Raw genomic sequence first — 54,237 nt, 5'->3', positions numbered from 1 at the left:
TCGCTCCAGTTCTGACCGTTCCGCTCAGGCGGGATCCGACCTTCGGGTGAGATCGGGCCCCGAGGAGGGATCGGGCAAAGACAACGACGCCGTTCCCGGAGAGGTTCGCCGGGAACGGCGCCTCTGCCGCCTCTGCCAAGGGACCAGAAGGCCTTGGGAGGTGTGCGAGCCCGGGGCGACGTGTGGACGGCGCGGAGTACCCGAGGCGGACGAGCCGGGACGGTGCGATGCGATGCGATGCGACGGCGTCATCGTCGAAACCGGCTGACAGGCGACCTTGGCCACCGGACCGTCAGCGGCAGATCCAGTAGCTGTCCCGGACCGGGTGCCTGCGCCGCTTCCCGGTCGGGCGAGTCACCACAACGGCGCGACTCTCGTATGCGACCCGGTCACCCACCTCGACGAGCAGCGGTCCATCCAGGTCGACCTGGAAGTCAGGGTGAAGCAGGAACTGACTGACCAGCAGCATTCGCGGCATGGGAGTGGCCCCGTCGAAGTTCACAAGCATGAGCCAAGTATCCCGGAGGATCCAGTGCGGCTGCGGGGATCTGGGGCTCGTTCGTACGCCTCCATGCGCGAAAGTGGACCGATCCTGGGCCGTCGCGAGTGGAGTGGTCTCGGGCGGTGCCTGAGTGGCGTACTGTTAGGTCTACCGACGCGGGGTGGAGCAGCTCGGTAGCTCGCTGGGCTCATAACCCAGAGGTCGCAGGTTCAAATCCTGTCCCCGCTACTGAAGTGACATGAGGCCCGGATCCTGTGGATCCGGGCCTCATGCGTGCACCTGCACTTCAGGCCGTCCGTCCGCGTCGCATTCGCCGCGCTGTGCCCCGCCTCTTCACTTGCCGGCGGGCGCGGCCGCCCGGACGGCTTCGGCCGGTGCTGTCCGAAGCATGATCCGCCGGACAGTAGTGCGAGACCGGGCTTTCCGGTCACGACCGGAGGGCGTGGCAGCGGTCGTGCGGCCGCGGTAGGGCAGCGGCAGGCGCGTCACGCCTCGGCCTTCTTCATCACCCCCACCAGGGTGGAGAAGCTCTCCGCGGCGTGGCCGGCGTCCATGCCACGCCGGAAGAGGTCGACGACCGCGGTCGGGAGCGTGGTGTCGACCCCCGCGTCGGCGTTGGTGTGCAGGACGTGCTCGACGCTGGCCATCCCCATGGCGAGGCGGTCCACGTCGCCGGTGTGCCGGTCGGCGTCGATGCGCTCGGCGTAGAAGGAGAAGAATCCCGGCAGCGAGTTCGCGGTCTCCACGGCGTGCGGCAGGACGTCCGCCGCCGTCAGGCCGTTGGCGTCGGCCAGGGAGATGGCCTGCCAGTAGCTCAGCATGGAGGTCCAGAACATGACCATGCCGATCTGGTACATGAGCGCGGCGAGCCCGGGGTCCTCACCCCGGTGGTCGGTCCTCCCCGTGATGACTTCGAGCGCGGGCCGGTGCTGTTCGAAGGCCTGGCGCGGGCCGCTGTAGAAGGTCGACGATTCGGCCTTGCCGATCCCGGAGGGCGGAACGGTGACGCCGCCGGTCAGCTGGACGGCGCCCCGCTCGGTTGCCCAACGGGCTGCGGCCCGGGCTTTCTCGGGCGTGTCCGAGCTGAGGTTCACCAGGGTCCGCCCGGCCAGTGCGGACGCCGCCGGGCCGAGCGTGGCGTACATGGCGTCGTAGTCCGTGAGGCTGAGGATCACCAGCTCGTTGGAGGCGAGGGCCCCCTCGGCGTTCGGGGCGAGCACCGCCCCGCGCGCGACCAGGGCGTCCGCGCGCGACGGGGTGCGGTTCCAGACGGTGACGTCGTATCCACGGTCGAGGAAGGCGCCGGCCATGGCCTGCCCCATGGGACCGAGGCCGATGACGGTGACCGACTGCTTGGTGCTGCTCATGCCGAGTTCCCCACCTTCACTAAAACGATCGCTCTATCTAGAGCATGACGGGAACGTAGCACAGGTCTAGAACGAACGCTCTACTCAATGGACCGATACGGTGGCTCCATGCAGACCAGCACACGGGACCGCATCGTCGTCGCCGCATCACGCCTCCTGCAGCGGCAGGGCTACGTCGGTACGGGAATCAAGCAGATCGCCCAGGAGGCGCAGGCCACTCTCGGCTCCGTCTACCACTTCTTCCCCGGTGGCAAGGAGGCCGTCGCCGTCGCCGCGATCAGGCACAGCACCGAGGAATTCGCGACGCTCCTGCGGGAGGCGCTGGACAGCGAGGACGACCCGGCGGAGGCCGTCATGGCCTGCACCCGCCGACTCGCCCATGACCTGCGCGAGTCGGGCTGGATCGATGGCTGCCCCGTCACGGCTGCGGCTCTGGAGACGCTCGGCACCGACTCGGAGATCCAGCAGGCGTGCGCCGACGCCTTGCGCGGCTGGGAGTCGTTGGTCCACGACAAGCTGCTGCGCCGCGGCTTCCCCCTCCAGATCGCCCAGGAACTGGCGACCACCGTCATCTCCGCCCTGGAAGGTGCCGAAGTCACCGCCCAGGTCAACCGCAGCGAGGAGCCTCTGCACGTGGCGGGCCGACAACTGGCGCGCCTCGTACGCTCATACGAGGTCTAGGGGGTGTCCTGTCGGTCATGTCCGGGCAGGCACCGGCTACCGCCGACAGTCGGCACCCCTGCCTGCCCGGCGAACCGGTCGGAACGTCTCACGCGTCCGCGAGGAGGGGGTCGTACGGGGTGCTCGTGCGGCGGCCTGCCATGAAGGAGAGGAAGTCGCCCACGAAGGCGCTTCGGCCGTAGGTGCCGTCGGTGTCGGCGAGGTCACGGTGGAAGCCGGTGCGGAAGAGGGACCGGTACTCGTCCGCGTCGATGGTCCCGCTGCCATCCTTGTCGGTGGCGTCGAAGAGCACCTCGGCCACGCGGATGAGCGCGGGCCCCGCGAGGGAGGGGACTGCGGCGGCGTACTCCTCCATGCTCACCCGGCCGTCGCCGTCCGTGTCCAGGGCGGCCTGGAGTTCGCGCCACCAGGCGGCGAAGGCGTCGTAGAGCCGGGTCTCCTCGGGTTCGTCCAGATCGAGGCGGGTGGAGAGTTCGCGGGCCATGGCAGCGAGGTCGGGCCAGTCGAGGTGGCCGTCGCCGGTCTGGTCGAGCACCTGGCGGAAGAACTCCTCTGCCGAGCGCCGGCCCTGGCCCGTGGCGGCAGGAGGTGCCGGGGTCGCGTCGGCCTCGTGACCCAGCGGTGTGAGGAGACGGAGCAGGGCGGAGGCCCGCTTCATCCGCGCGCGCAGAGCGGACACCGTCCGGGCGCGAGGGTCGTCGTTGCCGGGTGAGAGCGAGAGGACTTCGATGATGGTCTCGGCGTTGATCCAGCCTTCGGGCAGGAAGCGGGCCAGTCCGGCGGCGAGGTAGGCGCCCTGCATGAGGGTGGGGGCGCCCGGCATCTCCAGGAGGCCGGCTCGGCGCCGGTACGCCTCGGGGAGCGAGGCGACGGTGATCGCACCGAGAATCGGACCGGCGACGGCCCGGCCGGCCGCCCACAGCGTCGGCGCGCCGTCGAACAGCGCCGGGGCGGGCAGGTGGTCGAAAAGCCGGTAGAGGATGACACGGACCGCCTCGGTGTTCTCCAGCTCGTCCTCGACGACCCCGTCGAAGTACCGCCAGAAGTCGTGGAGGTCCTCGGGGAGTTCTCCCGCGTCGCCGTCGAGCGTGGCGAGGAACGCGCGGTACTCGGCGTACATGCGCTCCATGGTGTCCTGGTCGAGCGGCTGGCCGCTCAGTCGGCACATGGTGACGGCGCTCTCGAAGAGGGTGGCGACCACCCAGGCGCGGGTCGCGCGGTCCAGGGCGTCGTAGGCGCGGCCGCGGGAGTCGGTGCCGCTCATGCGGGCGTGCAGCCGGTTGAGCCGGGCGGCCTCCCGTTCGCGTACCGCCGGGTCGGTGTCGAACATGCGCCGCATGCTGAGGAAGGTGTTGCGGAGCCTGCGCCAGGGGTGGGCGACGAAGGTGGAGTTGTCGGCGAGGGCGGCGCCGATCTGGGGGTGAGCGGCCTCCAGTACGGTGGCGCGGATCATGGCCAGCGCCCAGCGTGGGTCGTCGAAGAAGGCGTGGAACTGCGATCCCGGGCCGAACAGGGGGGTCTCGTCGGCCGTCTGTGTGGTTGGGGTCGTCATGAAGGGTCTCCGTTGGTCCGAGGCGGCACGCCGCCGAAGCGGCGGTCGCGGCGCCGGTAGGTGTGCAGGCAGGCGAGGAAGTCGGGGGCCCGGAAGTCCGGCCAGAGGAGCTCGGGGAAGACCCACTCGGCGTACGCGACCTGCCAGAGCATGAAGTTGGAGATGCGCTGCTCGCCGGAGGTGCGGATGACGAGGTCCACGTCGGGGGTGTCGGGGAACGGCAGGTGGTCGGCGAAGAGCCGCTCGGTGACCTCGTCGGCGGGCGTCCCGCTGCGGATCAGCGACCTGGCGGCCTCGACGATGTCCCGGCGCCCGCCGTGGTCGAAGGCGACGGTCAGTGTCATTCCCCGGTTGTCGGCGGTCAGCGTCGTCAGGTCGTCGAAGTCCCGGGCGAGTTCCCGGGGGATGCGGGGGTCGCCGACCCCGAGGAAGCGGCACCGGATGCCGCGGGCGAGCAGGAGGGGCGCGTGTTTGCGCACGACCTTGCGGACCAGGCGCATCAGGTAGTCGACCTCGGCGCCGGGGCGGTTCCAGTTCTCGGTGGAGAAGGCGTACAGGCTGAGCCACTCGACGCCGGCTGCCCGGGCCGCCTCGATGATGTCGATGACGGTGGTCTCGGCTGCCCGGTGGCCTTCGGTTCGGGGTAGCGAACGTCGTTGTGCCCAGCGGCCGTTGCCGTCCATGACGCAGGCCACGTGTCGCGGCACCGCGCGCGCCGGCCTGTCGTCCCGCCGTCGCCCGCCTTGCCCGTCGACCGGCCGTTCTCGGCCCGGGGCGTCGCCCTGACGCTCCCGGTCGGGTTCGTCGCCGCTCTGTCGCCCGCCCGGCCGGTCCTCCGTCGCCGGGCGGGCGCGCGGAACACTGTGGTCCGTCAGGCCCGCGCCCGTCCCGTCCGGAGCGGCACGACCCGTCGTACCGCGCTCGGAAACGCCCACCCCGCCTCGCCGCCCCCGCCTCGCCCACGCCCCACCGGCCCGTTCCTTCCGGGAAGTCTGGCAGCGTGATAGGCCCTGACCGGCGGAAATGGGTGACTGTCACCCTTGGTGCGTACGTCCGATCCCTCCGGGCCCGCATCGGCCGGTGTTCTGCTGGATACCGCGACCGAGGCCGACGCGGCGGAGGCCCGGTCGCGATTCTTCGGCCGGGATCAGGGGAAGTACAGGGCTGCCTTCTCCAGTACGTGGTTCGTGAACATGCCGCCCCAGAGGGTCCGCCCCCGGTACATCGTGGTCCGCACGGCGCCCGGGGCGCACTCGACGGTGAGGGGGCGGCTGATCAGCGTCGTGTCGAGGATCCGGGCATCCTGGGCGGCCCACTGGGCCGCCTCGGGCCTGACACGCGCGCTCACCAGCGCGGGGAGCACCAGTGCCGCGTTGCGGGCACCGGGTATGCCGCCGCGCAGGCTCTTCGCGTGACGCATGGCCCAGGCGGTGAACTCCCCCAGCGTGGCAATGTCGATCTCGGGGACGGCGGCCGCGTAGACGAACAGCTCGGCCTTCGTCCCGAACCAGCGGATCTTGCGGTCCGAGCGTCCGGCGGCCACCACCGGATGGTCGTTCCAGTGCGGCAGGGTCACCGTGCAGCCGTCGCCAGTCAGCCGTTCGTGAAGGGCCGTGAGGTACGTGGCCGCCGTGTCGGCGGTCGGTCCGGTCGCATGCGGATTCATGTCTGGATCCTCCAACACCCTTGGTGGGCAAGGGAAGAGGAGCTGAGGAGATGCAGCCACACGTTCCCGGCGGGACAGGTCGGGGATGCGGTTCGGCGGCGCGCTCCTCAGCGGTCCACTGCGGGCAGGTGGGCCAGGCCGGTTTCGCGCATGATGCGGTCGATGGTCTCGTGCAGGTGGCTGTCGGCACCGATGACGGTCTCGATTCCGTCGGGCAGCAGGTCGCGTGGTCGGTACCAGTCGCGCAGCTGTGCCTCGTTCACGTCGTCGGCGATCGGTTTGGTGGCATGCCGAGCGAGGGTTTCGTCGAAGGGCACGTCCAGGTAGTAGCCGTGGGTCTGGCCGCGGTGGTCGGCGCGCAGCTGGGCGAGCATGCCGCCGTAGTGGTCGGCGTAGAGGATGCCCTCGACCACGACGTGGTACCCGGTGTCCAGGGCGTAGCGGGCCGTGAGGTCGATCAGGCCGATGTTCGCGGCACCGGGCCGGTCGCGTTCGCGGAGCACGATGCGGCGGAGGTTGTCCTGGCCGACCAGGGCGAGGCCGCGGCCGAACCTGGTGCGCAGGCCGGACGCGACGGACGATTTCCCGGCGGCGCTGTTGCCGCGCAGTACGACGAGCCGGGTCGCTTCGGTTCCCACCCTCACGATGGTCACCGTACCGACAGTGACACCGACGAGGACAGGAGCGGGGGCATCCCCGGGATCCCTCAGCCCTTCTTTCCCTTGCGCCTACGCGGCTCGGTGTCGTCGTCGGACTCGTGCAGGGCCTGGCAGAACCGGCACGGGGCGCCGTGCGGATCGGCCGGAGAGGAACAATCCGTCCGGAACGCGTCCCGAAGGCCGGGCCGGATTCCGGAGACGTACTCGTCGCGTTCGTGTGAGTGCTTCGCCATGATCAACCAACAGCCACTTCCGGCCAGGGAGAACGGCGGGTGCCGGGGTTGTTGCTCCGCTGCGGCATTGCCGTTCACCTGCGCCGTAATCGTCACGGCTCGGTTTCAGCGCGTGTCAGTCACCGTACCTGTTCAGGTCAGCGGCGAAGGGGGAGTCGGACGTGGCGTCGAGGCGGCCCCCGGGTCGTGGGGTCGGCGGGGACTCCTGCATCGGCCACGCGGGCCCTCCTCCCTTACTAGGGTGGGCACTTCGGGACGCGTGGGGGGCGGGTGGGACTGTGGCGAGACGGCCGGACGGCGCTGAGGTCGCGGTGGCGGTGCAGCGGGTCTTCCGCGGCGGTCTGCTGAGCGGGAAGTCCGCGTTCCGGCCAGACCTCGCAGCCTGGACCGCCGCGACCGCCTCCGATCTGCGCGCCCGCTTCGTCGACCGGCCCGACGAGTCGTCGGACACCTTCCTGGCCAAGCTGCGCCGGCAGCTCGCCGGCGCCCCCGACGAGACGATTAGCCTCGCCGCCGAACTGCTCTTCGTGAACATGGCCCCGCTGGTCCCCGAGCAGATCGGCATTCCGAAGAAGCTCCAGATCCTCCGCGAGGTGCTGTCCTGGGCCGGCAGTCCCCCGGAGGTCCACCCGGAGGTGCAGCCCGCTCTGAAGGGGTTCCTCCACGGCGGGCAGGGGTTCCTCAACTACCGCTGGGCGCAGTTCCAGATCCTCGTCCTCGTCGTGGAGCGGCTGGCCCGGACGGAGCGCGTGGAGCGGGAGGCGCTTCTCGCCGACCCCTGGCGGTTCCGGACGCTGTGCTTCGACATCCAGGAATCGGTCGGCCACAAGAAGGGCCGCGCCCAGATCCACGTACTGCTGTTCGCTCTCTTCCCGGACAGCTTCCAGCCCATCGCCAGCGCTCACCACAAGCACGAGATCCTCAAGGCGTTCGCGGACGACGTGCCCGACCCCACCGGCAACGACGACAAGGACCTGTTGACGCTCAGCAGGACGCTGGAGGTCCAGATCGGTCAGCCCGTCGACTTCTACGACGAACCCTGGGTCGGCCGGTGGCGGAAGGGCGCCGTTCGGCATGAGCAACGCGGCTGGCTCGTCCGCGGCAACAACGTGGACGGGCACGACTTCATCCCCGCCTGGCTCGACCGGGGCTATTGCTCGGTCTCCTTTCGGGAGGTCCCCGAGATCGCCGCCGGCGCCGGCAAGCAGCAGGTCCGGCAGGCGGTCGCCGAGGCCATGCCCGAGGCCTCCGTGCAGCAACGCGGGACAGCGGCGTACCAGCTCCATGTCTTCCTGACCGTCATACAGCCGGGCGACCTGGTGGTCACCGTCACCCCCGACGAGGTACACGTCGGCACCGTCCAGGGCCCACCCGTGTACGACGCCTCCGACGGCCTCGACAACGCCCGCCGCCGCCCGGTGCGCTGGGCCACCGCCGAACGCCCCCTCGTCCGGGCCGACCTTCCCGAGAAGGTCCAGGCACGGCTGCCGCTGCCCTCGACGGTGTACGAGATCAGCAGCGTGGCCGCCGAGTTGGCGGAACGCGCGGGTCTGGAGGCGGTGGTCGCCGAGGAACTCGCGGACGTCGACGTCACCAAGCCCCTCGAACTACCGCCGGTCACCCAGGAGCTGGCGGGGGACCTGCTCATGCCGCTGGAGTGGCTGCGGGAGACCGCCGAACAGCTCCAGGACCAGCGCCAGCTGGTGCTGGACGGCCCGCCCGGCACCGGAAAGACCCACGTCGCCCGGGCGCTCGCCCGGCATCTGGCGGGCCCGGACCGGGTGGAGCTGATCCAGTTCCACCCCTCCTACACCTACGAGGACTTCTTCGAGGGCTTCCGCCCCGTGCGCGGCGACGGCGGCTCGGTCGTGTTCGACGTGCTGCCCGGTCCGTTCAAGCTGCTGGCCGAGCGGGCGCGGAAGGACCCGGCGAATCCGTACGTCCTGATCATCGACGAGATCAACCGGGCCAACCTGGCGAAGGTGTTCGGCGAGCTGTACTTCCTGCTCGAGTACCGCGAGGAACCCGTCACCACCCAGTACAGCCCGCACGATCCGTTCCACCTGCCCGGCAACCTCTTCCTCATCGGCACGATGAACACCGCCGACCGTTCGATCGCGCTGGTCGACGCGGCGATGCGCCGCCGCTTCGCCTTCCGCCGGCTCTCGCCCGAGCTGCCGCCGGTGCGGGGCCTGCTGGCCCGCTGGCTGCACGCCCGAGGCCTCCCTGACACCGCGGCCCGTCTGCTGGACGAGCTCAACGCCCGCCTCGGCGACGCCGACCGCGCCATAGGCCCGTCGTACCTGATGAAGCCCGGTGCGGGCCGCCCCGAGGGGCTGGACCTCATCTGGCGCACCCAGATCCTGCCGCTCCTGGAGGACCAGCTCCACGGCACGGGCATCGACATCGAGGAGGAGTACGGTCTCGGCTCCCTGCTCGCGGCCGTCACCTCGCCGGACCGGTCGGCCGGCTCCCCGGCCCCGGCCGTCGAACCGTGAGCCCCGACCTCACCGTCACCGTCCAGGAGACCGGCCCCGGCACCCCGTACCAGCTGACCGGCGACCAGGTGGCGGCCCTGGTCGCAGTGCCGGACCTGGTGCGGCTGACCCCGGCACCGGGCGGACGCTGGAACGTGCGCGGCAATCAGAAGGTGGGCCTGGTCCGTCTGCGCACACGGTCCGGCGGGGCGATCCAGCTCCGCCTGCGCCCCAAGCTCGACGTCAGGGACCTTCTCTTCCTGCTCTCCTACTCCCCCGCCGACCCTTGGCACCCGGAGCCGGTGACCGCCGCGGCGGCGGACGACCTCCTGGCCGCCCTCGCCGACCTGCTGGCCCGCACGGCCCGCCGCGCCCTGGAGGCAGGCGTCCTCCACGGCTACCGCGAGGTGGAGGAGGAGCTTCCGCTGATCAGGGGCCGCATCCGCACCGCGGCCCAGCTCCGCCGCACCGGCCTGCCGCTGCCGATAGCGGTCCGTTACGACGACCACACCCCGGACATCGCCGAGAACCGCATCCTGCTGGCCGCCCTGCATCTGGCCGCCCAGCTGCCGGGCGTGCCCGTTCCGACCCGACTGACTCTCCGGCACCTCGCCGGGCGGCTGCACGGCGTCCACCGGCCGCATCCCGGCGAACCGCTTCCCGCCTGGACACCGACGCGCCTCAACGCCCGTTACGCTCCCGTCCTCCGGCTTGCCGAACTGCTGTTGTCCGGCGGGTCGATCCGCCTGGAGAGAGGCCTTCCGGCACCGGCGGACGGTTTTCTGCTGGATCTGCCGAGGGTCTTCGAGCGTTTCGTGTCGGTGACCCTGGGCGCCGCCCTGGCCCGGCACGGCGTCCGCTGCGCTCCCCAGGACGTCCATCGCCTGGACGAGGCGGGCCGGGCCGCGCTCCGCCCCGACCTGGTCCTGTACCGCGGCCGCCGTCCGGTCTCGGTGGTGGACGCGAAGTACGTGTTCCTGGCGGCCACGGCGCCGCCTGTGGACCACCTCTACCAGCTCCTGGCCTACTGCACGGCCCTGGGCATCACGCACGGCCACCTCGTGTACGCGGCCGGCGCCCCTGGCGCGGTCTCCACCGACCACGTGATCCGCCGCTCGCCCGTCACCGTCACCGCCCACGCCCTGAACCTGAGCGACTCCCCGGCCGCGCTCCTGGCACGGACGGCCGACGTGGCCGCCAGGGCGGCGACGGCCGGTTCCGCCTGACGCGCCGGGGCCTGGGTGCTGGGGATGTCGTCGCAGGTCGGGGCCGCTGTCAGTGGTGGCTCGTAACGTCGTTCGCAGAGGCCGGGAGCAGCCCGGCCAGCCGACGCGAGGAGCGGTCATGGGCGAGATCACCGTCAGCGCACAGGACATGGACCACCTCCTGTACGACCCGGCGAGCGCGTACGGCGCCCCGTATCAGCGGGCCTTCGCCGAGCTCGCACGTACGCACCGGGGCCGGCCGGCCGCCGAGATCGTGCCGCTGCTCCGCGAGGCGGCTGACCGCGCGCGGCTCGGGTTCACCGGCGCCGACCTGGCCGAGCAGGCGCAGGCGATCAGCTGCGGCGCACCGTACGAGCTCCGCGTCCACGTCACGAGATAGTCGCCCGTCCTCGGCGTGCGATCACCGTGCGCGCGGTGGGGCGTGGGGGCGCACGCTGCGGCTGGGCGCGGGAGGCGGCTCCGGGGCGTCGCGGGCGGCGAGCTCGCGCAGATGCTGGTGTTCCTGATCGTCCATGTGGAGCGCGCGGGCGAGCGAGTCGAGGACGGCGGGACCGGGGCGGGTCTCCTTGCCGCGTTCCAGGCGCACGTGGTGGTCGATGCTGATGCCGGCCAGGGTCGCCAGCTCCTCGCGGCGCAGGCCGGGGGTGCGGCGGACGCCGGCGCCGACGGTGAGGCCGTGCTCGGGACGGGTCTGCGTGCGGCGGGCGCGCAGGTAGCGGCCCAGCTCGGCGCTCTCGCTGTTCGCGCTCACGGATGCCATGCCTCCAGTCTCGCCCGGCGGCCGTCTCCCGTTCGCCCGGGAGAGGGGCCCTGTCGTTACCCCTGAAGAGCCCGCCCTGCCACACCGGGGGAATACGGGGGAAGGTGAAGGAGCAAGTCGCCGACACCACCGTGGCTGCCGCCCAGGCCACGACGGGCACCGTCGGACGGGTTGGGCGAGAGTGACGAAGGGGCTTGGCGGCGCCACGGACCGGAGAGGGTGAGATGCGGTACATCAAGCTGCGTGATCTGGAGGTTTCCCGGATCGGCCTGGGCGCGATGGGCATGTCCCACGGCTATACGGGCTCAGGCACCGACGACGCGGAGTCGATCAGGACCGTGCACCGGGCACTGGAGCTGGGCGTCACCCTCATCGACACCGCCGAGATCTACGGCCCGTACACCAACGAGGAGCTCCTCGGGCGGGCGCTGAAGGGCCGGCGGGATCAGGTGGTGCTGGCGACGAAGTTCGGTCTGGTCTCCCACGCGGGGGCGGGGGCGTGGAACCTGGATTCCCGCCCGGCCAACGTCCGCGCCGCGGTCGAGGGCTCGCTGAAGCGGCTGGGCACAGACCACATCGATCTGTACTACCAGCACCGCGTGGACCCGGGCACGCCGATCGAGGAGACGGCCGGCGCCGTCAGGGAGCTGATCGACGAGGGCAAGGTCCGCGCCTTCGGGCTCTCCGAGGCCGGGCCGGACACGATCCGCCGCGCGCACGCCGTGCAGCCGGTCACCGCGGTGCAGTCGGAGTACTCGCTGTGGACCCGCGGGATCGAGGAACGCGTCCTGCCCGTCCTGCGGGAGCTGACCATCGGCCTGGTGCCGTTCTCCCCGCTGGGCCGCGGGTTCCTGACCGGCACCGTCCGTTCCACCGACCAGTTCGACGCGGACGACTTCCGGCGCGACAATCCCTGCTTCACCGGCGAGAACTTCCGGCACAACCTGGCGCTCGCCGACGAGGTCAAGGCCCTGGCCACGGAGGTCGGTGCCACGCCCGCGCAGGTCGCGCTGGCCTGGCTGCTCGCCCAGGGCGACGACATCGCCCCGATTCCCGGCACCAAGCGCGTCGGCCGCGTCGAGGAGAACACCGCCGCCGACGCGGTCACGCTGACCGGCGAGCAGCTGCACACGCTCAGCAGCCTGCCGCCCGCCGCCGGTGACACCCACACCGAGGCCCAGGCACAGATGCTCGAACGCTGACTTCCCCATCCGGGGCGTGAGGCCCCCGTCGACCTGCCTCCCCCACCCCCACAGCGAAGGACATTCCGCTCATGCAGACCGTCACCCTCAACAACGGCGTCGAGATGCCGGTCCTCGGCTTCGGCGTCTACCAGATCCCCGCCGAGGACACCGAGCGCGCCGTCTCCGATGCGCTGGCCGCGGGCTACCGCCTTCTGGACACCGCCGCGGCCTACGGCAACGAGGAAGCCGTCGGCCGTGCCATCAGGTCCAGCGGCATCGTCCGCGGGGACCTGTTCGTCACGACCAAGCTGTGGGTCCAGGACGCCCCCGCCGAGGAGAACACCCGACGCGCGTTCGAGTCGTCCCTGAGCAAGCTGGGCCTGGACCACCTCGACCTGTACCTGATGCACCAGCCCTTCGGCGACGTCTACGGGCAGTGGCGGGCCATGGAGGCGCTCCACCGCACGGGGGCGACCCGGGCGATCGGTGTCGCCAACTTCTACCCCGACCGGCTGGTCGACCTGATCCTCCACAACGAGATCGCCCCGCAGGTCAATCAGATCGAGACCCACCCGTTCTTCCAGCGCACCGACTACCAGGACCTCATGCGCGAGCACGGGGTGCAGATCCAGTCCTGGGGCGGCTTCGCCGAGGGCAGGAACGACCTGTTCACCAACCCGCTGCTGGCCGAGATCGGCAAGGAACACGGCAAGTCGGTCGCACAGGTCGTCCTGCGCTGGCTGACCCAACGCGGTGTCATCGCCATCCCCAAGTCGGTACGGGCCGAGCGCATGGCCGAGAACATCGAGGTCTTCGACTTCCGGCTCACGGACGAGCAGATGGCCCGGATCGCCACCCTCGACACCGGCAGCTCCCTGTTCTTCGACCACCGCGATCCCAAGATGGTCGCCCTGCTCGGGGGACACCGCCTGGGCGCCTGACACGTACCCGCTCCCAGGGGCGCACGGCAGCCGCACCGCCGGTCGTCGCTCGCCCCTGTCCACGTCCGTACCCGAGCGAAGGGCCGGTCCATCAGCTCGTGGCTGCGCCGGATCGGTCTCCCGGCACCCGGCAGCCCCGGGGCCGGACACCGGAGGGAGCCCGGGCCGCCGGGGCGTCGCTGACGTGCCGGTCACGCGGACGTCGGTCAGGGGCGGTCCAGGATCTTCGTGAGGGTCTGGTGGAGTGTCGCCGCGGGGTCCGGTGACGTGCCTTCGGAGCGCCAGGCGACGAAACCGTCGGGGCGGATCAGTACCGCGCCGTCCGGGGTGACGCCGTGGGCCTCCGCCCAGTCCGTGTCGCTCGCCGGGGAGAGCTCCGCGTCGGGGCCGTCGCCGATGCGGTACGAGTCGAGCGGCACCGACAGTTCTCGGCCGACGCGCGCCGCCGCGTCGTGCCATCCGCCGGCGCCGTCCGCGGAACTCAGGAGCACCAGGGACCGCTCGTACAGGTCGAGGGTGGAAACGCGGGTGCCGGCGCGGTTGAGCCAGACGTGGGGCGCCCTGCTCCCGGGGTCGCCCGTCAACCGCAGTCCGTCGGAGACGATCGGCTGCGTCGGGTCGGCGCCCAGGACCGCGCCCCGCGGGTAGCGGTAGCCGAGGACCTCGTTGAGGATGCCGCCCTTCCTTCCCTTGGGGGCGCCGGATCCGGGGTCGGGGGTGTACCCGGGGTGGCTGTGCTCGACCGACCGCGCCGAAGCCCGGGCGCTCGTCGTCTCCGCCACCGGCCGGCGCTCGGCGTCGTAGGAGGCGAGCAGGCCGGGGCCGGCCCAGCCGCCCAGTACGGCGGCGAGCTTCCACGCGAGGTTGTGCGCGTCCTGGATACCGGTGTTGGAGCCGAACGCGCCGGTGGGCGGCATCTCGTGGGCGGAGTCCCCGACGAGGAACACCCTGCCGTCCCCGTACCGTTCGGCGATCCTCTCGGCAGCGTGCCAGGGGGCTTTGCCGGTGATCTCCACGTCGAGGTCCGGCACCCCCACGGCCCGCCTGATGTGATCCCTGCACCGCTCCTCGGTGAACTCCTCCAGCGTCTCGCCGTCCTCGGGGTGCCAGGGAGCGTGGAACACCCAGCGCTCGGCGTTGTCGACCGGCAGCAGGGCCCCGTCGGCCTCCGGGTTCGTCAGGTAGCAGACGATGAAGTGCCGGTCGCCGACGACGTCCGCGAGGCCGCGGGAGCGGAAGGTGACGCTCACGTTGTGGAACAGGTCGCCCGGCCCGTTCTGCCGGATGCCGAGCCGTTCGCGGACCGGGCTGCGCGGGCCGTCCGCCGCGACGAGGTAGTCCGCGCGGATGAGGGTGTGCTCACCGGTGTCGCGGCTCTTGACCTGCGCGGTCACCCCTTCCGCGTCGTGCTCGAAGGACATCAGCTCCGTCGAGAACCGCAGGTCTCCGCCGAGTTCCCCGGCGCGCTTCAGCAGCACCGGTTCGAGGTCGTTCTGGCTGCACAGGCACCAGCTGGCCGGGCTGAAGCGGGCGAGCCCGCCGCCGGGGTCGATCTCCCTGAACAGCCACTCGCCGTCCTCGCCCACCAGGCTCGGTGCCTGCAGGATGCCGTTGTTGCGCGCCAGGACCGTCGCGGCCTCCTGGATGGGCTCCGCGACCCCGGCGCTGCGGAACAGTTCCATCGTGCGCGCGTTGTTGCCGCGGCCGCGCGGGTGGATCGAGGTGCCCGCATGGCGCTCGACCAGGATGTGCGGCACTCCGAGACGTCCCAGGAACAGCGAGGTGGACAGGCCCACCAGCGAGCCGCCGACGATGAGGACGGGCGTGCGGTGACCAGCTGCTTCGCCGGCCAGTTCGAATCTGTTCATTCTTCGTCTCCGGCGTCACCTGCGACGCGAGTCGGGGATGGGATGCAGATTCATTCCCTTCGAGGGCGGGTCCGCGTGCCGGGGGCACCCGGTTGACGCGTGGTTCACTCGTCCGCCCCATGGGGCTCGCGCGCTGTCCGCGCTCCTGTCAACGATCAGCACATGACGACCCCGGCCTCCCGGTCACGCAGGTCGTCCCCGCCCCCCCACTTGAGAAGAGAAGAGGTGTGCCGGATGGCCCCCTCGGGACGCATCTCGCAGTCGGCGTTCGACGGCTCCAGGCTGCGGGTGATCCTCCTGCTCGACCTGTACGAAGGCGCTCAGCAGCAGTTCCTGGACGCGTACGAACTCATGCGCAAGCAGGTCGCCTCCGTACCCGGTCACATCAGTGACCAGCTCTGCCAGTCCATCGAGAACCCCTCGCAGTGGCTCATCACCAGCGAGTGGGAGAGCGCTCCGCCGTTCCTCGCCTGGGTGAACAGCGAGGAGCACGTGGAGACCGTCAAGCCGATGCACAGCTGTGTCCGGGACACCCGTTCGATGCGCTACAGCATCGTCCGGGAGACCAATCCCGGTCAGCCGGCCTCGCGGGCCTCGGCAGCGGCGGGCGTGCAGGTGGCCGCCCGCGTCGGCGAAGGTGTGGCACGCCACGCCCTCACTTTCACCGTCAAGCCGGGCTCGGAGTCGAAGGTCGCCGAGCTCCTGGCCGGGTACGAGTCGCCCCGGGCCCAGGTCGACGAGACCACACGGCTGCGCCGTACGTCCCTCTTCATGCACGGCAACCGCGTGGTGCGGGCCGTGGAGGTGGAGGGCGACCTCCTCGCGGCACTGCGGCACGTCGCCCGTCAGCCCGAGGTGCGAGCGGTCGAGGAGGCCATCAACCCGTACCTGGAGCAGGACCGGGACCTGACCGACCCCGAGTCGGCCCGCCTGTTCTTCACCCGCGCGGCGCTCCCGGCCGTCCAGCACGTGGTGTCCGATCGGCCGGCACCGGCCGACCTTCGGCGGCACGCGCTGTACTACCCGGCCAAGGAGGGCTGCGGGACGGAGCTCGCCCGGCTGCTCGCCCAGCAGGACCAGGCCGCGGCGGACGACCCGGACAGCCCGGTGTACGGCAGCACCGTGTTCCAGCGCGACGACATCGTGGTGCGCCTCGTCGACCTGACGGGCGAACCCGACCTCGACCCCGTCGCCTCCCTCGGGCTCAAGGGCGCCGGGAAGGCCGCGGAGCTCGAGCGTCTCCTCGACGGCGCGGCGATCGGCGTCGAGGGCTCCCTGGACACGGAGCGCAACATCAACCGGCTCCTGTCACACGCCGACATGCTGCCCGTCACCGACCGTACGGCGGCTTCCTGACGGACAGTCGCGGCCCCGCCGCGGTCGCTCCCCCCAGCACGTCACTGCCACATCCGGAGGTATGAACCATGCTCAAGCAGCGTCCACGCATCGTGAACCTGAGCGAGACGGAACCCAACCGCAGGCGGGGAGGTGACCTGCGGGCCATGCTCACGCCGGCCACCGTCGGTGCCACCAGCGGCTTCATGGGCCTGGCCATCGTCCAGCCGGGCGAGCGCATCGGCGAGCACTACCACCCGTACTCCGAGGAGTTCGTGTACGTCGTCTCGGGTGCGCTGGAGGTGGACCTGGACGGCGAGACGCACTCCCTCCGGCCCGATCAGGGGCTCCTGATCCCGATCGACGTGCGGCACCGCTTCCGCAACGTGGGCGACGTGGAGGCCCGGATGGTCTTCCACCTGGGTCCGCTCGCCCCCCGGCCGAGCCTCGGCCACGTCGACACGGAGGACACCGACGAGGCCGAGCTCGCCGCCGCGGGCCCGCACCTGACCGTGCACGATCCGGGACAGGCGCGCGAGCGAAGCGGGGCCGTCGAGTGACCCGGCGAGTGGCTGTCACCGGCATAGGTGTGGTCGCTCCGGGCGGCACCGGAGCGAAGGCGTTCTGGGACCTCCTCGCCGCCGGCCGCACCGCGACCCGTGGCATCACCCTGTTCGACCCGGTCGGGCTGCGGTCCCGCATCGCCGCCGAGTGCGACTTCGACCCGGCGGACCACGGACTGGACCCGGACCTGAGCCGCCACGCCGACCGGTACATCCAGTTCGCCGTCGTCGCCGCCGGGGAAGCCGTACGCGACTCCGGACTCGACACCGGTACGGAGGACCCCTGGCGCGTCGGCGTCTCCCTGGGCAGCGCCGTCGGCGGCACCACCCGTCTCGAACACGACTACGTCCTGGTCAGCGCGGGCGGGCAGCGGTGGGACGTGGACCACCGCGCGGCCGACCCCAAGCTGCACATGGCGTTCTCTCCGAGCACGCTCGCGTCCGTCGTGGCCGAGCAGTTCGGGGCCCGCGGCCCGGTGCAGACCGTCTCCACGGGATGCACCTCCGGTCTCGACGCGGTCGGCTACGCCTTCCACACCATCGAGGAGGGCCGGGCGGACGTCTGCATCGCGGGCGCGTCGGACTCGCCGATATCCCCGATCACCATGGCCTGCTTCGACGCCATCAAGGCCACCTCGCCCGACAACGACGACCCGGAGCACGCCTCCAGGCCCTTCGACAACAACCGCAACGGTTTCGTCATGGGCGAGGGCGCGGCCGTCCTGGTCCTGGAGGAGTACGAGCACGCAAGGGCCCGCGGTGCGCACATCTACTGCGAGATCGGCGGCTACGCCACCTTCGGGAACGCCTACCACATGACCGGTCTGACCGGCGAGGGACTGGAGATGTCCCGGGCGATCGACTCCACGCTCGACCAGGCCCGGCTCGACCCCACGCTGATCGACTACGTCAACGCGCACGGCTCGGGCACCCGGCAGAACGACCGGCACGAGACCGCCGCCGTGAAGCGGTCCCTGGGGGCGCACGCGTACGACACGCCCATGAGTTCCATCAAGTCCATGGTGGGGCACTCGCTGGGCGCGATCGGCGCCATCGAGGTCGCCGCCTGCGTGCTGGCGCTGAAGCACCAGGTGGTCCCGCCGACGGCGAACTACGAGACCCCCGACCCCGAGTGCGACCTGGACTACGTGCCGCGCACCGCCCGTCCCCGGAAGCTCAGGAACGTGCTCTCCGTGGGCAGCGGATTCGGCGGCTTCCAGTCCGCGGTCCTCCTGACGGGGCCGGGCGGGAGGAAACGATGAGCACTGAACGTCCCCGGCGCCCGGTCGTCACCGGCATCGGTGTGATCGCCCCCAACGGCTTGCGTGCCGACGCGTACTGGAAGTCCGTCCGGGAAGGGCTCGGCGTCCTGGACCGGATCACCCGTGAGGGCTGCCAGGACCTGCCGCTCAAGGTGGCGGGCGAGGTCCGGGGCTTCGACGCCTCCGCCCTGATCGAGGACAGGTTCCTCGTCCAGACCGACCGGTTCAGCCATTACGCGATGGCCGCGGCCCAGCTCGCCCTCGACGACGCCGGCCTCGCCGGTGACGCCCAGGAGGATCCCTTCTCCATCGGCGTGGTCACCGCCGCGGGGTCCGGCGGCGGTGAGTTCGGTCAGCGAGAGCTGCAGAAGCTGTGGGGACAGGGCTCCAAGTTCGTCGGCCCGTACCAGTCCATCGCCTGGTTCTACGCCGCGAGCACCGGCCAGATCTCCATCCGCAGCGGGTTCAAGGGACCGTGCGGTGTGGTCGCGAGCGACGAGGCGGGCGGCCTGGACGGCCTCGCCCACGCCGCCCGGGCCGTACGGCGCGGGACCGGCGCGGTGGTCGTCGGAGCCGCGGAGGCGCCCCTCGCCCCGTACTCGATGGTGTGCCAGCTCGGATACCCGGAGCTGAGCACCGTCGAGGACCCGGACCGCGCCTACCGGCCCTTCACCGCGGCGGCCTGCGGCTTCGTCCCCGCGGAGGGCGGCGCGATGCTCGTCGTGGAGGACGAGTCCCGTGCCCGCGACCGGGGAGCGGCCGTCCGGGCCGTCGTGGCCGGCCACGGCGCCACGTTCACCGGCGCCTCCCGGTGGGAGGAGTCCCGGGAGGGACTCGCCCGCGCGATCCGCGTCGCCCTCGACGAGGCCGACTGCGCGCCCGAGGAGATCGACGTCGTGTTCGCCGACGCCCTGGGCGTACCGGACGCGGACCGGGCCGAGGCGCTGGCCATCGCCGACGCCCTCGGGGCGCACGCCGCCCGCGTACCCGTCACGGCGCCCAAGACGGGCATCGGCCGGGCCTACTGCGGGGCGCCCGTCCTGGACACCGCCGCCGCGGTCTTCGCGATGGAACACGGCGTGGTCCCCCCCACCCCCAACGTGTTCGACATCTGCCACGACCTCGATCTGGTGATGTCCCGCGCTCGCCCCGCCGAGCTGCGCACGGCCCTCGTCCTCAGCCGGGGACTCATGGGATCCAACGCGGCGCTGGTCGTGCGCCGCGGCGACGACTCCGCCCGGTAGGACCGGGCGGGAAGGAGAAGAGACATGATCACCACCGCAGTGACCTTCGACGAACTCGCCACGCTGATGAAGCAGGCGGCAGGTGTCAACGTCGACGCCCGGGACCTGGAGAAGGCGCCGGACGCGCCGTTCACCACCCTCGGCCTCGACTCGCTCGGCCTGCTCGGGATCGTCGGCGAGCTGGAGAACCGGTACGGCGTGGCGCTGCCCACCGACGCCGAGCGCTGCAAGACGCCCGCCGAGTTCCTCGGGCTCGTCAACGGCGCCCTCAAGACGGGAGTCTGACGTGTCCGGCCACACCGACAACAGCATCGTCATCGACGCGCCGTTCGACCTCGTCTGGGACATCACCAACGACATCGAGAACTGGCCCGACCTCTTCAGCGAGTACGCCTCCCTCGAGGTGCTCTCGCGCGAGGGCGACTCCACCACCTTCCGTCTGACCATGCACCCGGACGAGTCCGGGAAGGTCTGGAGCTGGGTGTCGGAGCGCACCGTCGACCGCCCCGGCCGGACCGTCCGCGCCCACCGTGTCGAGACCGGCCCGTTCGACCACATGAACATCCGGTGGGAGTACGAGGAGACGCCGGCCGGCGTCCACATGCGCTGGGTGCAGGACTTCGCGATGAAGCCCGACGCTCCGGTCGACGACGACTGGATGACCGACAACATCAACCGCAACTCCCGCACGCAGATGGCTCTCATCCGGGACCGCATCGAGCAGGTCGCCCGCGACCGCCGGGGCGCCTCGGTCCTGCCCGGCTGACCGCGACCCGTCGCGCGCGGCCCCGCATCCGCACACCAGGAAGGACGCTCGATGCACCACGCTCTGATCGTCGCCCGCATGGCGCCCGATTCGGCGCCGGCGATCGCCGACGTGTTCGCCGCCTCCGATCGTGGCGAACTCCCGCACCTGGTCGGCGTCACCCGGCGTCGCCTGTTCCAGTTCGGCGACGTGTACCTGCACCTCATCGAGTCGGAGCAGGACCCGGCGCCGGCCATCGCGAAGCTGACCGGCCACCCCGAGTTCCGGGACGCCAGCGAGAAGCTGTCGGCGTACGTCAGCGCGTACGACCCGAAGACGTGGCGGAGCCCCAAGGACGCCATGGCGCAGTGCTTCTACCGCTGGGAGCGCGACGGGGGTTCCTGATCTCCCGGCAGTGAAACCCGAGGCCGCCCGCCCCGCGAACGACGCGGAGCGGGCGGCCTCGGGTTTCCCTCGTCCGTTCCCGTCAGACGGGAACGGTGCACTCGAAGGCGTGGAGGTACGCGTTGACCGGACGGATCTCGCCGATGACGAGGCCCGCGTCGGTCAGCCGGTCGACCATGCTCTGCCGGGTGTGCTTCGCACCGCCGACGTTGAGGAGCAGCAGCAGGTCCATGGCGGTCGTGAACCTCATCGAAGGCGTGTCGTCGACGAGGTTCTCGATCACGACGACCCGGGCGCCGGGGCGCGCGGCCTTGCGGACGTTGGCGAGCGCCCTGCGGGTGCTGTCGTCGTCCCACTCCAGGATGTTCTTGATGATGTACACATCCGCCTGGACCGGGATGTCCTCGCGGCAGTCGCCGGCCACGACACGGACCCGTGGGCCGAGCGCGCCGCCGTCCCGCAGGCGCGGGTCGGCGTTCTCCACCACGCCCGGCAGGTCCAGCAGCGTGCCGTGCAGCGAGGGGTGCTTCTCCAGCAGGCTCGCCAGAACGTGTCCCTGGCCGCCTCCGATGTCCGCGACGGAGGACACGTCCCCGAGGTCGAGGAGGTCCGCGACGTCCCGCGCCGACTGCTGACTCGACGTCGTCATGGCCCGGTTGAAGACGTGGGCGGACTCGGGTGCCTCTTCGTTGAGATAGGCGAAGAACTCCCGGTCGTACACGTCCTCGAAGACGTTGCGCCCGGAGCGCACGGCCTCGTCGAGCTTCGGCCAGACGTCCCATGTCCACGGCTCGGTGCACCAGAGCGCGATGTACCGCAGGCTGTGCGGATCGTCCTCGCGCAGCAGCCGGGACATCTCCGTGTGGGCGAAGGTGCCGTCGGGGCGTTCGGTGAAGACCCCTTGGCAGGCCAGCGCGCGCAGCAGTCGGCGCAGTGTCCGCGGCTGGGTCTTCACCGCCGCCGCCAGGTCCTCGACGGTCATGGGCGTGTCGTCGAGGGCGTCGGCCACGCCCAGGCGGGCGGCCGCGCGTACCGCGGCGGCGCACGCCGCTCCGAATACGAGCTCCCTCAGCCGCATGGGCGGCGGGGGAGCCGGATCTGCCGTTGTCACCGGGTCAACCGTTGTCACCGGATCTACCGTTGTCATCTGTTGCCTCGTCCTTGCTGGGGTGCCGTGGGCGGCGGCGGGAAGCCCGATGGGTCAGCACATTCCGGCAGGCTCCGAGAGCGTGCACCTGTTGCGGGTGAACGTGTTGCCCTGACCGGTGTCCCGGTTGGCCAGGTCGGCGCTGCCGTTGCGGAGCACCACATTGTCGCGGATCTCGTTCCGCTCGTTCAGGGCGCCCACGAAGCTCTTGAACAGCACGATGCCGCCCGAGAGCGGGGAGGTGCCCACGTTGTCGACGACCCTGTTCTGCTCCACGAGCGTGTCCTCAGTACCGGTGAGGACGATGCCCGAGCCCTGCAGGAAGGGCAGGCGGGGGGTCTTCGGGCAGTGCTTGTTGTTGGCGTGGATGTTGTTCCAGCGCAGGGTCATCGCCCCGGCGCGCGGCTTGGACTCGTCACCCACGACGAACACGGCGGCGCAGTTCCCGGTCGCCGCGTTGAGTTCGACGGTCACGTTCCGCAGGCGTCGCACCGTGATGCCGATCCGGTTGCCGGTCAGGAGGTTGTGCGAGATCCTCGTCCCCTTGGCGTCCGTGGCTCCGTTCTCCCTGTCGATGGTGTTGGCCACGAACAGTCCGGCGTCGCCGTTGTCCCGGGCGCTGTTGTGGCTGAACACACCGCGCACGGATCTCTCCTGGGCGATGCCCCACTTCCCGTTCTTCTCGGCGAGCACCTTCTGGACCTTGAGCCGGTCGGTCCAGGACGACCACAGGCCGTTGTTGGTGAAGCCCCTGAGCGTCAGCGAGCTCACGGTGACGCCCTCCACGGGGCGGCTCTCGGTGCCGATCACGCAGACGCCGTGACCGGCCTTGGCGCACGCGTCGGTGGCGGTGGCGTCACCGGGCACGAGGACGGTGGTTCCGAGGCCCGAGCCTCGCAGGGTCAGGTTCGATGTGGTGATGCGGACGCTCTGACGGTAGGTGCCGGGAGACAGGAGGATGGTGTCCCCCGGCTTCGCGGCGTCCACGGCTTTCTGGATCGATTCGCCGGGCTGCACCCGGTGCGCCGTCCGGTTCTCGGCCGCCGGGGCGGCTGCGCCCAGACCCGAGGTCACGAGCGCCACGGTGCATGCCAGGTAGGCGATCTGTCGTTTGGTCATGTGTCGAAGCTATGAGCGCGTCTTCCGGCCTGCCACCGCTGATCCTCCAGGCGGACCTAGACATACCTCCCTGCGGTCCACGCGATGGGCGTGGCGCGCGGGTCCTCAGTGGAAGCGGCGCTCGGCCGTGGATCATGGGGCCGCCGGGGGCGCCCCTTCGGTGCGGCGGGCAGGGAAGGGTCTCGGATGCGTAAGTGGTGGCCTCTGGCGGCGATCTGTCTGGGCACCTTCATGCTGCTGGTGGACGTCACGATCGTGACCGTGGCGCTGCCCGACATCGCGGCGGACCTCGGCACCACGCTCTCCGACGTGCAGTGGGTGGTCGACATCTACGCGCTGGCCCTGGCGTCGCTGCTGCTCGGTGTCGGCTCCCGCGCCGATCGGATCGGCCGCAGGAAGGTGTACCTCGCCGGGCTGATCGTCTTCACGGCGGCGTCGGTGGTGTGCGCGGTCGCACCGAGCGCGGGGGTGCTGATCGGCGCCCGGGCGGTGCAGGGCCTGGGCGCCGCCGGGATGTTCGGTACGACGATCGCCCTGCTCGGCATGCATTACAGCGGGCGCGAGCGGGGGGTGGCCTTCGCCGTGTGGGGCGCCACCAACTCGGTCGCCGCGGCGGCCGGGCCGCTGGTCGGCGGGCTGCTCACCCAGTACCTGGACTGGCGCTGGATCTTCTTCGTCAACCTGCCGGTCTGCCTGATCGCCGTCGTGATGACGCTGCGCTCGGTGCGCGAGGCGAAGGGCCTGGGCCGGCAGCGTGCGGACGTACTCGGCATGGTCACCTTCACAGTGGCCGGCGGGGCCCTCACGTTCGGCCTGATCCGGGCCCACTCCGACGGCTGGGCGGCGCCCTTCACGCTCGGCCTGTTCGCGGCGGCGGCCGTCGCGCTGGCCCTGTTCGTCGTGGTCGAGACCAGGCACGAGCATCCCATCCTCGACCTGTCGCTGTTCCGCAGGCCGTCGTTCACCGGCCTCATGGTCGGAGCCCTGTTCCTGCAGGGCGCCGCGTTCGCCTCTCTGCTGTACGAGTCGCTCTGGATGCAGTCCGTCCTGGGGTACGAGCCCGTCCAGGCGGGCCTGTACATCCTGCCGATGTGCGCGGCCGCGTTCGTCGCCTCGGCGCTCGCGGGCCGCTTCGGGCCCTGGCCGCCCCGGGTGTCCATCGCGGGAGGGCTGGCGCTCATCGCCCTGGGCGCCGGCATGCAGTCCACGCTCGACGCGGGCTCGTCGGGAAGCAGCCTCGTGGCGGGGCTCGTCGTCGCCGGACTGGGGGTCGGGCTCGTGACGCCGAGCCTGTCGGCGGCGGCTCTGGCCACGGTGCCGCCGGAGCGCGGCGGCATGGCGGGCGGTGCGGTCAACACCTTCCGCCAGTTGGGCTTCGCCTTGGGGATCGCCGTGTACGGCGTGATCTTCCAGTCGCGGATCGAGAGCGTGCTGCGGGCCGACGGCGGTGTCCCGGACCCGCACGGGACGGCCGTCTCTCTCAGCGGCGGACAGGCCCGGTCGGTCGTCGCCGCCTGGCCGGAAGGGGGACGCGCCGAGATGGCGCACCTGGTGCGGGAGGCGTTCGCGTCCGGGCTGAACGCCATGCTGATCGCGGCGGCGGCGCTGGGTGCTGTGGCCTCGCTGCTCGTCGTCGCGACGGTACGCGTCCCGACGGCCGGCGCCGAACGGCGGAAGCCGGAGTCGGGCCCGAGCCCCCACGGACGGGAGACGGCGGCGGACGCCGCCCGGTAGCGGGGCGGGGCCGGAAGCGGGGCGGGTGCCGGTAGCGGGGCGGGGGCCGGAGGCCGGGCGTGGGCCGGAAGCGGGGCGGGTGCCGGTAGCGGGGCGGGGGCCGGAAGCCGGGCAGGTGCCGACGGTACGGAAGCCGGGCGAGTGCCGGCGGTACGGAAGCCGGGCGAGTGCCGGAAGCCGGGCGGATGCCGGCGGCGCGGATGTCGGCAGCGGGGCGCGGGTCGGACGGGGGGACGCGGGCGGAGGAGGCGCGGGGCGGACGGGGCGCAGGTCAGACGGAGGCGGGTCAGACGGGACGCGGGTCAGACCTCGATATAGGCGACGACGACCACGGTCTTGAGGGCGGTGACGAAGTACAGGACCCGGACCCGTTCGACGTCGTCGGCGTACTGGAGGAGCTGGGGCCCCGTGGTGTCACCGGGGATCGGCTCGCCGATGCCCGGGTCGACGGAGATGACGACGAGGGCGCGGTCCAGTGCGTGGAACTCGGCCTCGTCGGTGATCGCCTCCAGCTGCTTGGCGGCGGCCTCGGAGAAGGCGATACGGGCGCGGCGGCGGTCGTGCTGCGGGGGCATCAGGCGACGGCCGAGCGCTGTGCCACGAGGCGGGCCAGGTGCGACTCGCGCAGGGTCTCCCACGGGGTGCACTCGTCGACGTCGGGCAGACCGTGGGTGGCGAGGTCCTCGAGGACGGCGGCGAACTGGTCGGCCTGGGCGCGCGTGCGGGCCGCGTAGGCGCGTACGGCGTCGGCGGCCGCCGGGTCCAGCTGTCGCCGGGAGGTGACCGGCTGCTCGCTCATGGAGGCCTCCGTGGGTGCGGGGACGGGTCTGCCGCACCCACGGTATCGCCAGGCCCGCGGGCCCGGAGCCACTCCGGGTGAACCCGTCCGTCGGCGGGGGGTGTCGACGGTGTGCGGGTTGCTTTCGCACACCGTCGCGAGGTCGCCCCGTACCGGCCCCGGGCTCGGCCGATGTGCGGTCAGGCCAGGAAGCGGATGCGGGCCGTGGTCGATCGGCCCGGCTGCAGTTTGATCGGGGCGTCGGTGTGGTTGCCCCATGCGAGGTCCGGGTAGTTGATGCGTGCGCTCACGATCAGGTCCAGTGGGAAAATTCTGAGGTCGGCGGGCCCGGCAGCATGAGGGGGCGGACCGCTACCCATGGCAGGCCCTCGCCCCCTCCCCCGCCCTGGCCGCGTCGCCACTCACCGGACGTAGGCAGGATCCCCACTGGCCTCGGCCGAGCGTGCTGGATCCTTTTGCCTTCCCGGCAAGGCTCGCATCCCGACGACACCCTCTCGGCAGGGCGAGCGAGGTGCGGCACGCCATGCCGAACGGCCCGCACCCCTGCCTGGTGCGGGCCGTTCGGTTGCTTACGGGCTCGCCGGAACGGGGGGATCGGCGAGCCCGCAAACAGGATGAGCGGTCCCATGCGCTCATCACCCGCCTGCCCGCGATTTCACCTTCCACACGGGGCGGGGTAACTGCTTTTCCGGCAGAGCACGCGACGGCTCTGCGCAGTACGGTGCGGGCCCCGGCGAAACGGGCAAGCTCACCATCGCCTACGCAGCCGGACCCGCCTCGCCGCCCGTCTTCATCTGCGCCCGCAGATGACCTGACTCAGCAGCCAGGCCCATCGGGACGGAAACACCTCGTCAGGTTTCTTCGGGATCGCAGCACGGCTGACAACACACCTACGCCGAGGTGGCCCACCGTTTCGGCGGCGAAGCCCTCCTCCACAGCCATCTACCGACTCTCGAACTGGTCGACATGCTGGCCGGGCAGTACGAGGCCATGGATCCAGCGGATGCACGCTACGCGGGTCTCGCGTACGCGTTCGAGGTGCTGGCGCAGCCGTACGCCGAGCACACTGCCTACCGGCAGGAGTGCTGTCGTTCTTCCTCACATACGAGAGTCCGATGAAAATGGGCACACCAGTCCGCTCGGTGAGCGGCAGTTGCTGCCAGGTGCAGCGCGACGTGGCTACCTAGACGTCCGCACCTCCCGGTCGCATGCGCTGCCGCGCGCTATTCGGCCAGGTTCGATGGCTTTGTGCCATTCGCCGGCAACCTGCCTCCAACATCACCAAGGTGCCGCTACACAAGAAGACTGGCGGCACCACCCAGCCGTCTGCGGTGTGAAAGCCGGTCGGCGGGAGGTCGGGGTGGTTGGTGACCATCAACGTGGCGGTGCTGCTCGCAGTCGTCGTGATCTGGCGGCTTCGGCGGCGCACGGAGGCTCGCAGCCGCTTCGACGAGAAGCTGACCGTCGTCATCGTCCTGGCACTGGGAGTCCTGCTCGCTCCCACCCCGGTCGGTCAGGGGATCTTGAACATTCTGGGGCAGTTCACGAGCGGCGTCACTCAGGCCAGCCGATGAGCCTCCGCCCACACGCCGTCCGTACCGCGGCCGCCGGCGCGCACTGTGGCTCACGGCCCCGGGGGGCGGCGGAGTGATGGCGGCACGTCGACGGCGCCGACGCTTGAAGAAGCAGACCCGCAGGCGGCTGCAGGTCTGGGGCGCGGTGGCGGCGCTGGCCGCAGCGGTGTGGGTCGCTGCGAACTGGTCGACGGTGTGGCCCGTCCTGGTGACGGTGCTCACCGCGGCGGCGCTGGGCGGGGCCGGCTGGGCGCTGCTGCGGGCGCACCGCCAGGCGGTCAGCCGGGATCACGTGTGGCGGGCCCAGGAAGAGGCCCGGGCGCGCGAGTTGTCCATGACTCAGGTCGACGCCCTGACCTGGCAGGAATTCGAGACGTACATCGCGGAGCTGTGCCGGCGGGACGGCTGCAGAAACGTCGTCGTCAGCGGCAAGAGCGGCGACCTGGGCGCGGACGTCGTCGGCTACCTGGCCGACGGCCGGAAGCTGGTCGTGCAGTGCAAGAAGTACGCGGCGCACCGGAGCGTGTCCTCCCAGGACATGCAGAAGTTCGTCGGCACCGCCCGTCTCGAGCACGGCGCAGACGTCGCCCTGTTCGTCACCACGTGCCGCGCGTTCACGAGAGGCGCGCTGGGCCTGGCACTGCGCCAGGACATTGTGGCCCTGCACCGCGACCTGCTGGGGTCCTGGGTCAAGGGCGCTCACCTGGAGAGCCTGATCCCGCTGAACGGCAGCGGCGGCGGCACCAGGCGGCGCCCCTCTGCCTGACCGCGACACGCTGCTGAAGGGTTCCGGTCTGCACCGGCGGACACCGAGCACGCCCTCCCCGAGCCTTCGGCCGTTGGCAAGCCGCCGCGACCGCTGCCGCCGTGCAGTTGCTGCGGCGTGTGAAGGGCCGGGGCGAAGGCCGGTGCCGGGGGCTTACGTGATGTCCCATACTCGGCGTCATGGGGAAAGCATCTCGACGGCCGCGAGGGTGTGGGTCAGCACAGGGCGGCGGCCACGCGTAGGTCCTGGAGCTGGTTGTCCCCACTGCGGGCCCCGGGGTGGCCCCCGCGGGTTGCTGCGCGGTCCGTCACGGAATCGGGGTGCGACAGGGCGGATCCGGCCGCATCTGGGGACGCAGACAGCCAGTACGGGCTGGTCGTGCTGCACGGCTGAAGTCCCGACGCCCAGGATTTGTCCGGCCGGTCGTGCTGTTCGTTAGGCTGACGTCCAGGGAGGCTGTGATGGGTGCCGTAGAGATGAGCCGGGCTGAAGCGGTCGCGCTCGTGCAGCGGGTCATGGATGCGGATTACGCGTCCGAGGACGAGGCGGACGCATGGCTGAGCAGGCTTGACAGAGCCCTGACCTGTCCATCCGGTCACGTCAGCGGCCTCATCTTCTGGCCACCAGAGCGAGAACTCTCTGCCGATGAGGTGGTCGATCAGGCATCGGCCTGTCGGGCGATCGCGTTGTGAGGCACCCACGCTCAGGCGGAAGCCAGATGGCCAGCAACGACTGGATGATGAACTCTCGCCCCGGGCCTGCCTGGCTCGCCGCCTACCGCGACTAACGGCTCTCTACCTGGAGTAGGCCACGACCGCATCGAGACGCTGCACGAGCACTCGCTGTTCGATGGCTCACCCGCGGTGCGGCGACGCCTACGGCCTTCGCCGCGGGCTCGACCCTGGTCCGTGATCACTGGCAGATCGAAGCCCTGCACCAGGTCAGACGCATCACGTTCGCCGAAGACTCCTCAACGCGGCGAACCGGCAACCCGTCCCGCGATGGCCACCTGGCGCAACCTCGCCATCGCCGCCCTGCGGCTGGCCGGCGCGCAACCACCATCACCGCCGCGCTGCGACACAACGCCCGCAACGCGAACCGTCCGCTCGCCCTGCTCAGCCTCGAGAGATGCCGAAACAGAAGTCCGCCGACTACACCGAAGCCCTGGCTGAGGCCGCCACGGTGCCTCCGGAACCATCCACTGGAACAGCTCCCACGGCTCGTCCGGCATCAGCCGCTTACCAACCCCACGATCTGCCCCGTGTCTACGACTTACTGGAGCAGCTGGTTTCAGTCCAGGTCGCCTCTAGGTCACGGTGGACGAGGCTGAGCGTCCCGTCCCAGCAGGCGATCTCGTGGCTGCAGCCGTCCCGGTGCGGCAGGATCTCGTCGAGAATCACAGCCCCGAGGTCCGTCCCTCGGTCGTCGTCGACAGGATCGATGACGAAGTCGGACACCCCTACGTAGCGGATCAGCAGGTCCTGGTCGTGCTTCCAGCAGTTGTGCTGGAACTCAACCTCCATCTCCTCACCGCCGGCCCCCCCGGACGGCCCGGAGCGTCAGGTCTTTCACGCATCGCCTGCTGCGGAAGTCGTAGTGGCCCGTGTCAGTGGCAAAAGCCCGAGCGCCTGGCGGCAGATCACCGGAGATGGAGAGTAGGTGGCTCAGGTAGCGAGCCGGGTCCAAGACCCCTGACACGTCGCCGATCCGCGCATCGAGATTGACGTACTTCATCGACCTTTGCTCCCGCTCAGGACTTCCCACTGGCCGACGAGTCGTCGCACGGACGCGCCAAATGAGATGACCTCTTTACGACCCGGTAGGCAGTGGTGGTACCGATACCGAAGCCCGCGGCGAAGGCCGTAGGTGTGGCCACACCGCGGGTGAGCCAGGGCCGGTAGGGCCCGTTCACATCCGGGATCTCAGTACGTCGACCTCACAGCCTGGTGCGAAGGGGTCGAAGCCGTGCTCGGTCAGCCATCGAACTGCCAGCAGGCTACGTAACGACCACCACGCATGGATCACGTCGAGGTCGATGTCGGTGCCATAGCCGGCGAGGACGTCATCGAGGTGCTCCTCGTGTCTGAGTGTGACGGTGGCGAGGTCGTACAGAGCGTCACCCTGGCCGGCCTCGGACCAGTCGATGATGCCGGTGACCTCGTCGCGGTCGACGAAGACGTGCGCGATCTGCAGGTCGCCGTGCGTGAACGCCGGAGTCCACGGCCGGAGCGCGGCCTGGGCGACCTGGCGGTTGCGGGTGACCAGGTCGGCGGGCAGGAGGCCGTTCGTCACGAGCAACTCGCACTCGTCGTCGAGTTCCGCCGCCAGCGCGACGATGCTCCGCCCGGCTCGGCCGGGGCGGGGTGGCAGCGGCGCGTCGTGCAGCTTCCGGATGGCGGCGCCCGCCGCAGCCCACGCCGCCGACGACCCGGTCGACGGCCCGCCGAGGCGCCCGAGCGTCGTCCCAGGGAGGGCGGCGATCGCGAGTACGGGCGGCTTGCGCCACAGGACCTCGGGGGTAGGGACCGGTGCGAGGGACATCGCCTCGACTTCGGCGTCGATGCGCGCCTGATCGGGGTCCACCTTCAGGAAAACGTCGCCGACGCGCAGGGTCGCGCGCTCGGAATGAGCGACGACGACTTCAACCTCATCCATGGGCGACCAGTATCCCGGAGGTGATCGTCGATGTCGCCGGACTTATCGCATGCGATGACGCAGCCGACCGCGTCCCGCTGCCCGGCGACCTCGTGCGCGACCCCGGTCCTCGACCAGGTCAAGCCCACTACTGCTGTCAGGATTGCTGAGCCACGTATCGGCAGTGGATCCCCCGCCTCAGCTCAACTGAGGTGCCGTCGGACGAAAGGCGCCGTTCCCAGGACGAGGGCGCTGAAGGCGACCAGTCGTTGGAGGCCGGGCTGAGCGGCGAGGGTGCTGTGCTGAATGCCGTAGATCGCGTACCAGTTGGCGGCGAGGTCGGTCGCCACGATGGCGCAAACCAGGTCCATCCCTCGACGCTTGCCGTTGATGAGAAGCACGGCTGCGAGCAGGTCGAAGAACGCCAGTGAGGCCCAGTAGAGGTTGAGCCACCTCGGAGCCCAGTCGTGAGCCAGCAGGCCATGACGAAGAAGGTCGGTGACATGCGCGACGGCGCCGACGAGAAGCAGGCCTGCTGCAATGGCACACACCACTATCACCGCCCAGAGTGGGGTGCGGTGCATCCAAGCGATCACGTCACGGATGGTCCCAGCTGCCGGCCTATCCCGTCAGGCACTTGACGGAGGATGACCTCCGTTAGTACAGCAGCTGATCAACGGCACCTGAGCCGCAGGCGCAGGCCGATGCGCAGCACCCGATCACGCTCGACATCAGGACGTCACGTGGTTTCTCATGGCGGTTCCTGGGAGCACTGGTGACTGAGTACGAAAGCCGGTTCCGGAGCATGTTTGTTGGAGCCTGAGTACAAGGCCTGGTCCACAGCGGAGCGGGCGGGCTTCTTTTCAAGGCACTATCAGACCTCGCCAGTAGACTCCGAGGCCATGATGGCCGCCACTCCCACATCGCCCGTCCCGGTCGCGCCGGCCGGTTTGACCCGCAGGGCCGAGAGCTTCGTCGCGTGTGAGGGCATCCGTGTTGCCCGGCAGGACATCGAGCGTCACCGCGAAGCTTGGATCGAGCACGGTGTCCCGGCCGCGGAGATCGATCGCGCCGTGGCCTACGAGGACCGTTGGGGCGGTCTCGCACTGCCACCGGCACCGTTCTACGAGAGTGGCCCGCGGATCCTGGGCGCGGACGTGCCCGAGGGCTCGGCCGCTGAGGGCTGGTGGATCCCGGCCGGCGACTGCCGATATTCCATGGCCTACGGGTTCATGATCGGCCCTGGTGGCGAGTTCGGGATCGACGGCTACCACTGGACACCGCTGCATGCCAGCACTGAAGGCTGGGTGGAGTCGTTGGCGCTGGCCAACCATGCGAGGCGCTGGGCCAAAACCATCACGAGGATCACCGGCGAAGCCGTCGACTCCATAGACCTCGAAGGGTATGAGCCAGTACCTGAAGTGCGGGGCCAGACCGACACCTGGTGGCGGGGCAAGGACTCGCTCATCGCCCTGTACCGGGGCGAGGCCGTCGGCATGGACGCTCCGGAGTGTCTTGAAGCCCATGTCTACGGTGGGCTCGACGAATGGGGTCTTCAAGGCGGTTGACCGCCGGCGGACCTCGCCGGACCTGAGTACCCGATCGGCCGGGCGTGCTGACGATCGCGGGGGTGTCCGGTTCTGCGCATCTGCACGAACGAGGAAACGGAGGCAGATGTGGGCCGCGGTCGTAGCCCAGGTGGATGGTCGCGGGTCTTCCCGTCGCGGGTGACGATGTCGCGCCGCTGCCTCAGCCGGTTGTGGCGCCGCTCTACCGTGTCGCGCGCTGCTTGCATGCGCCGCCTTGTCGGCTAGGACCGCATCCGGCCTGGTGCGAGGTCTGCCACGCCGTTGTGAGACACGTAGAAGGGCCATCGCGTCCGGAAGCGCGTGCGTCGTCTGTCTGCCCGGCCGGGCGTACGAGGGCCTGACGTCGTCCGGTTCAGACGTCTCCCATGAGCTTCGACCGACCGTCATCGATTTTCGGGCCGGCCGATCTCAGTTGGTCCAACTCGCTGCCGATCGCTTCCCGCAGCACGTCATGCTGCGGACCGATCCTGAACTGCTCGTCGCTCCATCGTTCAGGCGGGTAGAGCCACACAGGCTTGCCCGCCACATCAGCCGGCTCCCATGCGAACCGCGGCCAGACGTGCGCGTGCAAGAACGGGTCCGTGTTCCCCAGGATCTCCAGGTTGACTCGGCGGAAAGCCGGGTCCAGCCGCCGACAGGCCCGCTCGACCGCTTCGCCGAGCTGGTCCATGTCGGACAGGAACGACAGCCGCTTCGCCCTCGGCAGGTCCGACAACCGCTGCACGTCCGGCTCGTCGACGAGCAGAACCGAATAGCCGGGCAGGAACTGAACGTCCCCGATCACCGCGAACCCCGCCGCCAGCCGTCGCAGCACGGTCAGGTTCTCGCCCCTCAGCGCACTCCCGATGCGGTCCATCCGCCAGTCACCAGTCATGGCCAGAACCTACATTCTGGTGGTCAGGAACCGCTCGATTCGCCGTGTCCTGGGCTCGTCGTTCGCCGCGACTCCCCATCGCCCACGCGCAGTTCAGAACCAGTCCGACTGCGGTGACGAGCGGCCCCAGCGGATCGCTGAATCAATTCGCTACGCTGCGGTTCGGCCGAGAGACTCGCCCCATGACCTCAGAATTCACCGTTCGCCCCGCGCGTCCCGTCGATGCGCGCCGCCTGGCCGAACTCCGATGGATGTTCAAGCAAGAGGACCACGAAGAACGCCCACCGATTCCGACGCGGAACCTGGAAGAGGCAGAACACTGGATCCGCGACCGCCTCAGGGACGGCCACTGGTTGGCCTGGGTCACGGAGGCCGAACGCGAGATCTGCGGTCACGTCTTCCTCTGCCTGGTGGAACGGATGCCGGATCCCTTCGAGGACAACGACCCGGTCGGCTATGTCACGAACTACTTCGTCCTGCCGTCACAACGGAACAAAGGAGCCGGCTCCGCGCTCCTTGAGGCGCTGACACAGCATGCACGCGGCGCAGGCCTCGAAGGCTTGATCGTCTGGCCCTCGGAGCGCAGCATCCCGCTCTATCAGCGCTTCGGTCCAGCCCCCAGAGGAACTACTGGACCGTACTCGACACCTGACGGGATCCACTCCGCTACACAGCCACAGAGGCGTCCCGTGATCGATCCCCGAGTCGCGCAAAGCAGGGGCAGTTGCGGTGCGTGCGGTCGCTGCTATCCGGCCGAGGCGAGGTCGTACAGGCGGGCAATGCCGAGCATGGCGTGGTACCCCGTCGCCTTTGCGCCGAGAGTCGCGGAGCAGGCTCGGGCTGAACTCCATGAACGGGGCTACCCAAGGCGACTCTGACTGCCGTGATCGCACCAGTCACGCCACCGAGGTCAGGCGAACCTCTCCAGCCCAGCTCTCACAACGGACCTGACCCGTTGGGAATGTGAGCTCCAGGGTGACACGCCCGGTGTTCGGCGCGTGTTCCTCCCGCAGCGCCAAAACATCCTCCCCGATGTGGCGCGCGAACGGCGCTTCCTCACTGATCGCCCTCACCATGACGCGCCCCGAGTCGCCCATGTCGTAGTCGGCGTGCGGCTTTGACGACTCAACGATCAGACACCAATCCGATCCGGCCGTGAGGTGTACGGCGTCACCCCGGTCATCGATCAGCCACACGTCCATCGGGCCCGAGAGGCCATCCCCGCCGTACAAGTGCCATGAGCCGACGACCTCCGCAAGCCGGCGACCCACCAAGCCCCGCGCGCCCACCCCAGCACCATGCAGCAGGAACCCGTTCGGCCCCTCAGGCTCCATCGGTCGATATTACCGCCCACCGATTTCCCAGGTCACAGCGCTATATGGGATAGGCCTTGGCTTGAGCTTCAACCTTTGTGTGTCTGCCGTCTTGTGGCCACATGGACTGCGAGTTCCTCGGGGTACCTACGAAGGCGGGACCGCAGCCTGCCGGCAGATGCTGGACCACCATGGCAATGGCGTCCTGCCCTGTGGCTGCGGGGTCCACCATCTCGCTGCGGATAGGGCCGGAGACCACCTAGGTGCCGGCAGCGGCGGGCTGGATGTAGGGGATGCCCCAGGTCCATCGCTGTTCGCTGCACCGACTGAAGTGCAGTTCCCCCATCCCGGTCCAGGGGAACAGCTGACGCAGCCGAGGGTCGGCGTAGGCCGCTTCCAACAGGTCGGGCCGTACACGTCCGTCGTCGCGTACAGCCTGGCAGCCCGCTTCGACGACGGCATTGCTCGCTACATCTCTGTTCATGGCGTCACCATGCACGAGGAGCTGCCGCGGAGCGGGACCGTCTGATCGATCGAATATCCCCGGTTGCGGTCGGACCGTGTCCTGCCCAGGCCCCCGTCCTCGTGGCAGCCCATCACGGGCTGTCCACCCCTGCACGGCGGCGAATTCGTCTCGGCCCCGGCTCCATCCCACCTTGCCCACCGCTCGTCCTGGGCTGCGGCCGACGGCATCCTCCCCAGTCGTCGAGGGACTTTGATACGCCTGGACATGGAGCATGTCCCCGCTCCAACCACCCCGAAGCCGGTCTGACTGTAGCGATCGGGCACCGGCGCAGACGCCCCGGCCCCGGCCCCGGCCCCGGCCCCGGCCCCGGCCCCGGCAGATCGTTCGGCGCGGGCGGCGGGACGGCGCCTGGGCCCGGGGCGTCACCCGGCTCGAGGCCGGGGCGGAAGCGAGAGCCGGTATCGCGTCCCGATTGACGAGCAAGCCGGTCTCGCAAGAACCGGGTGCGCTACCCGGCGGAGCCCCCTGCCCGCAGGCACTGACGAGTGGCTGTGACGTACGGGCTGATGACCAGCAGCACCGGCGCGTCGGCTAGCCTCCGGCGCCATCCCCGCGCAGCGCAGCGCGGACCAGAGGAACGTCCGTGGCAGGGACGGCGAGTTCCCAGTAGCGGTCAGCGGCTTGCAGGGACAGCAGGCGGAACATGCGCTTGTCGACCACTCCGCTTCCCGGGCCGACGACCGGGCCCACCCCGTGGATGTGGAACGGAGCGACCAAGGCGACACCTTCGCCGGCTCTGCCGAGGATCCGAAACTGCCGCCACACCACCGGCGACGCTGCGGCAGGGTCCAGAATCAGGGACCCCTGCCGCAAGCGGCCGCCATCGCGGACGAACGCGGTGACCTCGCGAGCCTCTCCATCGTTCCACGCTGCGATGTCCGCCTCGGCGCGCTGTCGAGCGTCGCCCGTGAGCTGGTCGACGAGGCGACTCGGATGCCGGAGCAGGTCCGTGAAGGACTGTGTCCCTGCGGCCCGTTGTGCCCTTCGGCCCATCGCTTCCCCCTTTTATCGCGGTCGTACGGAGGGTAGCGACCGGGGCGGGCGGAATGGCCTCCTCCGGCGCATTCGCAACGAGCCCGGGTGGGTCGGGGTGCGATAGCCGCGTGCCCTCTCGTCATCAGCGGTCAGGCGGGGTTGCGCAGGCCCGTCAACAGTCGGTCCAGTGCCTGTTCCGCGGCCCGGGGGTCGCCGCCTCGGGCGATCCAGAGGGCGGCCTCGTTCATCGCTCCCGAGAGCAGTCGGGTCAGGGGTTCGATCGGCTGAGTGGCGATGATCCCGGCTGCGGCGAGTTCCGTCAGGGCCTCCGCGAGGTGTCGGGCGGAGGACTCCTCGTCCATGGTCCGCCACTCGTCCCAACCCAGCACGGTCGGTGCGTCGACCAGCAGGATCTGTCGCACCGCCGGGTCCGTGCCCGAGGCCAGGAAGGCCCGGCAGCCCGCCCTGAGCTGCTCCCAGAGGTCGCTGTGCCCGTCTGCCGCGGCCGCGACGCGCTGCCCCAGTTTCTGCTGGACCTCCGCCACGACGGCCCGGAAGAGTCCCGCTTTGCTGTCGAAGTGGTGGTAGGCGGCTCCCTTGGTGACCCCGGCGGCCCGCGCCACCTCCGCGAGCACCACCTGGTGGTATCCGTCGGCGGCGAACCGCCGCTCCCCCTCCGCGAGCAGTGCCCGCCGTGTGGCCGCCCTCTGTTCCGCCCGACTGACCGCCATCGCGCGCACCGCCCTTCCCATTTCGCGTACCGGGGGTATGCTAACGCTGGATTCACATACCCGAGGTATGTGAAATGGAGAGCGAAGGGCATGCCGCATGACGGAGACGGACACACGCGACAGCACCACCCCGACCGGACTGCGGGGTTTCTATCCCGTGCTCTCCACCCGGGACGTGGCGGCCTCCCGCGACTTCTACACCCGTCACCTCGGGTTCGAGGTGACCTTCGAGGCGGACTGGTACGTCAGCCTGCGGCGCCCCGACGCCCCGCAGTACGAGCTGGCCCTCCTCGCCCATGACCACCCGACCGTCCCGGCCCCCCACCGGGGCGCGCTCCAGGGCGGCCTGCTGCTGAACTTCGAGGTCGACGACGTGGACTCCGAGTACCAGCGGCTCGTGACGGAGGCCCGCCTGCCCGAGGTACTGCCGCTGCGTACCGAGGAGTTCGGCCAGCGCCACTTCATCGTCGCCGCCCCGGACGGCGTGCTGATCGACGTCATCACCGTCGTCCCGCCCAGCGCGGAGTACGCCGCCCACTACGCCGACGTCTGAACCACCCGATGCCGCACCCAGGCCCGGCCCTCGCGCGACGCGTCGTCTTCGCGTCGGCCGGGAGGTGCGCACCCCCTCGGGGCGGGTCATCCCAGCTCGTCGGGTTCTCCCTGCTCGAACGCGACGCGGCACCGTTCCACCTGGTCGGCCGCCTGCTCCATGAACCACCGCAGGATCCCGTACGGGACGACATGCCCTTCAGGGCTGAAGATCCGGACCGTCGGCTCCAGTTCCGGGTCCTCGTTCGGGACGAGCACCGCCAGGACAGGAGCGCCGGGTAGGTGGGTCACCGCGGCGTCGGGGTCCTCGGGCCTCCCGGTCGACGCGGGCCGGGCCTCGCTCAGCTCCACCGACCAGGCATCGTCGGGCAGGGCGTAGTGGAACAGGACGGCGTAGTGACGGCCTGCGTGTTCTCGCAGCTCCCAGGGCATGCACGCAGGCTGCCACGGTTGTCCGGTCGGAGTCCTGCGGGTTTCCGCTCGCACCTGGGCGCGGGTCGGTGAGCGTGTACCGGGCACCCCACCGACCACACCGGTGGGTCAGAGGTCGAACTCCAGGTGCTCGATGTCGGCGAAGCGGACTTCCTCCAGCTGGCCGGCGCGGCGGCCGTTGTCCTGGAAGTACACGTCCTTGAGTGCTTCGGCGGCGATCTGCTGAAGTTGCCGGTCGGTGGCTCCCTGTTCCTGGGCGTCGAAGAGACGGGCGGCGTAGTGGGGTGGCAGGGCGACCGTCAGGTGGCGGAGTCGGTCCTCGTCCGTCGAGCCGATCGGCGCGGTGTAGCCGATCCTGGCCCGGGTGTCGATGACGATGCCGTCGGTGGTCGCCGCCTTCTTCCGCGCCTTGGCCCGGATCTGGGGCTGCCACCGCTTCTTCACCTCGTGCTCCAGGCGGGCTGCGAGGCCGGGACGCGGCTTCTTGATCTCGTCCTTGACGTACCGCTCCACCGTGCGCTGCGAGATCCGCAGCATCTGGGCGACCGGCTTGGTGCCCTTGAGCTGCTTGACCAGGTAGCGCATCTGCGCGCCCGCGCTCTTGGGTGCCGGGCGGGTGAACGCCTTCTGCACCGCGGCGTCCAGGCCGTTGCCGAACAGGCTCATCGCCTTCTCCTACTCCCCCGTGTCCTGATCGGTGACGGTACCGTCCTTGATGTACCGGGCGAGGTTGAGCTCCGGCGCGTCGAACTGCTCGCGGACACCCTCGCCCCACAGGACGGACTGGGTGCCCTCCCACTTCACGAGGCCCGGGTTCACGCCGAGCTTGAAGCCTCCCGGCAGCGGCTTTCCGTCCCGGTAGGGCAGGAAGTCGAGCGGTGAGGGCCCGTCGGAGGCGTAGACGGCGCAGTCCGAGAGGACCGCCACCGGGTACTGGCCGGTGAAGGCGGCGTGCTTGACGATCTTGCGGTGCATGTTGATCCGGGTCCGGGAGATGACCGCGGCGCGGATGTCCGGGCGCCAGGTGGGCCGGGCAAGGGCCCGCCACGGCTGCCCGGGCTTCCAGCCCTCCCCGCGCGGGCGCTCGCGGAGCTTGCCGATGCCGCCCTTCACCGTCGCCTTGATCGCGGACACCACGACCGCAAGCTCGGGGTCACGCTGCCGGTAGCCGTCCATCGCCTTCAGGAAGTCCTCCGGCGGCAGGTCCGCGCCCACCCCGAGGTCCGCCATCGTGGCGAGGTAGGCATCGCGCAGCCGGTTGTACCAGGCGTCCAGATAGCGGCCGTTGTCGTGGCGGACGTACGCCTCGACCGGCTGTACGTCGTAGCCGAGCTCCACCGCGTACGCCACGGTCGGTGTGGCGTACCAGGCCGGTCCCGTCGGACGCTCACCCTTCGGTGTGAACGGGCTGGGCAGCAGATCCGCGTCCAGGACCGTCTCCTGCTTCCCGAGCCTCACGCGGGACAGGTCGACGTGGCTCAGGTCGACCAGCCAGGAACCGGGCAGTTTCGCGTCGAAGACCGGATTCCTCACGTGCGTCGGCGCGCCCAGGCCGACCGCGAGGCCGTTCGCGCCGGCGGCGAAGGCCATGTTGACGTCGATACCCACCAGATGGGGCCGGAGGCATTCCGCGTCGGTGAGCGGGCGCGCCCAGTCGTACGCCTCCTCCGCCAGGACCTCGGCCGGGGTACGGCGGTGGAAGCGCGGCAGGTCCTTCAGGAGCGGGTGTCCGTCGGGCGCCTCGCACGGGGCGCAGTCCACCGGATCCGCGCCCAGCGAGCCCGGGTTGTACTCGGAGTGCCGCCTGCCGGTCGCGTCCGGGGCGGAGGCGCGGGTCGGCGGGTGCAGGGCGGTCATCAGCTCCAGGCCGGTCACCGCGGTCGATCCGCGCGGCGTCATCACGCGGTCCGCGTACGTGCCCAGGAGCCGGGCGAGGTCCGCCGGCGGCAGCTGGCCGGTGTCGGCCCAGTGCCGGGGGTCGAGCGCGCCCCACGACGGGACGCACAGCTGGACGCACGCCCGCTCCGAGCCCCGGGCGGGGCGGTAGATCCGTGCCCACGGCCCGAACCCCCGCTTGGTCAGCTGCCAGTCGGCGCGCGTCAGCTGCTTGATGACCTTGTGGCCCTCCGGCAGCCGCCCGGTCAGGCGCTCCTCCTTGGTGAGCGTGACGGGCAGGCCGTAGTAGGCGCACGCCGCCTCGGTCAGGACGAGCAAAGGGTCGGCGTCCTTGCCCGGCCCGGACAGCTTCGGCTGCCCCAGCCGCCCCTCGCGCAGCGTCCACTCCACCAGGAGGGGCATCGACGTCGCCGGGACGTCCAGGACCAGGCCGCCGGTGCAGTACGCCAGGACCTGGCCGTCGGCGATGTCGACGACCGCGAGCGGGCCGTTCTCGAAGCGAGGATCGGCGGTGCCCCTCGCGGCGCCCGGGGGAGCGGCCTTCGGCCCGCCGGCCGGACGGCGCGCTGTCGATTTCGTCGTGGCCGGGGGGCGCGGTGCGGCGGCGGGACCGGAGGGGTGGGCAGGGTTCGCGGGAGTCGCAGGGGTTGCGGGGCTCGCGGGGGCTGCGGGGTTCACAGGGGTTGCGGGGCGCGCGGGGCTCGCGGGGTTCCCCGGGCTCTCGGCGCTCTCCGCGCTCTCCGCGCTCTCCGCGCTCGCGGGTACCTCGGCCCTCCCGGGGCTCGCGGGGCTCCCCGCCTGACCCGGAACTTCGGTGCGCGCCGAGGCCGGCGCTGCTGCCGCCGGTGCCGCAGGAACCGCGGAAGCCGTCGGCGCCACAGGAACCGACGGAGCCGCCGGAACCGCCGAAGCCGTCGGCGTCACAGGGACCGACGGAGCCGCCGGCGTCGCGGGAGCCGCCGTGTCCTCGGCCCGCGTCGGAGCGTCGGCGGGATAGAGCTGGGCGAGCTGCTTCAGCAGGCGGGCGTACGCGTCGCGCTCCGGGGGGCGCGGCTCGGTCTTGCCGGCCTCCCAGCCGCTGACCGTCGCGCGCCGCACCTGCAGTGCGGCGGCCACCTCGTCCAGCGTCAGGCCGTGCGCCTGGCGAAGCCGCTTGCGTTCCGCCGGGGGCGGCAACGGGGAGCGGGACGCGATCAGCGCGTCGACCGCGTCGAACAGCTCGGACATGCGGCACCTCCTGCCGCAACCCTAACCTGAAGCGTACGTTTCGCGTACCGAACACGTACGGATGCCGTAAACGGCGGTCGAAGGCACTCGGTCGGCGCATCGAGGAGCCTCCTGGTCGTGTCCGGACCCGCCAGGGTCCCCGGCGCGCGCCCTCCAGCGCCGCCTGCCGCTCCGGGTCAGGAGCCGGAAGGGCGACACTTTTGGCAAGAGGGACGTTTGTTCGGGCGTGATTGGTGCAGACGCTGACCTAACACAGCCTTTACACAACGAAGCGGAGACGCACCATGGGCATCATCGCGTGGATCATCATCGGCCTTCTCGCCGGCGCCATCGCCAAGGCCCTGATGCCGGGTAAGGACCCGGGCGGCATCATCGTCACCATGCTCATCGGCATCGTCGGCGGCCTGCTGGGCGGCTGGCTCGGCAAGGTGATCTTCGGCGTCGACTCCATCGACGGCTTCTTCGACCTCTCCACCTGGGTCGCCGCGATCATCGGTTCTGTCATCCTGCTGGCCCTCTACCGCCTCTTCACCGGCAACCGACACTCGCACCGCCACGCCTGAGCCACCGAAGGCTCTCGCCGGTAGGACACGCCGACGGCTCCCTCCCTGCTGCACGGGACGGGAGCCGTCGGCGTGTCCTAGGCGGCGCCGGCTCGTGTCCGTACCCGGATGCGGTCAGGCCGCGTTCCACTGGTGCGCGCGGCCGCCACGCCACTCGACCCACGCGGGGTCGTCGATCACCGTCTCGGGGTCGAGGATCCCGGCCGCCTCCAGGAACACGATCAGGTCGTAGTCGGAGTGGGCCAACCCGAGGATCTCGTCCGCCCCGTAACGGTGCACCGTGACCCGCCGGCCCCCGGAGGCGGAGGGTCGGTGCACGGTGATCGGCGCGGTGGTCACCCTTCCAGCCTCACCCGCCCACGCCGTGCGGACCAGTCGAGAGCGCCGACGAACGACGTCTCGGCTCGTGACCGCCCCCGCCCGCAGTCGTCTGCGCCGTTCGGCGGACAGGGGGACATAGGAAGCAGGAGGCGGGGAAGGGGATGTCGGGCAGACGCCCGAGTCACCGTCGGAGGAGCGAGCACCGTGGACCGTACCGCAGGGACCAGCCGGAGCGCGGCCGTACGCGAAGGCGGGGCGGAAGGGCATACGGACCTCACATCTTCCGTATCGCTCCAGGTCAACGGCGTCACGCACGCTCTACGCCTCGACAACCGCACCACCCTCCTGGACGCCCTGCGCGAGCACCTGGACCTGACCGGGGCCAAGAAGGGCTGCGATCACGGGCAGTGCGGTGCCTGCACGGTGCTCGTGGGCGGGCGGCGCGCGAACAGCTGTCTGCTGCTGGCCGTCGCGTGCGACGAGCCCGTGACCACGGTCGAGGGGCTCGGCGAGGACGGCCGGCTCCATCCGATGCAGGAGGCGTTCGTCTCCCGGGACGCCCTCCAGTGCGGGTACTGCACGCCCGGCCAGATCTGCTCGGCCGTGGCCATGCTGGACGAGGCGGCCGCCGGACACCCCTCACACGTGACACCACCGGACCAGCCGGACACCGGCGGACCTGCGGCCCTCACCCCGGAGGAGATCCGTGAGCGCATGAGCGGCAACATCTGCCGCTGCGGCGCCTACCCGAACATCGTGGACGCCATCGAGGAGGCCGCCTCGTGAAGGCCTTCGGATACCTGCGCGCCGAGCGGACCGAGCAGGCGCTCGACGCGTACGCGGCCCACCCCGGCGCCCAGTACCTCGCCGGGGGCACCAACCTCGTCGACCTGATGAAGCTCGGGGTGTCCGGCCCCTCGTTCCTCGTCGACATCAGCCGGCTGCCGCTGGACGGCGTCGAGGAGACTCCGGAGGGCGGCCTGCGCGTCGGGGCGACGGTGCGCAACAGCGACCTGGCCGTCCATCCCCTCGTGCGGACCCGGTACACGGCGCTGTCGCAGACGCTCCTCGCCGGCGCCTCCGCGCAACTGCGCAACGCCGCGACCACCGGCGGAAACCTGCTCCAGCGCACCCGCTGCCCGTACTTCCAGGACACCTCCAAGCCCTGCAACAAGCGCGAACCGGGCACGGGCTGCCCGGCCCGCGAGGGGGTCCACCGCGACCTCGCGGTGCTCGGCCACTCCGCGCAGTGCGTCGCCACGCACCCGTCGGACATGGCGGTCGCCCTCGCCTGCCTCGACGCGCAGGTGCACCTGCGGGGACCCGAAGGGGAGCGCACCGTGCCCGTCACCGACTTCCACCGGCTGCCCGGTGACCGGCCCGAGCAGGACACCGTCGTCCTCCCCGGGGAACTCGTCACCGCCGTGACGCTCCCACCGCCCTCCGGGTCCCGCAGCGCCTACCGCAAGGCCCGCGACCGCGCCTCGTACGCCTTCGCGCTCGCGTCCGTCGCCGCCGCCCTCACCGTGGAGGACGGCGTCGTCCGCCACGCCTCCCTCGCCTTCGGCGGGCTCGCCCACAAGCCCTGGCGTGCCCGCGCGGCCGAGGAGGTCCTGCACGGAGCACCCGCCACACGGGAGACGTTCACGCGGGCGGCCGACGCCGAACTCGCCGCGGCGCAGCCGCTGCGCGACAACGGCTTCAAGGTGCCGCTGGCCCGGAACCTCGCCGTCCGAGTGCTCACCGACCTCGCGTCCCGCGCCTGAGGAGGCCGTCATGACCCCGGCTCCCCCGCCCCTCGCCCCGTCCGCGTCCGCCGCCGACACCGGCGCCGTCCGCCGTGACGCCCGGCAGAAGGTGACCGGTGCGGCGCGCTATGCCGCCGAGCACACCCCGCCCGGCTGCCTCCACGCGGTCCCCGTGCCCGCCACCGTCGCGCGCGGCAGGGTCACCGCCGTCCACGCCGACGAGATCCTGGCGCGGCCGGGCGTGCACGCCGTCCTCACCCACGAGAACGCGCCGCGTCTCGGCGAGGCGGACGACCCGACGCTGGCGCTGCTCCAGGACGACCGTGTCCCGCACCGGGGCTGGTACGTCGCCCTCGTCGTCGCCGACACCCTGGAGAACGCGCGCGCGGCCGCCGACGCGCTGCGGATCGAGTACGCCGTCGAGGACCACGACCCCGGGCCGCCCGCCGGCCATCCCCGGCTGTACGCCCCCGAAGAGGCGAACGGCGGCCACCCGGCCCTGCGCGAGCGCGGCGACTTCGACGCGGCCTTCGCCGGCTCCGCGGTGCGCGTCGACGCCACGTACACGATGACCGCGCAGCACAACCACCCGATGGAACCGCACGCCTCCACCGCGTGGTGGCAGGACGGCGAGCTGACGGTGTACGACTCCAGCCAGGGAGCGACGACCGTACGCGACGTCCTCGCGCAGCTGCTCCGGGTGCCCGGGCAGAGCGTCACGGTCGTCTCCGCGTACGTCGGTGGCGGCTTCGGCTCCAAGGGCACCCCCCGGCCGCAGGTCGTGCTCGCCGCGATGGCCGCCCGGCACGTCGGGAGGCCCGTGAAGCTGGCCCTCCCCCGCCGCGAACTGGCCGCCGTCGTCGGCCATCGCGCCCCCACCGTCCAGCGCGTCCGCATCGGCGCGGACGCGGACGGTGTGATCGGGGCCCTCGCCCACGAGGTCGTCACCCAGACGTCCATGGTCAAGGAGTTCGTCGAGCAGGCCGCCGTACCGGCCCGGTCCATGTACACCTCGCCCCACAGCCGCACCAGCCACCGCGTGGTGGCCCTCGACGTCCCCACGCCCTCGTGGATGCGGGCCCCGGGCGAGGCGTCCGGGATGTACGCCCTCGAGACGGCCATGGACGAACTCGCCGTCGTGACGGGCATCGATCCGGTCGAACTCCGGCTGCGCAACGAGCCCGACACCGAGCCCGACAGCGGCAAGCCGTTCAGCAGCAGGAACCTCGCCGAGTGCCTCCGGCAGGGCGCCCGGCTCTTCGGCTGGACGGACCGCGACCCCCGGCCGGGGGTACGACGCACCGGCGACCTGCTGACGGGCACCGGAGTCGCGGCTTCCACGTACCCGTATCTCCTCAGCCCCTCGACCGCCTCCGCGCACGCGTCGCCGGACGGCAGCCACGTGGTACGGCTCAACGCCACCGACATCGGCACCGGCGCGCGGACAGTCCTCGCCCAGATCGCGGCCGAGGCGCTCGGTGTCCCCGCGGCTTCGGTACGCGTCGAGCTCGGCAGCAGCGCCCTGCCGGCCGCCCCGCTCGCGGGCGGTTCCTCGGGGACCTCGTCCTGGGGCTCGGCCGTCCACCAGGCCTGCACGGCGCTGGCCGGCATGCTGCGCGCCCACTCCGGGCCGCTCCCGCCCGAGGGCCTCACCGCGACGGCGGACACCACGGAGGAGGCCGAGCGGGAGTCCCCGTACGCGCGGCACGCGTTCGGCGCGCAGTTCGCCGAGGTCGAGGTGGACACCGTGACGGGAGAGGTACGGGTCCGCCGGCTGCTCGGGGTCTTCGCCGCGGGCCGGGTCCTGAGCCCGCGTACCGCGCGCTCACAGTTCATCGGCGGCATGACGATGGGGCTCGGCATGGCACTGACCGAGGGCAGCACCCTCGATCCGGCGTTCGGGGATTTCGCGGAACGCGACCTGGCCTCGTACCACGTCCCCGTCTGCGCCGACGTGCCCGCGATCGAAGCGCACTGGCTGGACGAGGAGGATCCGCACCTCAACCCCATGGGCAGCAAGGGCATCGGGGAGATCGGCATCGTCGGGACGGCCGCCGCGATCGCGAACGCGGTGCACCACGCGGTGGGTGTACGCCTGCGGGAGCTGCCGCTGACCCCGGACCGGATCCTGCCGCACCTCCCGCGGGACTGAGCCGTGCCGGATCAGGCGTAGGTGACGGTGATCTGTTCGAAGCCGAGGGCCCGCAGCAGCCCTTGGAGCATGCTGGTGGTGTTCCGCTCGGCGCGGGTGGTGAGGTCGCTCTCCTGGGCGGCCTCACCGACGTGCCGGGCGGCGAGGGTGTGGACGGCCTGCTCGCTGGCGGGGTTGTCGGAGAAGAGGTCGCCCAGCCGGTCGAGAAGGCCGCGCTGCTTGGAGACGGCGTAGGACCGTTCGGGATCGAGCGAGGGTTCGGCGAGCCGCGCGTGCGGCAGGCGGATCGTGGCGGTGGTGCGCTTCTCGTCGATGGTGACGGCGTCGCGGCCGAGGCCGGCGAGGTCGACGTACGCGCTGACGCTGCCGGTGGCCACGTACAGGGTGCGGGTGCCGCGGATCGCGTCGGGCAGGAACCGGGCGTCCTTCTCCAGGTCCACCACGACCTGGAAGGTGCCGACGGCGCCTTCGTGACGGTTCATGTCCTGGATGGACTTGAGGACGGCGGGGCCTGACCGGTCGCGGGTCTCGCTGCCGAAGAGGTCGCCCAGGCCAGGCAGTTGGAAGAACCGTCCGAGGAGGACCAGGGCCAGGGAGAGGGCGAGGAGTACGGCGACGACAGCGGGCCATCTTCGGGCGCGACGGCCGCGGGGCGGTACGCGGCGCGAGGGTCTGCTCGCGTCGGTCCGGTCGTCGTGGAGGTCGCGTTCGTCCGGCCCGTTCCGGCCATCTCGGTTCTCTCGGTCTTCTCGCATGAGGGTCTGCTGCCCGTGGCGTGCGTGGTCATTCGCCGGCGGACCCGAATCTCCCTTGTACCAGGCCCGGTTGGGGACGATGTGGCGACTGCGGGCGGTTTCGCGGCGACTCGCGCGCGCGGCATGGGAGTCGCCCCCACCTGATGCCCGGCCCTCAGGTTGCCGGGCGCCTTCCCGGGTAGTCGGACCGTTCCGGGAACACCGACGTTGGGGGACGGCCATGAGGGCGTGGAGAGGAAGCCTGGGCAGAGGGAAGACTGCCGCGGGCGAAGGACGTGGAGACGAGGCGGCCGGAGGCTGGGCTTCCGGCTGGAGAGGGGGCGGGAGCGGCGCTGCCGAGGGCAGGCTCGCGAAGCGGTCGGCGGCGAGAGGCGTGGTGGCGGAGGCCGGCGACGACAGGCGGGACACGCCTCCGCCGGCTGTGGCGCAGGCCCGGTCCGGGGAGGAGCCCCGGCGGCGCGGGCCTGGCCGGGTGGTCAGGGCGCTGGTCGCGCTCGTCGCCCTGGTGGGGATGGTGGCGTTCGCGATCGTCCTGGCCGGACTCACCCTGAACGAGTCGCCCGCTTCGGTGTCGCTCACCCACAGCAACCTCACGCCGGGCCGATCGATCCGGGCCTACCTGGAGCAGCCGGCCTTCGTGGAGACGGTCAAGCAGCTCGGCGGGAACGTGGCCCTCGGCGTGCCGTTCGGCATCCTCCTGCCGCTCCTGTCACGCAGGACCCGCGGGATGGTGCGCGTCGGCCTGCTCACGGTGGGCACGATGCTGATCGTCGAACTGATCCAGGGCGCCCTCATCACCGGACGCGCCTTCGACATCGACGACGTCCTCCTCAACACCTCCGGCGCGCTCCTCGGGTATCTGATCATCGGTCGGCGCATGGGCCGCGCGGTGCACCCCCGCACCCGCCCTCGGTGGTGGGCACGACGCGCCACCGGCCCGGCCCGGTAAGCCTGTTGCTCGCGGCAGCGACGCATGCCCTGGGCGTGCGTCGCTGCCGCCGTCGTTCAGCCGCCGGTGTCCACGCATTCGCTGTTGTCTCCGCCGCTGCGGCACCCGGCCTCCCCCGTGACCGCGGGAGCGGGGCGGGCGGGCCCGTCCTCGTGCCGCTGGGCCGTCGCCCCGGCGACGATCCCCACCGCCACCACGGCTGCCATGAAGCACTGGGAGTACGCCGACACCACCGCACGAGACCGGAACGCGATCACGGCGGCCATCGCGGCCAGGGCCCCGACCACGCCGGCCGCGACGAGATGGCCGCCCGGCGGGTCGGGCTTCACCGTCCTGCCCGGATCCAGGCTCACCCCGGACACCAGCCACAGGCCGAGAATCACCAGGACGGCGAGTACTTCGAGGAGCAGCAGCCCTACGGCGGTCCCGACGTCGGCGCCGCGGCCGGCACGGGGCCGCACGGAGGCGTCGAACGCCACAGGGGCGACGGGAAGGTCCATGCACCCATGCTGGCCGGGGAGCCCGGCCGGCACATGAGTACGCGTACCCAGAGGTTCGGTTCCTTTCCGGTCGTCAGCCGGTGCGGGCCGCGCCCGCGGCGGACCCGTCCCACGGCCCGCGACGTCGAGGTCAGCCTTCGAGCGGCTCCTCGTCGGGCGCCATGAAGCCGGCGAAGCCGCCCATGATCTCTTCCAGGTTGAGCTCGGTGGCTCCGGCCGGGGCCGTCGGCGTGGTGCCGGCGCCCATCTTCAGCACCAGGCCGAACTTCTTGACCTTGGCGCTCTCGGCGAGCTTGGCGAGGTCGACGTACACCTCCGTCAGCTCACCGTTCTTGAGGGTGAAGTCGGCCGAGACCTTGGTGTCGGGGGCCTCCTTCAGATCCTGGTCCGTCGGCAGCTCCACGCCGGGCGGCAGGTCCTTGGTGAGCGGACGGATCTCGCCGAGCAGCTCCGTGATCAGGGTGCGGAACGGGGCCGTCGCGGTGATGTGCTCGGTGCCGTCCTTGCCCCCGGCGGTCGTGAAGTCGACCTCGCGGGCCATGACCTCACGCAGGGCCTCCACGAGCTTCTTCTGCGTCTTGGCGTCCAGCGTGGGTTCCGGGGCCGGCTTCGCACCCGGCTCCTCGCCCATCTGCTCGCCGAACTTCTCCATCTCCTTGGTGCTGATCTTGACCCACTGGCCCTCCAGGGCCTTCTTGAGTCCCCCGGCCTCCGGCGGCAGCTCGTCGGCGGGCGGCATCGGGGAGTCCATGGCCTTGGTGAGGGCTTCGACGTCGGAGCGGAGGTAGATGTAGTCGCCGACGACCCGGTACTCGACGAGGTCACCGTCGGGGCTGCTGACCTTCATGGCCATCCCGACGAAGTCCTTCTCCTCCGACTCCTCGATCGGCTTCTTCGACTCCACCGTGACGCTGATCTTGGCGCCGCTGAGCAGATCGGCCGCCTCGGAGGGGATCTCCTCGCCGGGCTCCGGGTCCGACTCGGCGTCCATCTGCTTCAGGGTCGCGGCATCGACGTCCAGGTCCAGCTCGAAGGAGAGCGACTTCGCCTTGCCCAGCTTCTCGAAGGCCTGGTCCAGCTTCTTGCCGGCCGACATCTGCTCCACGGTGCCACAGGCGGCCGAGCCCGCCAGGACGGCGCCGACGACTGCGGTGGCGGTGAGGGTCTTGCGTATGGCGGTGATGATGGTCTCCTCGGTAGGTCCGATCACGACGTGATCGATCAGAAGACTCGCGCCTCCGCCATAAGGTTGCCCTGTTCCTCGAAAGTGGTGCCTCGCCCTTCCGCCCGTCGGTGAGCAGGCTCGTCCCGTACGCCCTCGACGAGCGCCGCCCGGGCTGCCGGACATCGTCCCCGTCGTCCCCCCGTCAACCGCCGGGCCCACGGATACGCCTACGAGTACAACTCCCCCTCGGCGCCTCCTCCCGCGCGGCTTCCGCCGTGGTTCGTCGGCCGGCCCGGCACGTGACCGGCCCTCGCGCGGCCGCTCGCCCCGTCGTGCCTCCGATGCCGGCCGATCCGGTGGGTCGGCGCAGGTCGGTCGGCGGGTGCGAGGGTCCGGGGACCCTCCCTCCGCCGCATACACTTCGCCGGCAAGACCACTCCGCCCCTGCGACCGTCGCCACCAGCGGAAGAGCCGCGGCCGGCGTCGCCGCTCAGGGGTGGTCCGCATCCGTACCGACGAAGGTCAGGAGACTTCCCGTGCACCACTTCGATGTCGAGACCCTGACGGCAGGCACGTGGCGCAACGGCGGTGGTGCGACCAGGGAGATCGTCTCCCGGCCGGCGCGGAGCGGGGAGTTCGGGTGGCGCGCGAGCATCGCGGACATCGACCGGGACGGACCGTTCTCGGCCTTCCCCGGAGTCGACCGGACGCTCACGCTCCTGACGGGCGACGGCTTATGGCTCAGCTGCCCGGGGGAGTTCGAACGCCTGCCGGTACAGGCGGCCGAGCCGTTCACGTTCTCCGGCGACCTCGCGCTCACCGCTGAACTCCCGCACGGCCCCTGCCGGGTACTCAACCTCATGGTGGGGCGCGGCCACTGGACGGCGCGGGTGGACCGGGTCACCAGTCCGGTCGCTCCCCCGTCCGCGCATGCAGGGGTGTTCCACGTCCTGCGCGGCCACTGGCAGGCGGGCGACGAGGGGCCCGTCCTGGCGTCCGGTCAGGGCGTGTGGTGGGACACGGACGACGACGCGTCGGGGCGCGGCCTCACACCGCTCTCGCCCGATGCCGAGGCCCTGTGGGCGGATGTCGCACCGGGACGGTGATGACGCCTCGTCGGCCGGCCCCGTCGGCCGCCGGCCCCACTCCGGGCATACGGGAGGGGCCCTCCCCCGACCCGGGGAGGGCCCCTCCGGTGCTTCAGGTGTGGCGCGTCAGCTCTCGGTGTCCACCGTGCGGCGGCGCCACCAAACGAGTGCGCCTCCCGCGGCGATCGCGGCCACGGCGATGCCGACGATCAGGCCGACCGGTGTGTCGCTGCCGGTGTCGGCGAGGTCTCCGTCGGGGTCCTGCGGACCGGGCGGCGCGGTGGGTGCGGGGGCCTGGCTGGTCGGCGGCGCGGAAGGCGTCGGGGTGGGGTCCGGCTTCCCCGTGCCGGTCGGCGTCGGGGTCGGGGCGGGGGCCGTGCTGGGCGGGGGCGTGGGGGCCGGCGTGCCGCCCTCGGAGTGTCCGGCGCTGTTGCCGCCGAACATCGGGTAGCCCGCCTTGTGCGGTTCGTCGGCGATCGTGTCGACCGCGTAGCCGACCGTGCGGGGCTTGTAGCGCTGCTCGGTCCGGAACCGCACCGGGTTCATGTTGCTCCTGGGCTGCTTGGAGAAGTCGACTCCGCCCACGGTGTAGACGTAGACGTCCTGGCCGTTGGACCACTCGTAGTCGGTGCCCGCGGCGTTCAGCTCGGCCTGTGTGGGGGCGAGGCCGTCGAACTGGAGGCCGGGATTGGTGTAGTCGTAGGTGTCCGGGCAGCCGCCCCGTGGGTACGTTCTTCACCCCGTACATCTCGTCGCAGCGCTTGCGTCGGCGAGGTCCACAACCGCACCCGCGGCACCCGGTGGCGCATGGACCCCGAGCCCGCGGGAAGTCACCCCTGGTCCGCACGCCCGTACGTCGTCCCGCCCTTCGCGCGCCTGCACGCGTACGTGGGCCCGGAGGGCATCGACTACGACGCCCGTCCCCGGCACCACCCGCTGAGCGGCTTCCTCGCCCTCCTCCAGGAGGAGCCCATGGCCCGTCCTGGTGCACCGCGCCGCGCACTGGACGACTACGAGTCGGGCGCCGAGGGCAAGGGCGGGGACGAGCGGGAGTGATGCCACGTCAGGGCCGTTGGGAAAAACCGTTCGACCGGCCCCGGTCCTCGTTCTAAGGTCTGCGACGTGGCAACGAAACTCAATCAGATCATCGCAGTGGAGAAGGGCGTCAAGTCCCGGGCGCACCAGGACCTGACGGCGGCCCATCACGGCCTGCAGAAGCCCGCGTTGCTCGCCGGCATCTCCCGTACGTACCAGCCGAAGGACGAGGAGGGCGAGCAGCTGCCGCCCGAGTCGACCCTCGTGCAGGTGAAGGCCGAGGACGTGCTGCGCGACACCGCGCGGGCGTTGACCCGTCTCTTCGATGTGACGGCCACCAAGGACTGGGCGAACTGCGAGGCCCGCGCCGACATCACGGTCGACGGACGCGTGCTGGTGGGGCAGGCGCCCGTCGCGTACCTGCTCTTCCTGGAGAAGCAGCTGACGGACATCAACACCTTCGTCCGGAAGCTTCCGGTGCTTGACGCCGCCGAGTCGTGGACGCAGGACCCGTCGACCGACGCGTGGAAGACGGAGGTCGTCCGCACGGTCCGCACGAAGAAGGTGCCGCGCAACCACGTCAAGGCGGAGGCGACGGACAAGCACCCGGCGCAGGTCGAGGTGTACTACGAGGACGTGCCGGTCGGTTACTGGACCACGGTGAAGTTCTCGGGCGCGCTGCCGGCCCGCCGGGTCAACGAGCTGCTGGAGCGGGTGGAGAAGCTCCAGCAGGCGGTGAAGTTCGCCCGTGAGGAGGCGAACAGCGCCGAGGTCACCGACCAGCGGGTCGGAGACGCCGTCTTCGGCTACCTCTTCGGGTAGCCGGGACACCACAGACTCCCCGGCCGCTGCTCGCGGCCGGGGTGCGCGAGGAGCGCAAAGCTGAAGCTGAGCCTTGTCGTGACATCCGCGGTTCCAGTGGAGGTTCGAGTCCTCCTCCCGGCACTTCCCGCCGGGATGGCCCAACCAGGCAGAGGCAGACCGCGGTCAATCTCAGACTATTGCTCCAGACTCAGCATGCGCCGCTCATCGCCGGATCGACCGGGCCCGGGCCCTGGTGCGTCGAAATGCCAGTTCGAATCTGGTCCGCCGAGCTCGATCGGCGGTGGTCCAAAGGCAGGACGCGACGCAATGACGAATGACCCGGGTCCTCAAGTGTGCCGGCGTGTGATGTGAGCGGCATCGACAGGGTCCGGGGGCAGGCTACGCCCTCGGACCCGCTCCCTTTCCCGGCCGGGCCGCACGCGGACCGGCTCCCCCGTTTGACCTTGACACGGTGACAAGGACTTCACTGCTCGTCGAGGAGGTGGTCCCGATGACCATGACGAGACAGACCGCCGATGTCCTAGGAGCCCTCCAGGGCCTGGAGGACGACCGTGCGTCCGTGCGCCTGCGGGCGGCGCTCGCGGTCGGTACGACGCCTGACCCGTGCTTCGTCGACAAGCTCGTCGAACGGAGCGCGTTCGAGCCGGAGTTCTTCGTCCGCGACATGCTGACGTGGGCGCTCACCCGCCACCCGGTGTCCCTGACGCTCCCCGCGCTGCTCGGCGAGCTTCGCTCGGACGGTACGCAGGCACGGAGCCAGGCGCTGCACACCCTGTCCAAGATCGGGGACCGGCGGGCGTGGCCCGCGATCACCCGGGCGCTGCTGTGCGACGGCGACGACGAGGTGGCGCGGAGCGCCTGGCGGACCGCGGTGGTGCTCGTGCCGGACGGCGAGGAGTCCGGGCTGGCCGAGGTGCTGGCGACCCAGCTCGGGCGCGGCGGGCGGGAGACGCAGCTGAGTCTCAGCCGGGCGCTCGTCGCCCTGGGGGATGTCGTCGGGCCGGCTCTGCGCGCGGCGACGGCGGCCTCCGACCCGCACGTGCGCGCGCACGCTCTGGCCACGGAACGACTGCTGCGGGACCCGGACACCGGGTTCGAGTTCGCGATCGAGGAGGCGAAGCGCGTCGTGGCTCTCGGCGGGTCGGGCCAGGAGGGATGATGGGGCGTGTTGATCGGTGAGGTGGCGCGGCGGTCCGGAGTCAGCGCCCGCATGCTCAGGCATTACGAGTCGCTCGGCCTGGTGCGGCCTTCGGGCCGTACGGGCTCCGGCTACCGGGAGTACTCCGGGGAGGACATCCGGCGGATCTTCCACATCGAGAGTCTGCGGTCGCTGGGCCTCTCGCTGCGTGAGATCGGGCGCGCGCTCGACGATCCCGGGTTCACGCCGTCGGCGCTCGTCGCCGATCTCGTCCGTCAGACGCGGGCCCGCATCGCGGCCGAGACCGAACTGCTCACGCGGCTCCGCCGCATCGACGCGGTGGAGCCGGCCGCCTGGGAGGACGTCCTCCAGGTCGTCGCGGTCCTCCAGGCACTGCGGTCGAAGAGCGCGGACGCGCGCCAGCGGGCGGCTCTGTCGTCGGGCGACGAGGTTCCGGTGCCGGTGGAGGCCCTCGTCGAGGCGGTGCTGAGAGAGGCGGATCCGATCGTCGCGGGCGCTCTGCGGTGGGCGCTGGCGCGATCGGGCGACGGCGGTACGGCGCTGCTGGCGGAGGGTCTCGGCTCACCGCTGGCCGACGTGCGGGTACGTGCCGTGCGGTCCCTCGCCGAGATGCCCGGGGGCGAGGCCACCGCGCGGCTGCGGGACGCCCTCGCGAACCCCGACCCCGTGGTCCGCGGGCATGCGGCCCTGGCGCTCGGGACGCGTGGAGTGGCCGAGGCGGTCCCGACCCTCTTCGACATGGTCGTGGAGGGAAGGAACGACACCGATGCGGCCGATGCGCTGAGCCTGCTGGCGAGCGACACCGCGGCGGCGGACCGGATCGCCGCGGGGCTCGTGGATCGCCTCGCGGCCGACGCCGTCGCGGCGCCCGCTCGCGTACGGCTGACCCAGGCGTTGGCGGACATCCCGGGCGCCACGGCGTCCGATGCCCTGGTGGAGCTGTCGGGTGACGGGGACCGAGCGGTGGCGCTGACCGCGACGTACCTCGTTCGGCTTCGCGACGGTCGGTGACCGGACGCTCGTACGAGGCTGCGGCCTCTTGCGGTCACCGCCGCCCTCACAGGGGGCCGTCCTCATGTGCCCCGTGGTCCTTCACCGGCTGCCGCCATCACGTCGGCCGTGTCCTCCACCTCCCAGCGCAGCAGGTCTCCCGGCTGGCACTCGAGCGCCTCGCAGAGGGCGGCGAGCGTCGTGAAGCGCACGGCCTTGGCGCGGCCGTTCTTCAGTACGGCGAGGTTGGCGGGGGTGATGTCCACGCGCTCCGCGAGCTGTCCCACGGACATCTTGCGCCTGGCCAGCATCACGTCGATGTCCACGACGATCGGCATCAGATCACCTCGGCGAGTTCGGCCTGCATCCGCGCCGCCTCGACGTCCCGCGCGACCGCCTGGGCGAGGAGCATCCGCAGCACGAGCACGA

General features: G+C 71.1%; 59 protein-coding genes, 1 tRNA gene and 3 pseudogenes (2 of these 63 running past the window's edge). 33 read left to right on the top strand and 30 right to left on the bottom strand.

What is annotated here, in order from left to right:
• Positions 1-15, top strand: partial view of a S8 family peptidase gene (locus AMK29_RS19195; RefSeq protein ID WP_073814445.1) — the 3' end only. 1,593 nt of this gene lie to the left of the window's left edge; only the last 15 of its 1,608 coding nucleotides appear in the window; its start codon lies off the left edge, out of view; its stop codon occupies positions 13-15.
• Between the two features lie 277 nt (positions 16-292).
• Here AMK29_RS19195 and AMK29_RS19190 read toward each other — a convergent pair whose 3' ends face one another.
• Positions 293-508, bottom strand: coding sequence for a hypothetical protein (locus AMK29_RS19190; protein ID WP_073814443.1), 216 nt, complete (start codon positions 506-508; stop codon positions 293-295).
• A 148-nt stretch (positions 509-656) separates the two neighbouring features.
• On the opposite strand from AMK29_RS19190, the gene AMK29_RS19185 reads away from it, so the two are divergent.
• Positions 657-730: transfer RNA gene (locus AMK29_RS19185), tRNA-Met, on the top strand.
• Between the two features lie 257 nt (positions 731-987).
• On the opposite strand, the gene AMK29_RS19180 is transcribed toward AMK29_RS19185, so the two are convergent.
• Positions 988-1,869, bottom strand: coding sequence for an NAD(P)-dependent oxidoreductase (locus tag AMK29_RS19180; protein WP_073814441.1), 882 nt, complete (start codon positions 1,867-1,869; stop codon positions 988-990).
• A gap of 108 nt (positions 1,870-1,977) precedes the next feature.
• Between AMK29_RS19180 and AMK29_RS19175 the strand changes: the two genes are divergently transcribed.
• A complete protein-coding gene (locus AMK29_RS19175; protein WP_073814813.1) occupies positions 1,978-2,550 on the top strand; it encodes a TetR/AcrR family transcriptional regulator in 573 nt (190 codons plus the stop codon).
• Between the two features lie 88 nt (positions 2,551-2,638).
• Here AMK29_RS19175 and AMK29_RS19170 read toward each other — a convergent pair whose 3' ends face one another.
• The 4 genes from AMK29_RS19170 to AMK29_RS19155 form a co-directional block, all read right to left on the bottom strand.
• Positions 2,639-4,102: an oxygenase MpaB family protein gene (locus tag AMK29_RS19170; protein WP_073814439.1), complete on the bottom strand. Its 1,464-nt coding sequence runs from the start codon at positions 4,100-4,102 to the stop codon at positions 2,639-2,641.
• Complete coding sequence (gene uppS, locus AMK29_RS19165) at positions 4,099-4,809, bottom strand: polyprenyl diphosphate synthase (protein WP_107422629.1); 711 nt, start codon at positions 4,807-4,809, stop codon at positions 4,099-4,101. Before uppS ends, AMK29_RS19170 begins: the two co-directional genes overlap by 4 nt.
• Before the next feature lie 440 nt (positions 4,810-5,249).
• Entirely contained in the window at positions 5,250-5,768 is a 519-nt protein-coding gene (locus tag AMK29_RS19160) for a hypothetical protein (protein WP_073814436.1), read from the bottom strand.
• 107 nt (positions 5,769-5,875) lie between these two features.
• Positions 5,876-6,421: a kinase gene (locus AMK29_RS19155; RefSeq protein ID WP_073814434.1), complete on the bottom strand. Its 546-nt coding sequence runs from the start codon at positions 6,419-6,421 to the stop codon at positions 5,876-5,878.
• 517 nt (positions 6,422-6,938) lie between these two features.
• Between AMK29_RS19155 and AMK29_RS19150 the strand changes: the two genes are divergently transcribed.
• The 3 genes from AMK29_RS19150 to AMK29_RS19140 all read left to right on the top strand — a co-directional run bounded on the left by AMK29_RS19150 (position 6,939) and on the right by AMK29_RS19140 (position 10,742).
• A complete protein-coding gene (locus tag AMK29_RS19150) occupies positions 6,939-9,158 on the top strand; it encodes an McrB family protein (protein WP_073814432.1) in 2,220 nt (739 codons plus the stop codon).
• A complete protein-coding gene (locus tag AMK29_RS19145; protein WP_073814431.1) occupies positions 9,155-10,363 on the top strand; it encodes an McrC family protein in 1,209 nt (402 codons plus the stop codon). The genes AMK29_RS19150 and AMK29_RS19145 overlap by 4 nt, the downstream gene beginning before the upstream one ends.
• 118 nt (positions 10,364-10,481) lie before the next feature.
• The gene (locus AMK29_RS19140; RefSeq protein ID WP_079196966.1) at positions 10,482-10,742 is read left to right on the top strand and encodes a hypothetical protein; all 261 of its coding nucleotides are present in this window, start codon (positions 10,482-10,484) and stop codon (positions 10,740-10,742) included.
• A gap of 42 nt (positions 10,743-10,784) precedes the next feature.
• Here AMK29_RS19140 and AMK29_RS19135 read toward each other — a convergent pair.
• Positions 10,785-11,123 (bottom strand): annotated as a pseudogene (locus AMK29_RS19135) (helix-turn-helix domain-containing protein); the annotation flags it as partial.
• Positions 11,124-11,347: 224 nt separating this feature from the next.
• Between AMK29_RS19135 and AMK29_RS19130 the strand changes: the two are divergent.
• Entirely contained in the window at positions 11,348-12,325 is a 978-nt protein-coding gene (locus AMK29_RS19130; RefSeq protein ID WP_073814428.1) for an aldo/keto reductase, read from the top strand.
• Between the two features lie 71 nt (positions 12,326-12,396).
• Entirely contained in the window at positions 12,397-13,248 is an 852-nt protein-coding gene (locus tag AMK29_RS19125) for an aldo/keto reductase (protein ID WP_073814426.1), read from the top strand.
• A gap of 206 nt (positions 13,249-13,454) precedes the next feature.
• Here AMK29_RS19125 and AMK29_RS19120 read toward each other — a convergent pair whose 3' ends face one another.
• The gene (locus AMK29_RS19120; RefSeq protein WP_073814424.1) at positions 13,455-15,116 is read right to left on the bottom strand and encodes an FAD-dependent oxidoreductase; all 1,662 of its coding nucleotides are present in this window, start codon (positions 15,114-15,116) and stop codon (positions 13,455-13,457) included.
• Positions 15,117-15,350: 234 nt separating this feature from the next.
• Between AMK29_RS19120 and AMK29_RS19115 the strand changes: the two genes are divergently transcribed.
• The 7 genes from AMK29_RS19115 to AMK29_RS19085 all read left to right on the top strand — a co-directional run bounded on the left by AMK29_RS19115 (position 15,351) and on the right by AMK29_RS19085 (position 20,670).
• Positions 15,351-16,472 carry a SchA/CurD-like domain-containing protein gene (locus AMK29_RS19115; protein WP_073814422.1) on the top strand — a complete coding sequence of 374 codons (1,122 nt, stop codon included), beginning with the start codon at positions 15,351-15,353 and terminating at the stop codon, positions 16,470-16,472.
• A gap of 68 nt (positions 16,473-16,540) precedes the next feature.
• Complete coding sequence (locus AMK29_RS19110; RefSeq protein ID WP_073814420.1) at positions 16,541-17,011, top strand: cupin domain-containing protein; 471 nt, start codon at positions 16,541-16,543, stop codon at positions 17,009-17,011.
• On the top strand, positions 17,008-18,276 hold the full coding sequence (locus AMK29_RS19105; protein ID WP_073814418.1) for a beta-ketoacyl-[acyl-carrier-protein] synthase family protein: 1,269 nt from the start codon (positions 17,008-17,010) through the stop codon (positions 18,274-18,276). Before AMK29_RS19110 ends, AMK29_RS19105 begins: the two co-directional genes overlap by 4 nt.
• A complete protein-coding gene (locus tag AMK29_RS19100) occupies positions 18,273-19,520 on the top strand; it encodes a ketosynthase chain-length factor (RefSeq protein WP_073814416.1) in 1,248 nt (415 codons plus the stop codon). Before AMK29_RS19105 ends, AMK29_RS19100 begins: the two co-directional genes overlap by 4 nt.
• Positions 19,521-19,544: 24 nt before the next feature.
• Positions 19,545-19,805, top strand: a complete 261-nt coding sequence (locus AMK29_RS19095; RefSeq protein ID WP_073814414.1) for a phosphopantetheine-binding protein — start codon at positions 19,545-19,547, stop codon at positions 19,803-19,805.
• A gap of 1 nt (position 19,806) precedes the next feature.
• A complete protein-coding gene (locus AMK29_RS19090) occupies positions 19,807-20,286 on the top strand; it encodes an SRPBCC family protein (protein WP_073814413.1) in 480 nt (159 codons plus the stop codon).
• Positions 20,287-20,337: 51 nt separating this feature from the next.
• Positions 20,338-20,670, top strand: coding sequence for a TcmI family type II polyketide cyclase (locus tag AMK29_RS19085; protein ID WP_073814411.1), 333 nt, complete (start codon positions 20,338-20,340; stop codon positions 20,668-20,670).
• A gap of 82 nt (positions 20,671-20,752) precedes the next feature.
• On the opposite strand, the gene AMK29_RS19080 is transcribed toward AMK29_RS19085, so the two are convergent.
• Together AMK29_RS19080 and AMK29_RS19075 are read right to left on the bottom strand one after the other, a co-directional pair.
• Positions 20,753-21,781, bottom strand: a complete 1,029-nt coding sequence (locus AMK29_RS19080; protein ID WP_073814410.1) for a methyltransferase — start codon at positions 21,779-21,781, stop codon at positions 20,753-20,755.
• Between the two features lie 90 nt (positions 21,782-21,871).
• Positions 21,872-22,936, bottom strand: a complete 1,065-nt coding sequence (locus AMK29_RS19075; protein WP_073814408.1) for a right-handed parallel beta-helix repeat-containing protein — start codon at positions 22,934-22,936, stop codon at positions 21,872-21,874.
• Positions 22,937-23,122: 186 nt separating this feature from the next.
• On the opposite strand from AMK29_RS19075, the gene AMK29_RS19070 reads away from it, so the two are divergent.
• Positions 23,123-24,670, top strand: a complete 1,548-nt coding sequence (locus tag AMK29_RS19070; RefSeq protein WP_073814406.1) for an MFS transporter — start codon at positions 23,123-23,125, stop codon at positions 24,668-24,670.
• A gap of 302 nt (positions 24,671-24,972) precedes the next feature.
• Here the strand turns inward: AMK29_RS19070 and AMK29_RS19065 are convergent, their stop codons facing one another.
• Both AMK29_RS19065 and AMK29_RS19060 read right to left on the bottom strand, forming a co-directional pair.
• The gene (locus tag AMK29_RS19065) at positions 24,973-25,245 is read right to left on the bottom strand and encodes a hypothetical protein (protein ID WP_073814404.1); all 273 of its coding nucleotides are present in this window, start codon (positions 25,243-25,245) and stop codon (positions 24,973-24,975) included.
• The gene (locus AMK29_RS19060; RefSeq protein ID WP_073814397.1) at positions 25,245-25,469 is read right to left on the bottom strand and encodes a hypothetical protein; all 225 of its coding nucleotides are present in this window, start codon (positions 25,467-25,469) and stop codon (positions 25,245-25,247) included. Before AMK29_RS19060 ends, AMK29_RS19065 begins: the two co-directional genes overlap by 1 nt.
• A 1,364-nt stretch (positions 25,470-26,833) precedes the next feature.
• On the opposite strand from AMK29_RS19060, the gene AMK29_RS19050 reads away from it, so the two are divergent.
• From AMK29_RS19050 to AMK29_RS19040, 3 genes are all read left to right on the top strand, one after another.
• The gene (locus tag AMK29_RS19050; protein ID WP_073814394.1) at positions 26,834-27,043 is read left to right on the top strand and encodes a hypothetical protein; all 210 of its coding nucleotides are present in this window, start codon (positions 26,834-26,836) and stop codon (positions 27,041-27,043) included.
• 76 nt (positions 27,044-27,119) lie between these two features.
• The gene (locus AMK29_RS19045) at positions 27,120-27,809 is read left to right on the top strand and encodes a restriction endonuclease (protein WP_079196965.1); all 690 of its coding nucleotides are present in this window, start codon (positions 27,120-27,122) and stop codon (positions 27,807-27,809) included.
• A 461-nt stretch (positions 27,810-28,270) separates the two neighbouring features.
• Complete coding sequence (locus AMK29_RS19040) at positions 28,271-28,501, top strand: bacteriocin immunity protein (protein ID WP_073814809.1); 231 nt, start codon at positions 28,271-28,273, stop codon at positions 28,499-28,501.
• A 573-nt stretch (positions 28,502-29,074) separates the two neighbouring features.
• On the opposite strand, the gene AMK29_RS37200 is transcribed toward AMK29_RS19040, so the two are convergent.
• The 3 genes from AMK29_RS37200 to AMK29_RS19025 form a co-directional block, all read right to left on the bottom strand.
• Entirely contained in the window at positions 29,075-29,332 is a 258-nt protein-coding gene (locus AMK29_RS37200; RefSeq protein WP_241845499.1) for a hypothetical protein, read from the bottom strand.
• Positions 29,333-29,717: 385 nt separating this feature from the next.
• A complete protein-coding gene (locus tag AMK29_RS19030) occupies positions 29,718-30,464 on the bottom strand; it encodes a phosphotransferase family protein (protein WP_073814392.1) in 747 nt (248 codons plus the stop codon).
• Positions 30,465-30,646: 182 nt separating this feature from the next.
• Complete coding sequence (locus AMK29_RS19025; protein WP_241845497.1) at positions 30,647-31,039, bottom strand: hypothetical protein; 393 nt, start codon at positions 31,037-31,039, stop codon at positions 30,647-30,649.
• Between the two features lie 309 nt (positions 31,040-31,348).
• On the opposite strand from AMK29_RS19025, the gene AMK29_RS19020 reads away from it, so the two are divergent.
• The gene (locus AMK29_RS19020; RefSeq protein WP_198942288.1) at positions 31,349-32,011 is read left to right on the top strand and encodes a hypothetical protein; all 663 of its coding nucleotides are present in this window, start codon (positions 31,349-31,351) and stop codon (positions 32,009-32,011) included.
• Between the two features lie 373 nt (positions 32,012-32,384).
• Here the strand turns inward: AMK29_RS19020 and AMK29_RS19015 are convergent, their stop codons facing one another.
• Positions 32,385-32,906 carry a diadenosine tetraphosphate hydrolase gene (locus AMK29_RS19015; RefSeq protein ID WP_073814391.1) on the bottom strand — a complete coding sequence of 174 codons (522 nt, stop codon included), beginning with the start codon at positions 32,904-32,906 and terminating at the stop codon, positions 32,385-32,387.
• 182 nt (positions 32,907-33,088) lie between these two features.
• Between AMK29_RS19015 and AMK29_RS19010 the strand changes: the two genes are divergently transcribed.
• On the top strand, positions 33,089-33,784 hold the full coding sequence (locus AMK29_RS19010) for a GNAT family N-acetyltransferase (RefSeq protein WP_079196964.1): 696 nt from the start codon (positions 33,089-33,091) through the stop codon (positions 33,782-33,784).
• Positions 33,785-33,802: 18 nt separating this feature from the next.
• On the opposite strand, the gene AMK29_RS19005 is transcribed toward AMK29_RS19010, so the two are convergent.
• The 4 genes and pseudogenes from AMK29_RS19005 to AMK29_RS18985 all read right to left on the bottom strand — a co-directional run bounded on the left by AMK29_RS19005 (position 33,803) and on the right by AMK29_RS18985 (position 36,451).
• Entirely contained in the window at positions 33,803-34,240 is a 438-nt protein-coding gene (locus tag AMK29_RS19005) for a hypothetical protein (protein ID WP_073814388.1), read from the bottom strand.
• Positions 34,241-34,280: 40 nt separating this feature from the next.
• Positions 34,281-34,703: pseudogene (locus AMK29_RS37195) on the bottom strand (DUF6193 family natural product biosynthesis protein).
• Between the two features lie 573 nt (positions 34,704-35,276).
• On the bottom strand, positions 35,277-35,462 hold the full coding sequence (locus AMK29_RS36190; protein WP_143202906.1) for a hypothetical protein: 186 nt from the start codon (positions 35,460-35,462) through the stop codon (positions 35,277-35,279).
• Positions 35,463-35,869: 407 nt separating this feature from the next.
• Positions 35,870-36,451, bottom strand: a complete 582-nt coding sequence (locus tag AMK29_RS18985) for a TetR/AcrR family transcriptional regulator (RefSeq protein WP_073814385.1) — start codon at positions 36,449-36,451, stop codon at positions 35,870-35,872.
• 97 nt (positions 36,452-36,548) lie between these two features.
• Between AMK29_RS18985 and AMK29_RS18980 the strand changes: the two genes are divergently transcribed.
• Entirely contained in the window at positions 36,549-37,004 is a 456-nt protein-coding gene (locus AMK29_RS18980; protein ID WP_073814384.1) for a VOC family protein, read from the top strand.
• Between the two features lie 86 nt (positions 37,005-37,090).
• Here AMK29_RS18980 and AMK29_RS18975 read toward each other — a convergent pair whose 3' ends face one another.
• The 3 genes from AMK29_RS18975 to tap form a co-directional block, all read right to left on the bottom strand.
• Positions 37,091-37,435: a hypothetical protein gene (locus AMK29_RS18975; RefSeq protein WP_073814383.1), complete on the bottom strand. Its 345-nt coding sequence runs from the start codon at positions 37,433-37,435 to the stop codon at positions 37,091-37,093.
• A 108-nt stretch (positions 37,436-37,543) separates the two neighbouring features.
• Entirely contained in the window at positions 37,544-38,101 is a 558-nt protein-coding gene (gene tpg, locus AMK29_RS18970; protein WP_073814382.1) for a telomere-protecting terminal protein Tpg, read from the bottom strand.
• Positions 38,102-38,110: 9 nt separating this feature from the next.
• Positions 38,111-40,558 (bottom strand): telomere-associated protein Tap, encoded by a 2,448-nt coding sequence (tap, locus tag AMK29_RS18965; RefSeq protein WP_073814381.1) that lies wholly within the window; start codon positions 40,556-40,558, stop codon positions 38,111-38,113.
• Between the two features lie 284 nt (positions 40,559-40,842).
• On the opposite strand from tap, the gene AMK29_RS18960 reads away from it, so the two are divergent.
• Positions 40,843-41,121, top strand: coding sequence for a GlsB/YeaQ/YmgE family stress response membrane protein (locus AMK29_RS18960; RefSeq protein WP_073814380.1), 279 nt, complete (start codon positions 40,843-40,845; stop codon positions 41,119-41,121).
• Positions 41,122-41,235: 114 nt separating this feature from the next.
• Here AMK29_RS18960 and AMK29_RS18955 read toward each other — a convergent pair whose 3' ends face one another.
• Complete coding sequence (locus AMK29_RS18955; RefSeq protein WP_073814379.1) at positions 41,236-41,460, bottom strand: hypothetical protein; 225 nt, start codon at positions 41,458-41,460, stop codon at positions 41,236-41,238.
• Between the two features lie 186 nt (positions 41,461-41,646).
• Here AMK29_RS18955 and AMK29_RS18950 point away from each other — a divergent pair, with 186 nt between their 5' ends.
• The 3 genes from AMK29_RS18950 to AMK29_RS18940 are packed head-to-tail and all read left to right on the top strand — an operon-like array spanning position 41,647 to position 45,342.
• A complete protein-coding gene (locus AMK29_RS18950) occupies positions 41,647-42,228 on the top strand; it encodes a 2Fe-2S iron-sulfur cluster-binding protein (protein ID WP_073814378.1) in 582 nt (193 codons plus the stop codon).
• Positions 42,225-43,208, top strand: a complete 984-nt coding sequence (locus AMK29_RS18945; protein WP_073814377.1) for an FAD binding domain-containing protein — start codon at positions 42,225-42,227, stop codon at positions 43,206-43,208. Before AMK29_RS18950 ends, AMK29_RS18945 begins: the two co-directional genes overlap by 4 nt.
• Positions 43,209-43,218: 10 nt before the next feature.
• Positions 43,219-45,342 (top strand): xanthine dehydrogenase family protein molybdopterin-binding subunit, encoded by a 2,124-nt coding sequence (locus AMK29_RS18940; protein ID WP_073814375.1) that lies wholly within the window; start codon positions 43,219-43,221, stop codon positions 45,340-45,342.
• 11 nt (positions 45,343-45,353) lie between these two features.
• Here AMK29_RS18940 and AMK29_RS18935 read toward each other — a convergent pair whose 3' ends face one another.
• On the bottom strand, positions 45,354-46,097 hold the full coding sequence (locus tag AMK29_RS18935; protein WP_073814374.1) for a DUF4230 domain-containing protein: 744 nt from the start codon (positions 46,095-46,097) through the stop codon (positions 45,354-45,356).
• Positions 46,098-46,569: 472 nt separating this feature from the next.
• Here AMK29_RS18935 and AMK29_RS36735 point away from each other — a divergent pair, with 472 nt between their 5' ends.
• On the top strand, positions 46,570-47,046 hold the full coding sequence (locus AMK29_RS36735) for a VanZ family protein (protein ID WP_398850923.1): 477 nt from the start codon (positions 46,570-46,572) through the stop codon (positions 47,044-47,046).
• 56 nt (positions 47,047-47,102) lie between these two features.
• On the opposite strand, the gene AMK29_RS18925 is transcribed toward AMK29_RS36735, so the two are convergent.
• Complete coding sequence (locus AMK29_RS18925; RefSeq protein ID WP_073814805.1) at positions 47,103-47,546, bottom strand: DUF6234 family protein; 444 nt, start codon at positions 47,544-47,546, stop codon at positions 47,103-47,105.
• A 130-nt stretch (positions 47,547-47,676) separates the two neighbouring features.
• Positions 47,677-48,651, bottom strand: coding sequence for a hypothetical protein (locus AMK29_RS18920; protein WP_073814803.1), 975 nt, complete (start codon positions 48,649-48,651; stop codon positions 47,677-47,679).
• A gap of 596 nt (positions 48,652-49,247) precedes the next feature.
• Between AMK29_RS18920 and AMK29_RS18915 the strand changes: the two genes are divergently transcribed.
• The gene (locus tag AMK29_RS18915) at positions 49,248-49,817 is read left to right on the top strand and encodes a HutD/Ves family protein (RefSeq protein ID WP_073814372.1); all 570 of its coding nucleotides are present in this window, start codon (positions 49,248-49,250) and stop codon (positions 49,815-49,817) included.
• A gap of 108 nt (positions 49,818-49,925) precedes the next feature.
• Here the strand turns inward: AMK29_RS18915 and AMK29_RS18910 are convergent, their stop codons facing one another.
• The gene (locus AMK29_RS18910) at positions 49,926-50,384 is read right to left on the bottom strand and encodes an LPXTG cell wall anchor domain-containing protein (protein ID WP_241845493.1); all 459 of its coding nucleotides are present in this window, start codon (positions 50,382-50,384) and stop codon (positions 49,926-49,928) included.
• A 222-nt stretch (positions 50,385-50,606) separates the two neighbouring features.
• On the opposite strand from AMK29_RS18910, the gene AMK29_RS18905 reads away from it, so the two are divergent.
• The 5 genes and pseudogenes from AMK29_RS18905 (at position 50,607) to AMK29_RS18885 (ending at position 53,829) form a co-directional block, all read left to right on the top strand.
• The gene (locus tag AMK29_RS18905) at positions 50,607-50,855 is read left to right on the top strand and encodes a hypothetical protein (RefSeq protein WP_073814362.1); all 249 of its coding nucleotides are present in this window, start codon (positions 50,607-50,609) and stop codon (positions 50,853-50,855) included.
• 66 nt (positions 50,856-50,921) lie between these two features.
• Entirely contained in the window at positions 50,922-51,656 is a 735-nt protein-coding gene (locus tag AMK29_RS18900) for a DUF7873 family protein (RefSeq protein ID WP_073814360.1), read from the top strand.
• A 35-nt stretch (positions 51,657-51,691) separates the two neighbouring features.
• Positions 51,692-51,779, top strand: a pseudogene (locus AMK29_RS36430).
• Between the two features lie 370 nt (positions 51,780-52,149).
• Complete coding sequence (locus tag AMK29_RS18890; RefSeq protein WP_073814358.1) at positions 52,150-52,818, top strand: HEAT repeat domain-containing protein; 669 nt, start codon at positions 52,150-52,152, stop codon at positions 52,816-52,818.
• Between the two features lie 6 nt (positions 52,819-52,824).
• Positions 52,825-53,829: a MerR family transcriptional regulator gene (locus AMK29_RS18885; RefSeq protein ID WP_073814356.1), complete on the top strand. Its 1,005-nt coding sequence runs from the start codon at positions 52,825-52,827 to the stop codon at positions 53,827-53,829.
• A gap of 62 nt (positions 53,830-53,891) precedes the next feature.
• Here AMK29_RS18885 and AMK29_RS18880 read toward each other — a convergent pair whose 3' ends face one another.
• Positions 53,892-54,146, bottom strand: coding sequence for a helix-turn-helix domain-containing protein (locus AMK29_RS18880; RefSeq protein WP_073814346.1), 255 nt, complete (start codon positions 54,144-54,146; stop codon positions 53,892-53,894).
• Positions 54,146-54,237, bottom strand: partial view of a DUF2975 domain-containing protein gene (locus AMK29_RS18875; protein WP_073814344.1) — the final stretch only. The gene runs 406 nt beyond the window's last position; 92 of the gene's 498 nt are visible here — the last part of the coding sequence; its start codon lies off the right edge, out of view — the gene reads right to left on this strand; it ends in the stop codon at positions 54,146-54,148. Before AMK29_RS18875 ends, AMK29_RS18880 begins: the two co-directional genes overlap by 1 nt.

This window comes from Streptomyces sp. CB02261, from assembly GCF_001905665.1.
GTDB lineage: Bacteria > Actinomycetota > Actinomycetes > Streptomycetales > Streptomycetaceae > Streptomyces.
The sequence above is the reverse complement of the archived record's forward strand: the minus strand, read 5'-3'. Positions and strand labels throughout refer to the sequence as shown.

Bases quoted from the DNA above. Each gene is read 5' to 3' on its own strand.
- AMK29_RS19190 (WP_073814443.1), bottom strand. From the start codon at position 508: ATGCTTGTGAACTTCGACGGGGCCACTCCCATGCCGCGAATGCTGCTG.
- AMK29_RS19180 (WP_073814441.1), bottom strand. From the start codon at position 1,869: ATGAGCAGCACCAAGCAGTCGGTCACCGTCATCGGCCTCGGTCCCATG.
- AMK29_RS19175 (WP_073814813.1), top strand. From the start codon at position 1,978: ATGCAGACCAGCACACGGGACCGCATCGTCGTCGCCGCATCACGCCTC.
- AMK29_RS19170 (WP_073814439.1), bottom strand. From the start codon at position 4,102: ATGACGACCCCAACCACACAGACGGCCGACGAGACCCCCCTGTTCGGC.
- AMK29_RS19160 (WP_073814436.1), bottom strand. From the start codon at position 5,768: ATGAATCCGCATGCGACCGGACCGACCGCCGACACGGCGGCCACGTAC.
- AMK29_RS19140 (WP_079196966.1), top strand. From the start codon at position 10,482: ATGGGCGAGATCACCGTCAGCGCACAGGACATGGACCACCTCCTGTAC.
- AMK29_RS19130 (WP_073814428.1), top strand. From the start codon at position 11,348: ATGCGGTACATCAAGCTGCGTGATCTGGAGGTTTCCCGGATCGGCCTG.
- AMK29_RS19125 (WP_073814426.1), top strand. From the start codon at position 12,397: ATGCAGACCGTCACCCTCAACAACGGCGTCGAGATGCCGGTCCTCGGC.
- AMK29_RS19120 (WP_073814424.1), bottom strand. From the start codon at position 15,116: ATGAACAGATTCGAACTGGCCGGCGAAGCAGCTGGTCACCGCACGCCC.
- AMK29_RS19115 (WP_073814422.1), top strand. From the start codon at position 15,351: ATGGCCCCCTCGGGACGCATCTCGCAGTCGGCGTTCGACGGCTCCAGG.
- AMK29_RS19110 (WP_073814420.1), top strand. From the start codon at position 16,541: ATGCTCAAGCAGCGTCCACGCATCGTGAACCTGAGCGAGACGGAACCC.
- AMK29_RS19100 (WP_073814416.1), top strand. From the start codon at position 18,273: ATGAGCACTGAACGTCCCCGGCGCCCGGTCGTCACCGGCATCGGTGTG.
- AMK29_RS19095 (WP_073814414.1), top strand. From the start codon at position 19,545: ATGATCACCACCGCAGTGACCTTCGACGAACTCGCCACGCTGATGAAG.
- AMK29_RS19085 (WP_073814411.1), top strand. From the start codon at position 20,338: ATGCACCACGCTCTGATCGTCGCCCGCATGGCGCCCGATTCGGCGCCG.
- AMK29_RS19075 (WP_073814408.1), bottom strand. From the start codon at position 22,936: ATGACCAAACGACAGATCGCCTACCTGGCATGCACCGTGGCGCTCGTG.
- AMK29_RS19070 (WP_073814406.1), top strand. From the start codon at position 23,123: ATGCGTAAGTGGTGGCCTCTGGCGGCGATCTGTCTGGGCACCTTCATG.
- AMK29_RS19065 (WP_073814404.1), bottom strand. From the start codon at position 25,245: ATGCCCCCGCAGCACGACCGCCGCCGCGCCCGTATCGCCTTCTCCGAG.
- AMK29_RS19060 (WP_073814397.1), bottom strand. From the start codon at position 25,469: ATGAGCGAGCAGCCGGTCACCTCCCGGCGACAGCTGGACCCGGCGGCC.
- AMK29_RS19045 (WP_079196965.1), top strand. From the start codon at position 27,120: ATGGCGGCACGTCGACGGCGCCGACGCTTGAAGAAGCAGACCCGCAGG.
- AMK29_RS19040 (WP_073814809.1), top strand. From the start codon at position 28,271: ATGGGTGCCGTAGAGATGAGCCGGGCTGAAGCGGTCGCGCTCGTGCAG.
- AMK29_RS37200 (WP_241845499.1), bottom strand. From the start codon at position 29,332: ATGGAGGTTGAGTTCCAGCACAACTGCTGGAAGCACGACCAGGACCTG.
- AMK29_RS19030 (WP_073814392.1), bottom strand. From the start codon at position 30,464: ATGGATGAGGTTGAAGTCGTCGTCGCTCATTCCGAGCGCGCGACCCTG.
- AMK29_RS19020 (WP_198942288.1), top strand. From the start codon at position 31,349: ATGGCCGCCACTCCCACATCGCCCGTCCCGGTCGCGCCGGCCGGTTTG.
- AMK29_RS19015 (WP_073814391.1), bottom strand. From the start codon at position 32,906: ATGACTGGTGACTGGCGGATGGACCGCATCGGGAGTGCGCTGAGGGGC.
- AMK29_RS19010 (WP_079196964.1), top strand. From the start codon at position 33,089: ATGACCTCAGAATTCACCGTTCGCCCCGCGCGTCCCGTCGATGCGCGC.
- AMK29_RS19005 (WP_073814388.1), bottom strand. From the start codon at position 34,240: ATGGAGCCTGAGGGGCCGAACGGGTTCCTGCTGCATGGTGCTGGGGTG.
- AMK29_RS18985 (WP_073814385.1), bottom strand. From the start codon at position 36,451: ATGGCGGTCAGTCGGGCGGAACAGAGGGCGGCCACACGGCGGGCACTG.
- AMK29_RS18980 (WP_073814384.1), top strand. From the start codon at position 36,549: ATGACGGAGACGGACACACGCGACAGCACCACCCCGACCGGACTGCGG.
- AMK29_RS18975 (WP_073814383.1), bottom strand. From the start codon at position 37,435: ATGCCCTGGGAGCTGCGAGAACACGCAGGCCGTCACTACGCCGTCCTG.
- tpg (WP_073814382.1), bottom strand. From the start codon at position 38,101: ATGAGCCTGTTCGGCAACGGCCTGGACGCCGCGGTGCAGAAGGCGTTC.
- tap (WP_073814381.1), bottom strand. From the start codon at position 40,558: ATGTCCGAGCTGTTCGACGCGGTCGACGCGCTGATCGCGTCCCGCTCC.
- AMK29_RS18960 (WP_073814380.1), top strand. From the start codon at position 40,843: ATGGGCATCATCGCGTGGATCATCATCGGCCTTCTCGCCGGCGCCATC.
- AMK29_RS18940 (WP_073814375.1), top strand. From the start codon at position 43,219: ATGACCCCGGCTCCCCCGCCCCTCGCCCCGTCCGCGTCCGCCGCCGAC.
- AMK29_RS18935 (WP_073814374.1), bottom strand. From the start codon at position 46,097: ATGCGAGAAGACCGAGAGAACCGAGATGGCCGGAACGGGCCGGACGAA.
- AMK29_RS18925 (WP_073814805.1), bottom strand. From the start codon at position 47,546: ATGGACCTTCCCGTCGCCCCTGTGGCGTTCGACGCCTCCGTGCGGCCC.
- AMK29_RS18905 (WP_073814362.1), top strand. From the start codon at position 50,607: ATGGACCCCGAGCCCGCGGGAAGTCACCCCTGGTCCGCACGCCCGTAC.
- AMK29_RS18890 (WP_073814358.1), top strand. From the start codon at position 52,150: ATGACCATGACGAGACAGACCGCCGATGTCCTAGGAGCCCTCCAGGGC.
- AMK29_RS18880 (WP_073814346.1), bottom strand. From the start codon at position 54,146: ATGCCGATCGTCGTGGACATCGACGTGATGCTGGCCAGGCGCAAGATG.